We start from the raw sequence: 43,049 nt of genomic DNA, 5'->3' as shown, positions 1-43,049 counted from the left end.
ATGAACGGGCGACCGCGCAAGACGCTCGGCTGGGCAACACCAGCCCAGGTGATGGAGAGGGAAATCATCGACTTCAAATCACGTGTTGCACTTGATTCTTGAGACCGCCCTGTGGTGATCGACTGCTACACCCGGCAACTGCTCGGCTGGCAGCTCTCACGCAGCGGCAAGGCCAGTACCGCAGCCGCCGCGCTGGAGCAGGCACTGATCACCCGCTTCGGGACCTTGGGACGGGTGCAAAGCCCCTTCCTGCTGCGCTCGGACAACGGCTTGGTCTTCACCAGTCGCGACTACACGCGGCTGGTCCGCAGCTATGGCCTGCGCCAGGAGTTCATCACCCCGCACTGCCCACAGCAGAACGGAATGGTGGAGCGGGTCATCCGCACGCTCAAAGAGCAGTGCGCACATCGCCACCGTTTCGAAAGCCAGCAGCATGCCAGCCGTGTGCTCGGCGACTGGATCCAGTTCTACAACCACCGGCGTCCGCACCAGGCGCTGGGCATGAAGACACCCGCCGAGGCATACGCTTTAGCGGCCTGACCTGTGCAGGAACCGCTGGGTCATTACACCTACGCGAAAGCGCGGGAGGTCAATCCGGACGCCGGCAAGCCGTTGAGCGAGGAAGAGAAGAAGCAGCTGTTCGGGCAGGGCCGCCGCTGAGGCGACGCATCCGGGGTGCGCACGCCCGACACCCTGCGTAGGATCGAAACTCCACTCCGGCCCCAAGGACGCGCCCGATGCGAGCGATCCCTCTATGCGCCGCGGCCTGCCTGCTCGCCGCGTGCGCATCGACACCAACCGCGGCTCCCGTCTCCGCTCCCCTCGCCGATGCCGCCCGCTGCGACGCGCTCGCCGGCGACGGCTGGCGGCGAATCCCCGCGCCCAAGGTCGCCGCCGAATTGCTTGCGCTGGCCTACGTCGCCACGCCCCCGACGCAGGCGCGCTGGTACGTCGCCAACGACGGCCGGCATGCGGCCTGCCTGCCACCCGATGCCGGCACCTCCTGCGGCCATGTCCTGCACACCTTCCAGCCGCAGATCCATCGAATGTGGAGCTGGTCGGGCAGTGCCGCACGGAGCGAGGCCTGTCCAGGGGGCTGATGCCGCGCATAGCCCAGCGCTACGCCATCAAGCGATCATATCGGTCAGCGAGCGTGAGCCCGTTCAACCCGTTAGTCGTAGTTCTCTTTCATCAAATTCAGGGATGCCATCACACCAACCGACATCCCCACTCCTAAGAACAAGGGAAAACAACCGCTCCATTCGATCCCATCTTCTCGACCGAAAAAAGCAATGAGCAAGCCGACATAGATGAGGGCCAATCCCGTCATGAAAAGTCGCTGTTGATTCCCGCCAGACACAAAAACTGATTTGGCGAGGGATGGTTTCACCCAACGCACCCCAATGACGCAGTCGCGCCACGCCAATGCAAGAACTGATAAAACCCCAAATCCCATAATAGTCATCGCAAAAAGTAAGTCAGGCGAATGATCGGATGGACCAAGTCCGCGATAGGTTATCGGAGCCATAATCCCACCAATTATCGCAATTACCAATATATTTAATATCGTTAACTTCATGGGAAGTAATGAGTTAACTCAAGCCCAGCGCCCACCTGCGCACCAGAGCCAAACCGGGGCGTCACAATCGACGGGCCTGACGAAAATCCGCCGTACTCCTGCCAAAACACAGCGCGCCCACCAGACACCCCTTGGGTCCCACCGTAGTTTGCTCCAACACCAGCGCCCACGAAGCCAACACTAGCGGATGCATCTGCGTAAACGCCAACGCCATTCTTGCTTTCGCAGCCCTGGGCGTTGGAATGATTTGCATCAGGAGGGGTTCCAAATGGATTAACGCTCACACCCGCCCCCGCACCGGCGCCCAGCCGAAAACTTGCTGATTCAACCCTCATCCCCTGGCCAGCGATCATCACTCCCCCTCCAGGTCCAACAGGCCCTAGAACACCTGTGGGGAAGTACCCAGACAAAGTTACACTCCAGAGGCCGAGTGGATCGACCGCATTGACCGGATCACCTCCAACATAGGAATAGGTATTAAATCCGCCCAACAACCCAATGGGATCGCTTTGTGTATAGCGACCCATTCTTGCGTCATAGTAGCGATTGATGTTGTACCAGAGATTCGTCTCCCGATCGTAGTACTGGCCCGGGAGCCCGATGTTCAGCCCACCGATGCTGTCCTGGGTAACACGCCGATCGAAAGCAAAGTTCTCTGCGCGCCATACCACTGCCTTTGCTGAATTCGTGACCAACTCAGGTCGCCCGAGGTGATCGCCGTGAGCGTAATAGAGCTGCTTATTGCGAACGAATCCAACCAGCTCGCCGTTCAACCACAAGTAGTTGATCCAATGTCCATCGGAATGCCGATGCTCGGAGAGCAGCCGACTCCCAGGCCCATACCAATATCGATACCGGCCATGAGTGGAGTCTTTCCAGACACGTTCGTTGAACGCGTTGTAGGTGTAAGACTGTGCGCCAGCGGGTAGATCCACCGAGGTGTAGCTGGGAACGTCGACACGCTCCGCAGCTGGGCGCTCGACCTTGACTAATCTTCTGAACGCATCGTACTGATAGCTGAGACCTGTTTCCGCGACAGTGTCACCCACCGAGTCATAGTTGAAGTATCGATCAGTATCACCAGGCCTGGTAAGCCATCGCATACGGTTGCTATTGGACTCGAGCCCCAGATACGAGCGCCGTCCGTCCCAGTCATGATAGGTCCGGTTTCCGTTCGAGTCGTAGCCGAATGCCTGAGACCCCAAGCCAGTATCCATTTCTGTCAAACGGTCAAGCGCATCGTAGCTGTAGGACTGCGTCGCGCTTTGATTAACGTAGTTGGTGATATGTTGAATACGGTCATTCTGATCGTACTTATTGTGGAGGCTCTGGAGGGTGACACCTCCGTTCATCGTTGTAAGATTCGTAAGGCGCTGGTCACCAGGCTGATAGTTGACATCGTAGTAGAGGTTGCGCGTCAAACCGTTCCCGTACAACCAACCAGTCGGGGGCCCGAATGGACGGTAATTTATATTCGTTGCAACGTTACGAACTGTACCGTTGATGTTGACAGTCATTGCACGCAGTTGGCCGCGGCTGTAGCCGTAACCCACTGCCATACCATCCGGATACACAACAGCGTTCAAACGACCGATGCCATCATAGTTATAGTACGTCGTGTGATCTGTCTCCACGCCATTTCCTGTGATCCAGTCACGACGTCGTCGCAACTTTCCGTCATCTGTATAGGCAAGATGCGTCGTAGAACTCCCTGCGTCGGCGGTACTACACAGTCGGCTCTTGCCGTTTTCGCACCAGTCGTAACCATAGGCCAGGGACGCATTTCCACTGGATGCAATGGCCAGCCGATTCAGGGCGTCGTATGTGTAAGCCAGCCAGCTGCCATCGTGACGCGTCATGCGTGTACGCTGGCCAAGGGCGTTGTACGCGAATGTCGTCGTACCCGTATCCGGACTGACCTGACGCGTCAGATCACCGAACCCATTGTAGGTATACGTAGTCTCATTGCCTCTAGGATCCACGACGCGCGTGATTCGATTCATTCCGTCGTAGGTCGTCGTACTCACGCCGCCGAGTGGATCCTGCACACGAACCCTGCGGCCTGCCGAGTCGTAGGCCATTTTCGTCGCACGCCCCAATGAATCGAGCGACGACACCACATTGCCGTTGCCATCGTACGCATATCGGAAGTTCTGGCCGGAATTCCCCTTGATCGCCTGCAGGAATCCTTGGGTGTCGTACTGACGCTCACTCCTTTGAACGACCTGGCCTGTGACATCTTTCACCGTAGTGAAGGTCTGATTGCCTAGCAAATCGTACGTGTACGAGGTTGTCCCGAACACAGCACTGCCGTGGTGTTCCTGCAACTGCGTTAGATATCCCGCATCGTTATAGGTATAGGACCACGTGGCGCCTGAGCCATCATTGCTCGTCAGCACGTTACCCATCGCATCATACGTGAACGACTCGACCTGATTTCCGACGTCGCCTCGATAGGTGGTCCGGCGGGTCAGGCGCCCGCGCGCGTCGTAGGCGAAATCGACCGTCTGACCGTTTTCGCCGACGACACGTCCGGGTTGGCCGCGCCCGTTGTGCCCGGAGTACGTGACAGTGTGCCCCAGGCTATTGGACACGCGGATCAGGTCGCCCTCCGCGCTGTACTCCTCCGTCCTCGCCTGGCCCGTCACCGGCGGGGTCACCGTCACCGACTTCATGACTCGGTTGGAGTGGAAGGTGTAGTTAAAGGTCGTCTTGCGCGTTTGGCTTGTGGTACAGGCGCCACCACTGCAGCCGTCGAGGTAGATCGCCTGCGTCAAGCGGCCGCGCTTGGCACTGTCGTTATCTGCGTAGTAGGTATAGCGGGTGCGAGACAACGGCTGAGATACGCTTGCACCGTGATAGGTCACCTGCTGCAGGCGGTTGCGTGGTTCGTCCCAGACATAGGTGATGATGCGCTGGCTCGTTGTGCTGCCATCGGGAGCGATGCCGCTGGTCACTCTCAGCAGCTGGCCGCGATCATTGTATTGGTAGTTGGTCCGGTTGCCTTGCCAATCCAACCGATGCGTGACATAGCCTCGGCTGTCGTAACCCGTCGCAGCCGCGGCAGCAGGACAGGCCGCACTCGAACTGCGGCTGACGCCTGTGAGCTCACGTCGCCCGGCGACCCATGCATATTGATAGCGCACGGTATGACCAAGCGCATTGGTGACATCCGTATAGTCGGCGCCATACGCGAAGGTGCTCTTCTCCATACTGCCCGCTAGCCCCGATTCGCTGACGCGTCCGTCGGCGTAGTAGGCATACCAAGAGTAGCGTCGCCCGCCGACAGAGATGCCTGTCAAGGCCCGCGGATGGCGGGTATCCTCATAGTGATAGGTTCTTTCACCTATGCTATTTGGGTACACTACCTTGGACAGGTTCCCGTACACGCTGGGACCAGCGTACTGGTACGTGTACTTTTTCCCGTCCGGGTCTGTCACCGACGCGATGGCGCCAGATCCAGTCCATGTCACGGCGACCGAGCGACCGGAACTGTGCGTCACACGGCTGAAGTAGCTCGAAGCGCCAGGGTAAGTAAATGTCCACCTTATCCCGCGTAGATTGGTAACCGATAAAATTCGCCCCTCCTGTCCCGGGGTCGCATCATAGATTTCGGTACCGCCATCCTCGCGCGAAAGCTCATAGCGGTTGCCCGTCAGCGTGATCGAGGACACGCCTTGTGCTTTCTCGGGAACCCAAGTCGTAGTGCCTGGCGAGCGATGGTAGACAACGACTGAGCTATCAGGCCGCTCTGCGCGAATAGTGATCGGAATGCCATTGGCGGCAGAACAATCCGGCCCGCCCAGCTCGATCGGCACATTAGGGTCATAGCACTCTGGTGGAGAGGCTTCAAACTCCCTATAAAGCCGGTAGTGGAACGAGGATGTCCACTTTGCATTGAATTGCCCGTAATCTTGGCGGCTGTGCGAGTAATAGCGGGTCAGCGTCAGCGGCATCTCCCCAATGCCGGTAAAGTCCGTTTCTTCGAGGACCTTATTTCCCGAGATGATGACAACTGGATTATCGGTCGACTCATCGCAGTCGCTGGGCGTTTCGTTGGTCTCCTTTTTATCCGGGCTCATAATACTCCCGGGCACACCCCCGCCGATCGGGACTTCAAATCCGCCAGACAACCCATATCCGGAGCTATAGAGACTCAATCCGCCGCTCGGCGTGTAGATCCGATTCTCTCTGACGTATACCGTCTCCTCGTACTCTGACTCGTCTTTCGCTGAGGCGTCGAGCGCAACGCCGGCCGCGGTCAGACACAACGCAAGCATGACGGACGCCCGCAGCAGTCCTTGCGATCCCTCGGTACGTACCATTCCCTTTCCCCTGGCTGCCAGCGCACATACGCGCTTGTGTCTAATCGGAGTCGCACTAAAGTGCGATCCAATGAGCATGTGAAGATATCACTTCACATCGGTGAATGGGAAATGAAAAGTCCACGTGTGACGCGCCACCTGTCTGCGCAGCACCGCTCGTTACACTCCCCTCCCCGCTTCACTGGATTCGCCATGCGCTCCGTCCTTGCCGCTGCCGCTCTGATGCTCGCCACGACCGCCACCGACACGCTCGCCACGACACCGCCTGCGGACGGTCGTCTCACGCTCGAGGCGATCACCGGCGATGCGCCGTTGTCAGGGCCAACGTTGCTCAAGCCGCAGGTCGCGCCGGATGGGTCGCGGGTGACGTTCCTGCGCGGCAAGGATGAGAACCGCAACCAGCTCGACCTGTGGGAGTACGACATCGCCAGCGGGCAGACCCGCATGCTGGTCGATTCGAAGGTCGTGCTGCCGGGCGAGGAGACGCTCAGCGACGAGGAGAAGGCCCGACGCGAGCGTCAGCGCATCGCCGGACAATCAGGCATCGTCGATTATCAGTGGGCGCCCGATGCGCGCACACTGCTGTTTCCGCTCGGCGGCGAGCTGTATCTCTACGATCTGGCGAAGACCGGGCGCGATGCGGTCCGCAAGCTCACGAATGGCGGCGGGTTCGCGACCGACCCGAAGGTCTCGCCGCGCGGCGGCTTCGTGAGTTTCGTCCGGTCGCGCGATCTGTGGGTCGTGGATCTGGCCAGCGGCGCCGAGCGCCGGCTCACGACCGACGGCAGCGCGACGATCGGTAATGGTGTGGCCGAATTTGTGGCCGATGAGGAAATGGACCGGCACACGGGCTACTGGTGGGCGCCCGACGACAGCGCGATCGCGTATGCGCGCATCGACGAGTCGCCGGTGCCGGTGCAGAAGCGCTACGAGGTCTATCCCGATCGCACCGATGTCGTCGAGCAGCGCTATCCGGCGGCCGGCGACGACAATGTGCGCGTCTCGCTGCACGTGGTCGCGCCGCAGGGCGGAACCGCGACCGCCATCGACCTCGGCTCCGATCCGGACATCTATCTCGCTCGTGTGCAGTGGCGCGATGCGCAGCGACTGACGTTCCAGCGTCAGTCGCGCGACCAGCAGACGCTGGAACTGATCGAGGCCACGCTCGCCACCGGCCGCCAGCGCACACTGCTCGTCGAGCGCAGCCGCACCTGGGTTCCGCTGCACGACGACCTGCGGTTCCTCACCGACGGTCGCTTCGTGTGGTCGTCGGAGCGCGACGGCTTCCAGCATCTGTACGTGATGAGCGAGGACGGCCGCCGGGCGACGCAGCTCACGCGCGGCGACTGGCCGGTCGATGCGCTGCTGGCCGTCGACGAGGCCGCTGGCCTGGTGTACTTCCGCGCGGGCATGGCACTGGAGGACGGCAAGGCCGTCGCCCAGCCGATCGAGTCGCGGCTCTACAGCGTCGGGCTCGACGGCCGGCAGGCCTATACCGCGCTGTCGACGGCGCCTGGCATGCACACCGCCAGCTTCGCGCGCAACGCGTCGGTCTACGTCGACAGCTGGTCGAACACCACGACCCCGCCGCAGATCGCGCTGCACCGGGCCGACGGCACGCAGGTCGCCACGCTGGTCGACAACGACCTCGCCGCGGCCGACCACCCCTATGCGCCCTATCGGGCCGCGCACCTGCCTACCGAGTTCGGCACGCTGACCGCCGCCGACGGGCGCACACCGTTGCATTACTCGCTGATCCGGCCCGCCGACTTCGATGCGTCCAAGCGTTATCCGGTCGTGGTGTACGTCTATGGCGGGCCGGCGTCGCAGACCGTGCTCGACACCTGGCCCGGGCGCGCCGACGCGAGCTTCCACCAGTACCTGGCGCAGCGTGGCTACGTGGTGTTCTCGCTCGACAATCGCGGCACACCGCGGCGCGGCCGCGAGTTCGGCGGTGCACTGTATCGGCGCCAGGGCACGGTCGAGGTCGAGGACCAGGTCCGCGGCGTGGACTGGTTGAAGGCGCAGCCGTGGGTCGACGGCGACCGCATCGCGGTCAACGGCTGGTCGAACGGCGGTTACATGACGCTGATGCTGCTGGGCAAGGCGCCGGAGGCGTATGCCTGCGGCGTCGCCGGCGCACCGGTCGCCGACTGGGCGCTCTACGACACGCACTACACCGAGCGTTACATGGGGCTGCCCAAGGCCAACGTGGACGGGTATCGCGAGGCCAGCGTGTTCACCCACGCAGGCAACATCCGGCCCAACGCCTTGCTGCTGATCCACGGCATGGCCGACGACAACGTGCTGTTCACCAACGCCACGCAGCTGATGAGCCAGCTGCAATCGGCCGGCACCCCGTTCGAGCTGATGACCTACCCCGGCGCCAAGCACGGCCTGCGCGGTCGCGACGCATTGCATCGCTATCGCACCACCGAGGCCTTCCTGCAACGCTGCCTCGCACGCTGACCTTAGCCGGAGTCTCGCGAATGGTCGCCGTCCCGCCGCCTTTGCCCACCGGTCCTGCTGCCAGCCCGCCCTCAGCCGGCTGGTGGCGACGGCACTGGAAGTGGGCGTTGCCCGTGGCCATCGTCACCGCGATCGCGCTGGCCGCCCTCGCAATCACGGCGCTGCTGTTCGGGGTGCGCAGCGCCCTGGTCGACTCGGACGTCTACCAGGATGCGCTGGCGCGGGCGCGTGCGGACCGGGAGATCATCGCGCTGATCGGCGAACCGATGACCGAGAGCTTCATGCCGGCAGGCAATATCAACACCTCGACCCTCGGCGGCGGTAGCGGCGAGGCCAGCCTCATGGTGACGCTGACCGGGCCCAAGGGTGAGGGCACGCTGTATGTCGAGGCCAAGCGCAAACGCGGCCAATGGCGCTACGGCTCGCTGTTCTTCATCAAGGCGACGGACGATGGCCGGGTGACCCTGGTCGACCCGGCAACCGGCTTGGGCGAGCCCGCGATCGCGCCCTGACTTCCGGGCATTGCCCTGGTGGGGCACGGGGTCTACGGTGGCCCGATCGCCGCCGCCGGATTTGTCCATGAAGCCGCTCGTCCTCGCCATCGCCCTGACCCTCGCCACGCCGTTCGCGGCCGGCGCCCACGCCGACCCTGCCGCCGCGACGGCATCCGCGGCGCAGCCGTCCGGGCCTGCCTGGGTCGCGCGCAGCAACGCGCTTGCACAGATCCTGATCGACGCCCAGGCACCGTTCCAGCCCGAGTCGGTCGGTTTCTTTGGCGTGCCCGGCTACGACGACCAAGTCGCCGATCTCGGGCCCGACCACGCCCGCCGTTACCGCGAGGCGATCGCCGGGGCGCGGGCGAAGCTGCAGACCCAGCTCGAGCTCGAGCGCGACCCGGATGTGCGCCAGGACCTGCAGATCCTGCTGACCAGCATCGACGACAGCATCGAGGGCAGCCTGCTCGAGGAGCGGTTCCTGCTGCCGTGGACCGATGCGCCGCAGCTGGTGTTCAACGGCATCAACGCCTTGCTCTCGACGCAGACGCCGCCCGAACGGCGCGGCCACGCGCTCGCACGCCTGCAGCGCTATGCAGGCCTTGTGCCCGGCAGCGTGCCGATCACGCAGCTGGCACGCGCGCGCTACGAAGAACGCCTGTCGGACACGACGCGGCTGCAGCCCACGCGCCGCGAAGTCGAACGCGCGCTCGAAAGCGCCGACACCTATGCCGCTGGCATCCGTGAGCTGTTCGCCGAGTACAAGATCGAGGGCGCCGATGCTGCGCTGGACGCGATCGCCAAGGAGATCGCCGACTACGCGCAGTGGACGCGCACCGTCGTGCTGCCCAAGGCACGCGAGGACACGCGGCTGCCACCCGAGCTCTACGCCTTCGGACTCAAACAGTACGGCACCGACATCGACCCGCAGCTGCTGATGCAGCGCGCGCAACTGGCCTTCATGGAGATCCGGGCGCAGATGCAGCAGCTCGCGCCGCTGGTCGCCAAGGACAAGGACATCGCCGCCACCGACTACCGCGAGGTGATCGCCGCGCTCAAGCGCGATGCGATTGCCGACGACCGGCTCCAAGCCAGCTACCGCGAGGTGATCGACGCGATCGATCCGATCATCGCGCGCGAGCGCATCGTCGACGTGCCACAGCGCGCGATGCAGATGCGGCTGGGGTCGGCCGCGGAATCGGCGGCCCAGCCCGCCCCGCATTTCCGCCCGGCGCCGCTGGTCGGCAACACCGGTCAGCAGGGCACGTTCGTGCTGCCGCTGGGCAACCCCGGCGGCGACGGCGAAGACGCAGCCTACGACGACTTCAATTTCGATGCGGTGCGCTGGACGCTCTCCGCGCACGAGGGCCGGCCGGGCCACGAGCTGCAGTTCACCGCGATGGTCGAGCGCGGGGTGTCGCTCGCGCGCTCGATGTTCGCGTTCAACTCGGTCAACGTCGAAGGCTGGGCGCTGTACGCCGAGGCCGAACTGGTGCCTTACGAGCCGCTCGACGGCCAGTTGATCGCGCTGCAGTTCCGGCTGTTGCGCGCTGCCCGCGCGATGCTCGATCCGATGCTCAACCTGGGCCTGATCGACCGCGAGCGCGCCGGCCGCGTGCTCACCGACGAGGTGATGCTGTCGCCGGCGATGGCGCGCCAGGAGCTCGACCGCTACACCGTCAATGCGCCCGGCCAGGCAACCAGTTACTTCTACGGTTACACCCGCATCCTCGAACTGCGCATGCGCACCGAGTTGGCGCTGGGCGACCGCTTCGACCGCCTGGCCTTCAACAACTTCCTGCTCGACCAGGGCCTGCTGCCGCCCGACCAGTTGGCCGAGGCGGTGGAGACCCGGTTCGTACCCGCGCAGCGCGCGCAGGCGACACGCTAGCGTCGACCGCTCGCAGGAGCGCCCTGGGCACCTGCGAGCGCGGCTTGGCGCGGTCTGCGCCTACCCCAGCCGCGCGAGCATCCGGCGATGGCCGATCAGCCGGGCCCAGCGCATCCCGACGTCCGTCCAACACAGGTAGGCGGCCTCGCCCGCGATCCGCCACCAGGTCGTCGGGCGCCAGGACAGCGTGGGTTCGGCGGCGCACAGCTCCCAGTCCAGGCCCAGGTGGCCGGCGAGCAGCGCGCAGCGTGCAAGGTGGTAGCGGCTGCTGAGCAGGGTGACCTGGCCCACGGGCGTCCCGGCCGATTGCGCCAGCAGCGCACGCGCATTGCGCAGGTTCTGCAGGGTGTCGCGCGAGCGGTCCTCCAGCAGCAGCGGCGCATCGGCAGCGATCCCGCGGGCCAGCAGCGCCTCGCGTGCGAGCGCCGCCTCGGTCGGGGCGCCCTGAGGCCCGCCGCCAAGCAACAGCAGGCTGCGCGGCGCACGCGCATCCCACAACGTCGCGGCCCGGGCCAGCCGGGCCTGGAAATCCGCATCGAGCCGGCCTCCGGGCGCATGCTTGCCGAACAGCAGCACGCACTCCCCGCGCACCGGCGCGCAGGGCGCATTGCGCGCAACCCGACACACGTGCACGACGTAGCCCACGTAGACCAGGCCCAGACTCAGCACGCAGGCGCTGACCGCCACCACGAGCGCATGCAGCGCGTCGCGGTCGACGAGCAGGCGCAGCTGGTGCAGCAGGCGGGGACGGGACATGGCGCGGGTTTGCGCGACGGCGGTACTGGGGTGCGCCCTGAATTCTAGCCTCACGCCCGGTGGCTATACTCGGCCGTTTCCCAAGACGCCCCCCACGTGCCCCCATCGCAATCGTTGCCGCCGATGCCCCCGGTCGCCATCCGCGCCTACACCGCCACGACCGCACTGGGCCGCGGCGCGACGGCGCAGCGCGAGGCCCTGCGCGATCGCAGGGGGGGGCTGCGCCGCAATGATTTCGGTGCGACTCCGCTGCCGACCTGGATCGGTCGCGTCGACGGGCTGGAGGACGCCCCGCTGCCGACGGCGCTGGCGCGCTGGGAGTGCCGCAACAACCGGCTGGCCTGGCTGGCGCTGCAGCAGGATGGCCTGCCCGACGCGCTGGAGGCCCTGGTGGCGCGCCATGGCGCCGACCGGGTTGCGCTGGTGGTGGGCACCTCGACCGCCAGCATCGGCGCCAGCGAGGAGGCCTACGCACGCGCGGTGACCGGCGACGACGGCACGCGCCGGTTTCCGGACGATCTGGCCCGGCCGATCGTGCATACCCCGCATTCGCTGGGCGATTTTCTGCAGCACGCCACCGGACTGCGCGGCCCCTGCATCACGGTGGCGACCGCATGCTCGTCGAGCGCGAAGGTCTTCGCGCAGGCGGCTCGGATGATCGAGGCGGGTGTTGTCGACGCGGCGCTGGTGGGCGGCGTGGATACGCTGTGCGGCAGCGTGCTGTTCGGCTTCAATGCGCTTGGGCTGGTGTCGCGCGAACGCTGCCGGCCCTTCGACATCGCGCGCGATGGCTTGTCGATCGGCGAGGCCGGTGGTTTCGCGTTGCTCGAGCGCCCGGCGCGCGGCGACGATGGCCTGCAGCTGCGCGGCTACGGTGAATCGAGCGATGCGCACCATATGTCCACACCCCATCCCGAAGGCCTGGGCGCGCTCCTGGCGATGCGCGGCGCACTGGCCCGTGGCGGCATCGACGCCGCCCAGGTCGGCTATCTCAACCTGCACGGCACCTCGACCCCGGCCAACGACGCGGTCGAGGCGCATGCGGTCGACGCGCTGTTTCCCGCCACGCTGCACGCCAGCTCCACCAAGGGCTGGACCGGCCACACCCTCGGCGCGGCCGGCATCGTCGAGTCGGTGTTCGCACTGACCGCGCTCGAGCACGGCCTGCTGCCGGGCATCCTCGAATCGCAGGTGCGCGACCCGGCCTGCGGGCCGCAGATCCGGTTCGACAACGCCCAGCGTACGATCGACTACGCCATGAACAACTCGTTCGGCTTCGGCGGCAACAACTGCGCGCTGCTGTTCGGCAAGGCGGCCGCATGAGCGCGCTGACCGCCACGATCGCCGGGATCGGCTTCTGGAGCGATGGCCTGCCCGCCTGGTCGGCCGCGCAGGCCTTCGCTGCCACCGGCGCGCTGCCCGACGCCGCGCCCGCGCGTCCGTCGCCGCAATTGCTCGCGCCCAACGAACGCCGACGCGCGCCCGGTTCGGTCGCCGTCGCTCTGGAGGTGGCGCTCGCGGCCTGCCAGGCCGCCGGCCGCGAGCCGGCGACACTGCCATCGGTGTTCGCCTCCACCCACGGCGAATTGGCGATCACCGACTACATGTGCGAGACCCTCGCACAGGACCCGTCCGCGATCTCGCCGACCAAGTTCCACAATTCGGTGCACAACGCGGCGGCCGGCTACTGGACGATCGGCGCGGGGTGCACCGAGGCCGCGACGGCGATCAGCGCCTACGACGCCACGTTCGCCCAGGGGCTGGTGGAAGCCATGCTGCAGCTCGCGGCCGGCAGCGAGGCGGTGCTGCTGGTGGCCTACGACGGTACGGCCACCGGCCTGCTGTCGACGATGTCGCCCAGCGAAGGCCTGCTCGGCGGCGCGCTGGTGCTCACGCGCGCCGGCGATGGCCCGCGACTGTCGGCGACGCTGCGCGACGGCGATGCCAGTGCCGCGCCCGGCCCGCTGTCGGCGCGTGCGCCGCACAATGCGATGGCGCAGATGCTGCCCCTGTTCGATGCACTGGCCGCCGGAAGCGACCGCGCGGTCCTGCGCGCCGGTCCGCACCGCGAGCTGGCGCTGGAGATCCTGCAATGACTGCGCCCTCCCTGCACCGCGGCAATGTCGCGGTGGTCGTGCCCGCACTCAACGAAGCGCTGCGGATCGCCGAGGTCGTCAGCGGCGCGCTGGCGCATTGCGACCACGTGATCGTGGTCGACGACGGCTCCGACGACGCCACGCCCGACATCGTCGCCGCACTGCCGGTCACGCTGCTGCGCCACGCCTCCCGGATGGGCAAGGGCGCGGCCTTGCGCGCGGGCTTTGCCGAAGCCCGGCGCCGCGGGCTCGCGGCAGTGGTGACGATGGACGGCGACGGCCAGCATCGTGCCAGCGACATCCCGCGTCTGATCGAGGCCGCCAAACGCCATCCCAATTGCATCGTCAACGGCGCGCGGCTGCGCAAGCGCGACACCCAGCCCTGGTACCGGCGGCTGGGCAACGATTTCGGCGATTGGGGCATCGCCTGGGGCTGCGGCTATCGCCTGGTCGACAGCCAGAGCGGCCAGCGGCTGTATCCGGCCAATGTGCTGGCCTTGCAGGACGTGCCGGGCGAAGGCTTCGTGTTCGAGGCGCAGATCCTGATCTCGGCCGCCCGCGAGCTGGGCTGCGGTGTGGTGTCGGTGCCGGTCGAGACCCGCTACCACAGCGTCGATTCCGACGAGCAGTTCCGCAAGAGCCATTTCCGGCTGTTCCACGACCTCTACCAGATCACCTCGCACGTCGTCGGCCAGGTGCTGGCGCATGGCGACTTCGTCGGCGTCTACCGGCGCAAGCGTCGTCGTCCGCCGGTGATCTTCGATCCCGGCGCGCCTTCGCCTGAACCCGATCACGCGCCCGCTCCCGACTCCCCCCTGGCCGGCTGAGCCGCCACGCGGCCTGCGGTAGGCTGGCGCCAGGCCGGCGCCGACGGCTCCCCCGACGCACACAGGATGTCCGCACCATGGCCACGCCCCCGAAGTCCGATACCGCGACCGTCACCACCGACGTGCTCATCCTCGGCGGCGGGCTCGCCGGTCTGACTCTGGCGTTGCAACTGCGCGATCGCACACCGACGCTGTCGGTGGCGGTGGTCGAGCGCCGTGCGCATCCAGTGCGCGAGGCCGCGCACAAGGTCGGCGAGTCGACCGTCGAGATCGGTGCGCACTACTTCGCCGACGTGCTCGGACTGCGCGAGCACCTGGACACCGAGCAGATCCGCAAGTTCGGTTTCCGCTTCTTCTTCTCCGAGGGCGCCGACCAGGTCGACCGCTGCACCGAGATGGGCGTGAGCCAGTTGATGCCCACCCCATCGTGGCAGATCGACCGCGGCCGTTTCGAGAACCACTTGGGCGAGCGCGCACGCGCACGCGGTGTGCGCTTCGACGACGGCGCGGTGGTGCGCGGCATCGACCTGGCCGACGACGACGGCGACCACGTCGTCCGCGTCGAGCGCGATGGCGACATCCGCGAACTGCGCTGCCGCTGGCTCGTCGACGCCAGCGGACGTGCTGGCCTGCTCAAACGCAAGCTCGACCTCGCGCAGCCCAACGACCACGATGCCAATGCGGTGTGGTGGCGGGTGGACGGCATCGTCGATCCCAACACCTGGTCGCAGGACGCGCACTGGCTGCAGCGCTGCGATCCGCCGGACCGCTGGCGTTCGACCAACCACATGTGCGGGCCGGGCTACTGGTTCTGGCTGATCCCACTGTCGTCGGGGGCGCATTCGCTGGGCATCGTCTGCGACGCGAAGATGCATCCGCTCGAGACGATGAACACCCACGCCAAGGCGATGGACTGGCTGCGGGTCCACCAGCCGCAGGTCGCGGCCAGCCTGGATCGCGCCGAGCACACGCTGCAGGATTTCCTGTTCCTGCGCCACTTCTCGCACAGCGTCAAACAGGTGTTTTCGGGGCGACGCTGGGCGTTGACCGGAGAGGCCGGCCTGTTCCTCGATCCGTTCTATTCGCCCGGCAGCGACTTCATCGCGATCAGCAATACCTACATCTGCGATCTGATCGGCAAGTCGCACGCCGGCATCGATGTCAGTCGGCATGCCGAGCTGTACCAGCAGCTGTACTTCTCGTTCTACGAGAACACCATGACCCTCTACCAGGACCAGTACCCGCTGTTCGGCGATGCGCAGGTCATGCCGCTGAAGGTCATCTGGGACTACACCTACTACTGGGCGGTCCTGGCACCGCTGTTCTTCGCCGACCGGCTGACCGATCTGGCGACCTTGGGCCGGTTGCGGCCGGCGTTCGCCGATGCGGGCGCGCTCAATCTGGCGCTGCAACCGCTGCTGCGCGAATGGGGCGCACGCAATGCCGGCGGCGCCGCGCCGCAGGTCCGCTCGCTCGACCAATTCGACATCGCCTGGTTCCGCGACATGAACCGCGCGCTGGCAGACCCGCTCGACACCGACGCATTCGTCGCGCGCATCGGCGACAACGTCGCGCGCATGCGTGCGTTGGCCGGCGAGATCCTCGCCCACGCGCGCGCCGTACATCCGCAGATCGCCGACCACGGGCTGGCGGCGCTGCTGGCCGGCCCGGCGGTGCCTGAGACGTCGCTGGCGCCCCACTGGTACGCCGACGCGGCCTGAGGCTGGGGGGCGTCCCGGCGCGGCGTCCGGGACGGCCATGACCGGGGCCCTTTGGAAGGGCCGGCGGCTTGCTGCAGTCAGCGCACCGGGGGCGGCGGTGTCATCGGTCCCGGCGGCGGCGGATCGGCCACCCATATCGCGATCCCGCTGGCGTACTTCTGCCGCGGACTGATGTCCACACCGACGCCGGCAGCCGAGAACGAGCGGCCACCGCCGCGGCCCAGGCCGCCGCCGACGCTGACGCCGCCGCTACGCTCGCCATCGGCGGTGCCCTGGAACAGCACACCGTTGGCGCCGAGCTTGGCCGCTTCATTGCGCAGCTTCTGCAATACCGAGTCGGTCTTGTTCTGCTCGCCGTAGGTCAGCGCGCCGCTGCTGGTGTTGAGGATCGCGATCTCCTCGTAATGCCCCGGCGGCGGCCCGTGGTAGATCCGGACCTGGGCCGGATCGATCGGCGCGCGCGGCGTGCCGGTGAGGACGTGGGAGCTGGCGCAGCCGGCAATCGCCGCCACGGCCAGCAGGAGCGACAGGATGCGAACGATGCGCATGGCGGTGCCTCGACTCGTGATGCCCAGATGGGCGCCGGCCGATCATCGCCCGCCCGACCTGAAGCCGGCGTGGATGCGCGGGCTCAGCCGCCCTGGCCGAGCCGGGCGCGGTCCACCGGATGGCGCTGCCCGCGGCCGCGGGTCAGCCCATCGCGCCGTTGATGCCGATCACCTGGCCGTTGATGTAGCCGGCCGCGTCCGAGCACAGGAAGCCGACCAGCGCGGCGACCTCGTCGGGCGTGCCCGCGCGTCCCGCTGGCACGATCTGCTTGACCATCTCCTCGGGAAACGCGTCCTGGGCCATGCTGCCGGCGATCACGCCGGGCGCGACCACGTTGACGGCGATGCCGCGGCTGGCCATCTCGCGCGACAGCGATCTGGAGGCACCGTGCAGCGCCGCCTTCGCCGCCGCGTAGTTGGTCTGGCCGCGATTGCCGAGTACGGCCGCCACCGACGAGACGCTGACGATGCGTCCCCAGCGCTTGCGCGCCATCGGCAGCAGCAGGGGCTGGGTCACGTGGAAGAAGCCGTGCAGCGAGACGTCGATCACCCGCTTCCACTGCGCTTCGGACATGCCCGCCATCGGCGCGTCGTCGTGGATGCCGGCGTTGTTGACCACGATCTGGATCGCGCCGGCCTCGAGCAGCGTCTCGAGCGCGTGGCGCGTGGCCTCGCCGTCGACGACATCGAAGACCACGGCCTCGGCGCTGCCGCCGGCCGCGACGATCGCGTCGACGACCGCCTGCGCCCGCGCGCGGTTGCCGTTGGCATGGACGATCACGTGATGGCCATCGGCCGCGAGACGCCGGCAGATCGCCCCGCCGAGGTCGCCGCTGCCGCCGGTGACGAGTGCGCGCTTGCTGGAAGTGTTCATGGGGCGATTCTAGCCTCGCCTTCGTGATGCGCTGAAGCGGACGTCGCGGCGGCACTGCCCTCCGCAACGTCCGCATGCGCCCCTCACGTGCCCAGCATCACCGCCGCGCGGCCCTCGGCCAGCAGCACGCCGTCGCACGCGATGCGGAACGCGTACTGCTGGCTGTCGTCGGACTCGACCAGGACCTCGGCCACGCATTCCAGGTCACCGGCCAGGTCGTCGATGCGGGCGACGTGCAGCTGCACGCCGCGCAGCGCGACCAACATGCCCGGCCGCACCCGACCACCCGCCTGGCGCGCGCGCAGGCCGCCGTGGACCGCCATCGCCTGCGCGCCGTACTCGCACAGGTGCAGCGCGCGCAGTCGGCCGTCGCTGCGCAGCGGATGGTCGGGGTCGCGATGGCCGGCGCTGCGCAGCGTCACGCTGGCCGCGTCCCAGGCCACGACCCTGTCCCACAGGCACATCGCGCCCTGGTGCGGAATCATCGACATGATCGCGTCGCGGTCGATACCGGTCATACGGTCGGCGCCTGTTCCGAGCGTGCGGCCTCGATCGCGCCGCGGTGGCGTGCGACCAGCAACGACAGCACGAAATTGAAGACCACGCCGAGCGCGACCGTGCTACCGATCGCGCGCAGCACCGGGATCGACGACAGGCCCAGCAGACTGAACACCAGCAGGGTCATCAGGGTGCAGACCACGATCGCGTGCAGCGTGCGGATCTGGTCGTCGCGGTCGTCGCCGGCATGCTCGAAGAACAGCGCGTAGTCCAGGCCCAGGCCCGCGGCGAGGATCAGCGCGACCAGGTGGAACAGTGTCAGTTCGACGCCGGCCAGGCGCAGCACCGCGATCACGACCAGCAGCGTCAGCAGCGTCGGCAACAGCACCCGCCAGACGCGGCGCGGGCTGCGCAGCGCGATCCACACCGTGGCGATCAGCAACACCAGCGCCACCGCCATCGCGGCCACGACACGGCCGCGGTACTCGACCACCAGCGATTCGGACGCGGCCTTCATGTCCAGCAGGCGCAGATCGACGCCGGGACTGCGCGCCTGCGCGACCAGCGCCTCGAGATCGGACGGGGCGTCGAGCCCGCTGAGCGAGACCAGCGCGGTGCTGCGGCCGTCGCGCTCGAGCAGCAGACCCGAGACCGCGGTCGCGAGCGGCGAGCCGTCCAGGTCCTCGCGGGTCAGCGGCGGCGCGGTCCTGGCGCGGGCGACATCGCCGACGAAGGGCTCGAAGGCGTCGTCGTTGAACGGCGAGCCAGCGAGCGCATCGGCCAGCATCGCGCGCAGCGCCGCGGTGTCGGGCAGCGCGGCCTGACGGGCACGCTGGACCTCGGCACTGGGCAGATAGCGCGCGGCCATGTCGTAGCTGTCGAGCCGCCCATTGGCGACCAGCGCATCGAGGGCGGGGCGCAGCGCCGCGGTCGCCGCGAGCGCCGCGTCGCGCTCGCGCGCCTGCGCGACCAAGACATAACGCACGTCGGGCGCGCCCAGCTCGGCGCGCAGTTCGGCATCGCGCTGCATCGACGCCGCATCGACCGGGGTCAGCTTGGACAGGTCGTTCTGCCAGACCTCGCCCGGCGCGAATGCGATCGCCAGGCCGGACACCAGCGCGAGGACGGCCAGCGACCACTTCGGCCGCGGCAGCGTCTCGATCCAGTGCCAGAGCCGTTGCAACCGCGCCGAGGCGGCGATGTCGGGCGGCGACGGGTCGACCAGCCCCGGCAGCAGGTAGCGTGTGGCGAGCGCGGCCACCACCAGCGCCGCGATCGTGAACACCGCCAATTGGCGCAGGCCATCGACCCCGGAGAACAGGAACGTCGCGTAGGCGATGCAGGTGGCGATCACGCCGGTCGACAGCGCCGGCCACAGGCCGCGCACGTTGCGCCACGGCGACAGACCGGCGCGTTGGTGGCTGAAGAAGTGGATCGGATAGTCCTGCACGACGCCGATCAGGGTGAAGCCGAAGGCGATCGTGATGCCGTGCACGCCGCCGGGAAACAGCAGCGCGACCGCAGTCAACCCGGCGATGCCGGCGCTCGCCAGCGGCAGCACGCCCAGCAGCGGCATCTTCCAGCTGCGATAGGCGATCAGCAGCAGCACGATCAGGCCCAGCGTGTCGACCAGGCCGATGCGTCGCGCCTCGGTCTGGGTTCGGCTGCCGATGTCGACCGAAAACGCGCCTGGACCGACGACTTCGAGCGTGGCCGCGCTGCCGCGCGCCTGCTCGGCGAAGGTCTTGCGGATCGTGCCGACGGCATCGAGCTGGCCGGTCGGGTCGAAGCCGGCCGCGCGGGTCTCCACCAGCAACAGCGCGTGGGTACCGGCGCGGTCGAACCAGACCTCGTGCAGCCGCTGCGGGGCGCCGGCCGGTTGCCAGGCCTCGGCCAGCGCCAGGACCTCGAGTGTGGGGTCGGCGGGCAGCAGCGGCTCGACGAGCCCGGCGGCCGGTGAACCGAGATCCTGCAGCCGCGCATCGAGCGCATCGCGCAAGGTGTCGGCATCCAGCGGCGCCGCGTCGAAGGAGTCGGTCAGCAGGTAGCGGTAGGGCAGCAGGCGCTGGGGAAAGGCCTCAAGCCCCGCCTCGCCCCCGTTGGTCACCAGCGTGAAGCGCGCATCGCTGGCCAGCGCGTCGTGCAGCGCGCGCGACCGTGCGGCCAGTGCCTCGGGCGCCTCGCCCGAGATCGCCAGCATCAGCAGCCGCGAGCCCGGCCCGTCGCCGAGCTCGTCGATCAGCAGCCGCTGCTCGGGCGTGCGTGCATCGGGCAGGAAGCGACGCAGGTCGCCGCTGAACTCCAGCGCCTGCCCGGCCACCCAGCTCAACGCGCCCAGCGCCAGCAACCAGGCGACGGCCAGACCCAACCGCAGGCGCGGCCGCTGCAGCAGCCGTTGGCGAAATCCCGGGCCCCTGCTCAACGCGGCACGTCGTGGCACAGCCGACGCGCGGCCTCAGGCGATTCGATCGCCGCGGCATCGGCCGCGGCCCCGCCCAGCAGCGTCGGTTGGGGGTCGCCTTGCTTGGGCCGCGTCTCGATGCAGCGCAGCTCGGCATCGCGGCCACGCAGCACGATCGCGGTCAGTCGGCTCGCGGCGCGCGGATCGCGCGGCGTCAGGCGCAAGGTCCAGTCCGCGGGCACGCCGTCGGCCTCGAGCGCATACAGCGCCTCGAGCGCGGCCCGGTCGCCGGCAAGCAGCGCGCCGAAGCTGTCCTGCAGCGCCGCCAGCTCGGGCACACGCGCGAGCGAGAACGTCCGCGGCGCGCGCCCTTCGCGCGCGATGGTCGCCTCGCCGGCGCGGATCGTCGTGGTCTCTGCATACGGGCTGCGCACCTCGCGCACCAGAGTGCCGGCGTCGGGGCGGCGGTACTCGCCGACCAAGGCGAGCGGCCGCTTGAGCATCGAGGACGTGCGCAATTCGACGAACGGCGTCGCGCTCGGCCCGGACTGCGTCAGTCGCTGTAGGATCCAGTCGGCATCGACGCTGCGCGGCGCGGCGGCCGGCGGTGCCGGCACGCGATCGCGCGATTGGCCGGCGCGCAGCGGGGCATCAGCGGTCTGCGCCGCGCTCCATGCCGGAGCCAGACACAGCATCGTCAGCGCCAGGCAAGGCACCTGCCACCGACGTGCGGGCATCGCGTTTCCAGAAGTCATAGAAATTGAACCAGTTGTAGGGAGCGCTGCGGGCATGATGCTCCAGACGCGCAGCGTAACGGCGGATGAGCGCGGCCACGCCGCGCATGCGTTCGCGCCGCGGCAGATCGACACCTTCGCTGAAAGGCTCGAACACCAGGTCGTAGCGATTGCCGCCCCGGTACAGCCCGAAGGCCAGCATCACCGGCACCTTCAGCACCGAGGCGAGCAGCCAGGGCGCGACCGGGAAGGGCGCCGGCGCACCGAGGAACGGGACCTCGAGCGTGGCGCCGCCCTCCTGGCTGCGATCGACCAGCAGCGCGACCATTGCCCCTTGCGTCAGCGCGTCCTGGATCGCCAGCGCGACCGAGGGGCCATCGGCGCCGGCGTCGATCACGGTGGCGGCGACCTCGGGATTGAGCGCCTCGAGCAGCTCGGTCACCGCACGGCCGTGCGCGCGGTCGAGCACGACGCGGATCGGCGTGTCGGGGCGCTGGCGCGCGAGCACCCGCAGCACTTCGAAACTGCCCAGGTGCGAACCGAACAGCAGCACCCCGCGTCCGGCTTCGAGATGACGGTGCAGCGTCGGCAAGCCCTCGGTGCGCACGTCGAACCGGCGCGTGGACTCGCTGAGCAGGTAGATCCGGTCGAGGATCGTCGCGGCGAAGGTATGGATGTGGCGCGCGACCTCGCCCAGCGTTGCCGGACGGCCGAACACGCGTGAGAGATACCTGCGCGAGTCGCGCCGCTCCGCGCCCCGCCGCAGCAGGAAGTACAGCGTGATCGGATACAGCAGCGCACGGGCCGGCGTGCGCCCGCAGCATCGGCCGATGTTGCGGATCAGCGACAGCGCGAACCGTCCGCCGCCCTCGCGGCGGCGCTTCCACTCGCTGCTCATGCCGACGCCGGGCTCGCCGCGGCGATCTCGCCCGACGCCAGCACGGTCCCGTCGCGCTCGACCCGGAACCGCCAGCGCGGCGCTTGTCCTGCGATCGGCTCGAGTCGGATCGCCGCGGTCTGCTCGGGCAGCAACGGCTGCACGAACTTCACCTGCGGCAGGCGCAGCGCGCCCAGCGGGCCATGCAGCGCTTCGATCGCCGCGACCACGCGGTCGAGGATCACCACGCCCGGCACCACCGGCCGGCCGGGGAAGTGGCCGGGCAGGCACGGATGCGCCGCCTCGACGACGATGGCGCCAGTCGCCACCTCAGCGCTCCAGCATCGCGGCGACCGCGGTCTGGGCGTCGTGCGCGACCGCCTGGCGACCGGCCGCGCCGGTGCGGCCGGCGACCGCGATCGGCTGCCCGACCACGGCGCGCATCGGCCCGCGGCGCACACGGAAGAACCCCTGGACCGGCAACACCGCGCCGGTGCCGTGCAGCGCGATCGGCAGCACGTCGACGCCGGCGTCGATCGCGGCCTGGAACGAGCCGGACTTGAACTCGCCAAGCCGGCCGTCGCGCGAGCGCGTGCCCTCGGGAAACAGGCACAGCGTGTGGCCCGCCCCCAGCACCTGCGCGACTTGGCGGCGCAGCTGCGGGCCGGCACGGCGGTCGTCGCGGCTGATGAACAGCATGCCGGTCGCGCGGGCGTAGAGATTGAGGAACGGCACCCGGCGCATTTCCTCCTTGAGCAGGAAACGCAGCGGCACCGGCACCGCCATGAACAGCACGCAGATGTCGAGCAGCGACTCGTGGTTGGCGACCACCAGGTACGGCCGCGACCAGTCGACCGCATCGGCGCCTTCGACCGTCAGCCCGCCGGCCGGCCCGATCAGGCCCGGCGCCCAGCGCGTGCGCGCCATGTCGAGCGCCAACCCGCTGCGTCCGGTGACCGCCTGCAGGCACAGGGCCACGCTGATCCAACCCGCCGTCCAGAGCAGGGTGAACAGGAACTGGAGCGCATTCAACGCGAGCATCGGCAGGGCGGTGAAGGTCGCCGCTCCGGTCTCGGCGCGGGTCTGTCGGTATTCCATTGGGGCGCTAGGATACGGGGATCGCGCCCGGACTGCGCGTGCCCACCGGGTTCAGCGCAGCAGGTCGCGCCAGAACACCGGCCCGAGCCCCACGAGCTTGCGCAGGAAATCGGCGAAGCTGTGGTAGCGGCCCGGGAAGCGCCGCTTGCGGATCATGAACTCGAGCGCGAAGAAACCGCCGATGACCCCGTAGTTGAGCAGGTTGGCGAACCAGGACCACTGCTCGGGGGTGATCGGCCACGGCGAGGCGATCCCGAGGCGTTCGAGCAGTCCGCCCGGGCTGGCGATGAGCGCCAGTCCCAGGTTGGCCGCGGCCATCGCCACCAGCACCGCCGCCCAGGCCGCGGTCAGGCTGCGGGTGTAGCGCCGCAGGTCCGGTGCGATGTCCTGCGCATGCCCTCCCTCGATCCCGGCCACGATCCGGGTGATCAGCGGCTCGACGCCGGGACGCAGCGTCCGCGCGAAGATCCAGGCGATCGCCAGCACGAACACCACCGGCACCAGCAGCAGCGGCAACGCGGCCTGGCCGGCCTCGTACAGGGCGAACGCGCCCCAGCCGGCCAGCGGCAGCGCCACGAACGCCCACCGCCGTCGGTGCAGCAGCGGCTCGACCAGCAGCATCGCGATCAGCAGGCCCAGCGCGGCGAGCGCGCAGCCGTCGTGCTGCCACAGGCTGGCCAGATGGGCCAGGACCGCGTAGCCCAGGGCCAGCAGCAGTTGCAGCAGGGCGATCAAGTGGTGCGGTGCTGCTCGACGTGGGCCGACAGCGCCCGCAGCGAGGCGAAGATCCGGCGGTTCTCGTCGTTGTCCGAGCGCAGTTGGAACCCGTAGCGCTTGCTCACCGCCAGCGCCAGCTCCAGCGCGTCGATCGAGTCCAGGCCCAGCCCGGCGTTGAACAGCGGCGCTTCGGGATCGATGTCGCCGGGCTGCACGTCTTCCAGGTTCAGGCTTTCGACCAGCAATTGCGCGAGCGCGTGCTCGGCCTCGGTTTGTGCGGACATGCGATGTTCCATGGGTGGGCAGGTCGCCACGATCCGGCATCGGGCCGGGCCGCGCAAGCGCCCGATGCCGCCGCCCCGCGGCGCGGCGCGCCACCGGCCTTCCGCTATCATGCGCGCCTGCTCTCACCGACCGCTGTTTTCCCGGATGACCCCCGCCCCGACCGTCGCCACCGATGCTCCCGCTCTGCAGGCCGACGTGGTGATCATCGGCGGCGGACCAGCCGGCAGCACCGCGGCCGCTCTGCTCGCGCGCGCCGGCCATCAGGTGATCGTGCTGGAGAAGGATACCCATCCCCGGTTCCACATCGGCGAGTCGCTGTTGCCGATGAACATGCCGATCCTCGAGGAGTTGGGCGTGATCGACCAGGTTCGCGCGATCGGCGTGCACAAGGCCGGTGCGGACTTTCCGCTGCCCGGCCACGCCCGCAGCCACGTGTTCCGCTTCACCCGTGCGCTCACGCCCGGCCACGACACGGCCGTGCACGTGCGCCGCGACCAGTTCGACCAGTTGTTGTTCGAGCACGCGCGCACCTGCGGCGCCGACATGCGCGAGCGCACGCGTGTGGTGCATGTGGCGTTCGGCGCGAACGGCCGGCCCGAGCGGGTCGATACGATCAACGCCGACGGCCGCACGCTGCAGCTGCGGCCGCGCTACCTGATCGATGCCAGCGGCCGCGATACCGTCGTGGCGGCGCAGCGCCGGATCAAGCGCAAGAATCCGGTACACCAGTCGGCGGCATTGTTCAGCCATTTCCGCGGCGTGGCCCGCCAGCCCGGCATCGATGCCGGCAACATCACGATCGCACGCTTCGAGCATGGCTGGTTCTGGCTCATCCCGCTGCCCGACGATGTGATGAGCGTGGGCGCGGTGTGCTTTCCCCAATATCTGCGCCAGCGCAGCGCCGACGGCGGCCGCATCGACAACGAGACGCTGCTGATGCGCACGCTGGAAGCCAATCCGACAGTGCGTGCGCGCATGCACGGCGCCCAGCGCATCGCCCCGGTCCACGCCACCGGCAACTACTCGTATGCCGCCACGCGCATGGCCGGGCCGGGCTGGATCCTGATCGGCGATGCGTACGCGTTCGTCGATCCGATCTTCTCGTCGGGCGTGTTCCTGGCCATGGACAGCGCCCGGCAAGCGGCCGCGCTGGTCGATGCGTCGCTGCGCGCGCCGGCGCGCGAGGCCAGGCTGCAACGCGCGATGCAGGCCCGGCTCGATCGCGGCCTGCGGCACTTCACGTGGTTCATCTATCGCTTCAACACGCCGGTCATGCAGCGGCTGTTCTCGGCGCCCCGCAACGATCTGCAACTGGAGCAGGCGGTGATCTCGATGCTGGCAGGAGACGTTTTCGACAATGCGGCAGTACGCTGGCGCCTGTACGTGTTTCGCATGATCTACGCGCTCAATGCGATCGCGATCGCACCGCAGGCGCTGCGCGGCTGGCGCACGCGGCGTCGCCAGGCCCGCGTCGCCTTCCGCGGCGACACGCTGCACGGCGGCAATCCGTGAGCCGCCCCGCACCGGTGACACCGCAGCCGCTGCCGCGGTTGCGTGTGGAGTACGTGCACGGGCAGGACCCGGCGCAGTTGCTCGCCCAGCCCGACGTGCTCGCCGCGTTCGGGTTCGGCGACGACGCCCCCAGGATCGACGATCCGCGCTGGCTGCGCGTGCCGTTGCAGCCGCACGGCGCCGCGCCGATCGAGGTCTGGCACGCGCATGCGCCGGTGCGCAGCGGGCGCGACGGCGAGATCGCCTGGTCGAGCGACGGCGCGCTGCTGTTCGGCGCGATCGAGGTCGACGAGCCTGCCGGCCACACCGGCGAGGGCGATCACAGCGGTATCTTGCTGGCGGCCGAGCATGCCTACCGGCAGCTGACGCGGTTCGTCGAGGCCGGCGACCATCCGCACCTGCTGCGGATCTGGAACTACCTCGATGCGATCACGCTGGGCGACGGCGACACCGAGCGCTATCGCCAGTTCTGCATCGGCCGCGCCCGCGGCCTGGACGATTTCGACACCTCGCACCTGCCGGCCGCGACCGCGATCGGCCGCTGCGACGCGGCGCGCACGATCCAGATCTACTGGCTGGCCGCGCGCGCGCCCGGCACGCCGGTGGAAAATCCGCGTCAGGTCAGTGCCTATCGCTATCCGCGTCAGTACGGGCCGCAAGCGCCCAGCTTCGCGCGAGCGATGCTGCCACCGGAGGGCAGTCCGATGCCGTTGATGCTCTCGGGCACGGCCAGCATCGTCGGGCATGCCTCGCTGCACGAGGGCGAACTGCTGGCCCAGATCGACGAGACCTTCACCAATTTCGACGCGCTGATCGCCTCGGCGCGCGCGCGCCGCCCCGGCCTGCCCGGTGCCTTCGGCGCCGGCTCGCGGCTGAAGGTCTATGTGCGCGATGCCGAGGACCTGCCACTCGTGGCCGACGCCCTCGATGCCCGCTTCGGCGACGACGTGCCGCGGGTGCTGCTGCATGCGGCGATCTGCCGGCGCGAGCTGGCGGTGGAAATCGACGGCGTCCACGACCTGGGCTGACCGGCCCGTGCGCAGTGCAACCGCACCGCGCCCCTGCGACCCGGCGTCGCAGGGCCCGGCGCCGGTGGCGGCGTAGAATCGCCGGATGATCAGACTCGATACCCGCATGCGGCGGATGCGCCGCGACGATTTCTCGCGCCGGTTGATGCGCGAATCCACGCTCACCGCCGACGATCTGATCTACCCGGTCTTCGTGCACGAGAGCACCGGGCGCGCGGCGGTCCCGTCGATGCCCGGTGTCGAGCGTCTGTCGATCGACGAACTGCTGCGCGTGGCCGAGGTCGCGAGCGAACTGCGCGTACCCGCGCTGGCGCTGTTCCCGGTCACCGCGCCGGAGGCCAAGTCGCTCGACGCGGCCGCCGCCTGGGACGACGCGGGCCTGTGCCAGCGCGCGGTGCGTGCGCTCAAGGCACGCTTCCCCGATCTGGGCGTGATCACCGACGTCGCGCTCGACCCCTACACCACGCATGGCCAGGACGGCATCATCGACGAGGCCGGCTACGTGCTCAACGACGTGACCGTCGAGGCACTGGTGCGGCAGGCGCTGTCGCACGCGCATGCCGGCGCCGACATCGTCGCGCCCAGCGACATGATGGACGGACGCATTGGCGCGATCCGTGCCGCATTCGAGGCCGACGCCCACGTGCACGTGCGCATCCTCGCCTACGCCGCCAAGTACGCGAGCGCGTTCTACGGCCCGTTCCGTGATGCGGTCGGCTCGGCCGGCGCGCTGGGCAAGGCCGACAAGGCGACCTACCAGATGGACCCGGGCAACTCGGACGAAGCGATGCGCGAGATCGCGCAGGACCTCGACGAGGGCGCGGACATGGTGATGGTCAAGCCCGGGATGCCGTACCTGGACATCGTGCGCCGCGCCAAGACGGAGTTCGCGGTGCCGGTGTTCGCCTACCAGGTCAGCGGCGAGTACGCGATGCTCAAGGCGGCCGCCGCCAACGGTTGGCTCGACGAGCGCAAGTGCGCGCTCGAATCGCTGCTGGGCTTCAAGCGCGCGGGCGCCGACGGCGTGCTGACGTACTTCGCCCTCGACGCGGCCCGCTGGCTGCGCGAGGGCTGACCCCCGCGGGGCCGTTGCCGGTCTCCCCCGCGGACGGGGAATCGCGCCCTTCACGGGTGGAAGGCTGGGATCGGGGCGCTTTTCGGCGCGAGCTCCGTGCCCCCACCCGACGCGCTGCGCGCGCCGACCTCCCCCGCGCTGCGGGGTAGGTGACCTGCACGCTGTGCCGCTTCGCACCTTCCATCGTTGACGGGGCATTGCGCCCTTCACGGGCGGAAGGCTGGGATGGGGGCGCTTTCCGGCGCGAGTTCCGTGCCCCCCGCCCGACGCGCTGCGCGCGCCGACTTCCCCCGCGCTGCGGGGGAGGTGACCTGCACGCTGTGCCGCTTCGCACCCTCCACCGTTGACGGGGCATTGCGCCCTTCACGGGTGGAAGGCTGGGATGGGGGCGCTCTTCGGCGCGAGCTCCGTGCCCCCCGCCCGACGCGCTGCGCGCGTGCACCTCCCCCGCGCTGCGGGGGAGGTGGCAGGCGGCGGTGCTTCAGTTGGCCTGGCGGGCCACTGCGACCGGGAGCGTCAGCGCGGTGCGCTGCGGACCGAGCGCGCCGCCGACCGGCTCCAACGTGACCTCACCGAAGCGCCAGCTGCCGTTGGCCGGCAGGCTGCGCGCGTCGACCGTTATGCGCAGGCTGACGCTGGCACCGGCCGGCACCCGCAGCTGCGCCGGCATGGCCGTCGCCGTGACGCCGGCAACGCGCACCCGCCAGGTCGAGGCCTGGGCATGCGGATTGCGGAACGTGCGCACGAAGCTGCAGCGGGTCTGGCAGTTGCGGTTGGCCAGGCCCGGCTGGTTGAGATTGGCGACATCGCCGCCCTGCGCCGGGTTGGCCGCCAGATAGCGCGCACCGGTCTCGTGCATCAACAGACCGGCCTCGGCCGCGCGGTCGACGCGGATGCGGCCGCTGCCGCGATCGAACGGCGTGCCGGGCGTGACTTCGTCCTCGGTGTAGACCAGGGTCTTGGCGGTCAGCGCCAGCGCCGATTTGATCTCGGGCACCGACCAGTCCGGCCGCGCCTGGCGCAGCAGCGCGGCGGCGCCGGCGTGGTGCGGCGAGGCCATCGACGTGCCGTTCATCAGGCCCAGTGCGTTCTCGTACCCGGTGATGGTCTCACCGGCCACCGTGGCCAGGATCGACACGCCGGGCGCGACCACGTCGGGCTTGAGCAGGTTGAAGGTGCCGGCCGGCCCGCGCGAGCTGAAATCGCCGAGCGCGTCGGGCACATTGGGCGTGGCCAGCGGCGGGTAGCCGATGCCGGCGGTGGCGTTGGGCCGTGTTGCGGCGAAATCGCGCAGCGCGTTGCCCTCGGCCTGGGTCACCGAGAACACCGGCACGGTCGCGCCCGGCACCGACGGCACCAGGCCGCCCTCGGCGTTGTTGGCGATCAGCACCGCGACCGCGCCGGCCGCGGCCGCGTTGGCGGCCTTGTCGGAGAACGCGCAGCTGCCGCGGCGCACGACCGCGATCGCGTTCTGGAACGTACCCGCAGCGTAGGCGCTGCAACCGTCGGTGCCCCCGTCGATGCCGGCGCTGACCCGCAGGCGTGTCGTGCCGGGAATGCTCGCGGTGTGCGGCGTGCCGCCGGTGCCTTCGGTCAGCAGGATCAGCGACAGCGGCTCGGGCACCGGCGCCGGGCCCGTGACCTGCAACGCGGAGGCGAATGCGCCGCGGCCATGCTGGGCCGCGCCCGTCGAGGCGACCCAGGGTTCGAGGTGGCCCATGCTGTTGGCGGCCGGACCGCTGTTGCCGGCCGAGGCCGCGACATAGATGCCGGCCTCGCTCGCCGACAGGAACGCCAGCGAGACCGCCTCGCTCCACGGCTGGCCGCCGCCGCCGATCGAGTAGTTGATGACGTCGACGATGCCGTCGGCGAGCGCCTGCTCGACCGCGGCCACCGCCGAGACGTTGGGACACAGGCCCCGGCCATCCGACAGGCGCGTGTAGCAGATGTCGAAGGCGACGATGTTCGCGCGTGGCGCCACGCCGGAGATCGCACGCGAGTTACCGCTGAAGACCACGTTGCGACGGTTGCCGGCGACGGTGGAGGCCACGTGGCTGCCGTGGCTGTTGGTGTCGCCGAAGCCGGGTTCCTCGCGGATGCCCTCGCGGCCGCAGGTCAGCCCCGGGGCCTCGCACACGAAGTCGTAGCCGCCGATCAGCTTGTCGTTGCAGCGGCCGGCATCGATGCCGCCGGGCGCGCAAGTGCCCAGGTAGGTGCCGCTACCGAGCGGATTGATGTGGACGTAGCCGTCGACCGGGTCGACCGCCGAGAACGAGGGCGAACCGAAGTTGATGCCCGAATCGAGGATGCCGACCACGACGCCCTCGCCTTTCAGCGCGCCCAGGCCGCCGATCGCCCCGTTCCACAAAGCCGGTGCGCCGATCAGGCCGGGCCCGGTATCGGTATCGAGCGCGTACTCGCGGTAGGGCTCGACGAAGCGCACGTCGCTGCGCGCGGCGACCTTCGCCGCCTCGGCAGGCGCCAACTCGACGACGAGGCCGTTGATCGCATGCTGCATCCGGCGCTCGACCCTGAGCGACCGGCCCAGGTCCAGCGCGATGCCGCTTTCGACTTCGCGCTGGCGCCGCTGCAGATAGCCGACGTAGCTGCGCGCCGGGGCACTGCGCACGTCCAGGCGCTGGCCCTCGCGGCGCTTGGCCGGCGCCGCCAGCCCGGCGACGCCGCCGGAGTAGCCGGCCAGGGCCGGATCGTCCAGGACCACGATGTAGCGCCCCGGGCCTTGCGCGGCCGGCGCGGGCGATGCACCGCGCGGCGTGGCGGCAGAAGCGACCGGGGCCGTGCCCAGCAGCGCGCCCACGCCCTGACGGGCCGATTGCAGCGCCTGCCGGGCCGCGGGCTCGGCGCCGGGAATGACGGTACTTGCGGCGGCGACGGCGACGACGCCGAGCAGGACCGAAGCCCCGCCGAGTGTGCGGATACGTGACATGCGAAAGCTCCCCTTTTCAGATGACGGTGATTCACCGGTGACCTGCCCGGCGCGCACGGCATGGCTGCCGTCCCCGCCCGACCTTCTCGATGCCGCCGCGCCCCCCCTGGCTCGCTGCGTCCCCCTGCTTCCGCTTCCGTGTATACCGCGTCCGGGCCGTGGCCGCATCCTGCACTGCGGCCGATTCGCCCCGGCGCCCCCCATCAATGCCGATGGCATGCCCTAGACTCGTCGGGCGCCGGACCGGCGCGCTGCCTGCCCGAGTCGCCCGATGCCCAGCCCCCGCTACGCCGTGTTCGGCCATCCTGTCGCCCATTCGCTGTCGCCGCGGATCCATGCTGCGTTCGGGCAGCAGACCGGCATCGCGATCGACTACACCGCGATCGATGCCGCGCCTTCGGCCTTCGCCGAGGCGGTGACGGCCTTCGCGACATCGGGAGGCGCCGGCGCCAACGTCACGCTGCCGCTGAAAGAGGCGGCGTTCGCGCTGGCCGACACGCAGTCCGAACGCGCGCAACGCGTGGGCGCGGTCAATACGCTGGTGCGCCGCGGCGCGACCTGGCATGGCGACAACACCGACGGCGCGGGCCTGGTCCGCGACCTGACCGATCGCCACGGCCTCGACCTGCGCGGGCGCCGGACGTTGCTGATCGGCGCAGGCGGCGCGGCGCGCGGAGTCGCCGGGGCGCTGCTGGAGGCTGGCGTCGACGGCCTGACGATCGTCAACCGCACGCCCGAGCGCGCCGACGCCCTGGCCGATGCGCTCGGCGAGCCCGGGCGGGTGCATCCGCGCTATCTCGAACGCGTCGGCGAGTCGGGGGAGTTCGACCTGATCATCAACGCCACCTCCGCCGGACGCGACGGCAGCTTCCCGGCCTTGCCGCGCGCATTGGTGGGCATGCGCACCGCCGCGGTCGACCTCAATTACGGCGAAGCTTCGGTGCCATTCCTGGCCTGGGCGCGTGCCCACGGCGTGCGCGATGCGATCGACGGACTGGGCATGCTGGTCGAGCAGGCGGCCGAGAGCTTTTTGCTCTGGCACGGTGTGCGGCCGGAGACCGATCCGGTGTTCGCGGCGCTGCAGGCGCGCAACGTCGCGCTGGTCAGCGCGGACTAGAAGGCCATGACGATGGATGTCCATGCCCTGTTGATGTCGATGGTCCTGCAGTTGCCTGCGCGCGTGCCGCTGCTGATCGCGCTCGGTGTCGCGCTCGTACTGGTCCTGCGTCAACGCAACGTAGACCCACCGGCGGTGCGGCTGGCGGCCTGGGGGTTCGGCGTGATGTTGGCTGCCCAGTTGCTCGCGGCGGGCACCTATCCACTGGTGCAGGCCTATATCACCGTCGCCGCGCTGCCGTTCGCGGCGACGGGCCTGTTCTACGGCGTTGTCAGCGTCAGCCTGGCGATGATCGAGGCGGCCGGCCTGATCCTGCTGGCCCTGGCGGTCGTACGCCGGCGCCGCTGACGCCGCGCCATGGAGTGTCGTCCGGCTTGCGCGGCGTGCTGCATCGCGCCGTCGATCACCTCGCCGATCCCCGGCATGCCCGACGGCAAGCCAGCCGGCGTGGCGTGCGTGCAGCTCGACGAGTCGCTGCGCTGCCGGCTGTTCGGCCGCCCCGAACGGCCTGCGTTCTGCAGCTCGCTGCGCCCGGCCCAGGACATGTGTGGCGGGTCGCGGGACGCGGCGTTCGCACTGCTCGAGCATCTGGAGCGGGCGACCACACCGTGAACCGTCAGCGGTAGCGCGCCTCGAGCAGGTCGAGGTCGCGGACCAGCCGGCGGGCGATCTCGTCGGAGATCCGCCGATGACGGGCGAGGCTGTAGATGCATTCGCGCTCGGCCGCGACGGCCGCGATGCGCAACGCGCGCTCGGCGTCGTCGGCGCGGCGCAATTCCTCGGCATCGATGCCGCCGCCGGCCTCGCGGCGCAGCCGGTCCTGGTACAGCGCCATGACCCGGACCGCGGCGCTGGCGTAGAGGTCAGGGTCGGATTTGGCGCCAGGCAGCGCATGCTGCGCGCGCTCCACGGCCGCCACCGCGGCGACCGCGCCCTCGTGTCGGGCCAGGTCCATCTCGCGGTCGCCTTCGCCCTCGACCGGCACGGTGAGCCCGCGCAGCAGCCGCGGCAGCACCAGGCTGCCGAGCAGCAGGGAGATCAGGATCACCGCCGCTGCCAGGAAGATCGCCAGGTCGCGCGCCGGGAACGGCGTGCCGTCATACAGCGCCAGCGGCAGCGTCAGCACGCCCGCCAGCGTGATCGCGCCTCTCACGCCGGCCAGCGACATCGCCGCCACCAACCGCCATTCGGGCCACTGCCGCCGCGCGCCGTTGCGCGACAGCGCGATGCGCAACGTCACCCACACCCAGGCAAAACGCAGCGCGAACAGGCCGGCGTAGATCGCCAGCACGTAGACCACCAGCCACCACGGGGTGACGTGGCCGGCCTCGCGCACCGTGCTCACCGCGCGGTCGACGATCCACGGCAACTGCTCGCCCAGCAGCACGAAGATGATGCCGTTGAGCGAGAACTGCACCGTGTCCCAGACCGCGGCACGCTGCACCCGGGTCGTCGCCAGGGCGCGGCCGCTGAGCTCGACATAGCTCATCGTGATGCCGGCCGCGACCGCAGCGAGGATGCCCGATGCGCCGATCTGCTCGGCCAGCAGGTAGGCGCCGAACGGGGTGAGCAGGCTGATCAGGATCGGCGTACCCGCCTCCTCGCCGAACACGCGCGAGACCAGCGCATGCCCGCGGTTGATCGCGATGGTCAACGCCGCGCCGACCGCGACGCCGGCCAGCGCCAGCCACAGGAAGGTCAGCGAGGCGGAGAGCAGCGAGAAGCCGCCAGTCAGCGCCGCCGCCACCGCGAAGCGGAAGCACACCAGGCCCGAGGCGTCGTTGAGCAGCGACTCGCCCTCCAGGATGTGCATCACGCGCGAGGGAATCGGCGCACGCGCGGCGATCGACGACACCGCGACCGGATCGGTCGGCGACAGGATCGCGGCCAGCGCGAACGCCACCGCCAATGGCATCGCCGGGATCATCCAGTGGATCAGCAGGCCGGCGCCCAGCACCGTGAACACCACCAGCCCCAGCGCCAGCTGCAGGATCACGCCGCGGTCGCGGAACAGGCCGCTCTTGGGGATCCGCCAGCCATCGAGGAACAGCAGCGGGGGCAGGAAGAGCACGAAGAACAGATGCGGGTCGAGCGCGACGCCCCGCCCGAACACGCCGGCGATCGTCGCGCCCAGCGCGATCTGCACCACCGGCAGCGGCAGCGGCAGCCAGCGCTGCAGCACGCGGGTCAGGTAACCGCTCACGACGACGGCCAGCAGCATCACCAGGACGACTTCGATCGAATGCATGGGCGGTCGGCAGCACGCGGCGCAGGAGTCCACCACGATAACGCTGTCGGTCGATCACGGGGAGCGCATCGCGTGCGTGCCCGTGTCTCGATATAGCCCGCGTGCATGCACAGGCTGCGGGCAACCCGGCAGCTGGTCCGCTCAAGAACGCGCCTGCCTTGGAAAGCGTTGAAGCGCGACTTCGGTGCGCCGCGGATCGTCGGCCGGACGCCACGCGTCCCGCTCGCCCGAACAGAGGTCAAAAACCGGGGTCAGAGTGCAATTTCGCCTCGCGAAATTGCACTGTGACCCCGCGAATGAAGCCGTCGACGACATCGCCCAACGCTGCGAGCCCCTAGAATCGAACGTCCCCACACCGCTGTGCCCGACGATGACCAATCCGCTGCTCGACTTCTCCGGCCTGCCCCATTTCGACGCGATCGCACCGGCGCACGTGCAGCCGGCCATCGATGCGCTCGTCGCCGAGGCCGAGGCGGCGCTGGCGGTCGCGGGGCGGACCCAGCCGGTGGGCTGGGAGCAGGTCGTCGTCCCGCTCGAGGAGGCGACCGAACGGCTGGGGCGCGCCTGGAACCAGGTCTCGCATCTCAATGCCGTCGTCAACACGCCTGAGCTGCGCGCCGCCTACAACGCCGCGCTGCCGAAGGTCACCGCGTTCTTCAACGCCCTCGCACAGGACGAGGCGCTGTATGCCCAGTACCGGCGCCTGTCCGACGAGGCCGATGCGCTCGGGCTCGACCCGCTGCGCCGGCGGGTGATCGCTCATGCGCTGCGGGACTTCCGCCTCGGCGGTGCCGCGCTCGACGCCCAGGACAAGGCGCGGCTGGCGGCGGTCCGCCAAGAACTCGCCGCGCTGTCGGCGCAGTTCTCCGAACACGTGCTCGACGCGACCGACGCATTCTCGCTGCATGTCGACGATGTCGCGCGGCTCGCCGGCCTGCCTGAGGATGTCGTCGCCGCGGCGCGCGCGACCGCCGAGAAAGCCGGCCAGTCCGGCTGGACGCTCACGCTGCAGATGCCCTGCTACCTGCCGGTGCAGACCTACGCCGAGGATCGCGCGCTGCGCGAGACGCTGTACCGCGCCTACGGCCTGCGTGCGTCCGAAGCCGGGCCGGCGGCGCGCGACAACGGCCCGTTGATCGCCCGGATCCTGACGCTGCGCGCCGAGCAAGCCGCGTTGCTGGGCTTCGACGATTACGCCAGCCTGTCGCTGGCGACCAAGATGGCGGTTTCGCCGGGCGACGTGCTCGCCTTCCTGCACGACCTCGCGGCGCGCGCCCGCCCGCATGCCCAGCACGACCGCGATGCGCTCGAGGCGTTCGCGCGCGACACGCTGGGCCTGGACGCGTTGCAGCCCTGGGATGTCGCGTTCGCCGCCGAACGGCTGCTCCAGGCACGTTACGACTACTCGGCGCAGACGGTGAAGCAGTACTTCACGCAAGACCGCGTGCTTACCGGCCTGTTCGACCTGATCCACGCCCTCTACGGCCTGCGCGTCGCGCCCGACAGCGCCCCGATCTGGCACCCGGACGTGCGCTTCTACCGGCTGGTCGATGGCGACGGCACGCTGGTCGGGCAGTTCTATCTCGACCTGTACGCGCGCGAAGGCAAGCGCGGCGGCGCGTGGATGGACGATGGCCGCAACCGCCGCGCGAGTGGCGATCGCGTGCAGACGCCCCTGGTCTACCTGGTATGCAACTTCGGCCGCGGCGCCGATGGGCGCCCGGCGACGTTCACCCACGGCGAGGTGACCACGCTGTTCCATGAGATGGGCCACGGCCTGCACCAGTTGCTGACTGCAGTCGGCGAGTTGCCGATCGCCGGCATCAACGGCGTGGAGTGGGACGCGGTGGAACTGCCGAGCCAGTTCATGGAGAACTTCTGCTGGGAATGGCCGCGCGTCGAAGCGATGACCGCGCACGTGGAGACCGGCGCGCCGCTGCCGCGCGATCTGTTCGACCGCATGCTGGCCGCGCGCAACTTCCACAGCGGCCTGCAGACGCTGCGCCAGATCGAGTTCGCCCTGTTCGACATGCAATTGCACGCCGGCTTCGACCCTGCCCAGGACGACGCGCTGTCCTTGCTCGAGCGCGTGCGCGACGAGGTCGCGGTGCTGCGCACGCCGGCCTGGCACCGGTTCCCGCACCAGTTCGCGCACATCTTCGCCGGCGGCTATGCGGCGGGCTACTACAGCTACAAATGGGCGGAAGTCCTCAGCGCCGACGCCTACGCCGCGTTCGAGGAAACTCCGGATCAGCTGGCGCAGACCGGTGCGCGGTTCCGCGACGAGATCCTGGCGCGCGGCGGCAGCCGCGATGCGGCCGACAACTTCCGCGCCTTCCGCGGCCGCGACCCCGATATCGCGGCGCTGCTGCGGCACAGCGGCATGGCCGCCTGAGCCCCACGCCGGACGGTCGCACCGACTTGCGCTCGCACTGCGCCACCGTCACGCGGCCGTGCGACCATGCGCGCGGTTGACCTCTGGATCGCATCCATGCGCCTGCTCGTCCTGTTGTGCTCGCTCGCCATGCCCATCGTCGGCTGGCTGTCGCAGACCGGTGCATTCGGGCCCGACCAGGCCGCGGTGTCGGGACGCTACCCGACGCTGCTGGTCGCGGCGGGCTATGCGTTCTCGATCTGGGGCCTGATCTTTGTGCTCGACATCGCCTACGCCGCCTGGCAGGCGACCGGGGCGCGTCGTCACGATGCGCTGCTGGCACGCATCGCCCCGGTCGCCGCACTGGGGTTCGCGCTGACCACGATCTGGATGCCGTTGTTCTCGGCCGGTCAATTCATCGCCTGCGTGGCGGTGATCGTCGGCGCACTCGCTTGCCTGGCCTGGTGCGCGGTCCAGCTGTCGGACGGCAATGCCGCGCGCGGCCGGCGCATCGCCTGGTTGGCGTTGTCGCTGCACGCGGGTTGGTTGTCGCTGGCCGCCTTCCTCAACGTCGCGCAGACGATCGTGGCCTACCAATGGCTGTCGCCCTCGCGCATGCTCGGCTGGAGCCTGGCGTTGTGGGCGATTGCGGCGGCGCTGCTGCTCGCGCTCAACGCCCGCATGCGCGGCAACCCGGCCTATGCGGCGGTCGCGCTGTGGGGCCTGTTCGCGGTGTGGATCAAGCAGACGGACTGGCCGCTGGCCGGGGCGACGACATCGGCTTGGGTGGCGCTGGGCATCGCGACGCTGCTGGTGATCCAGACCGTCGTGCTGCGGCTGCGGCAGCGCACCGCCTGACTGGGTCTCAGGCGCCTGTTCACGCTCTGCAGGGGATCGGCGCGGCATCGTAGACGCCCCCGTTCCCAGGAGCCCGTCATGTCCTGCCGCCTGCTTGCCGCCGCGCTCGGCGTGGCGATCCTGCCTGCTGTCGCGACCGCGCAGGTCAGCACCAGTGCACTGGAGCCGGTGGGCGAACCGCCAGCGCTGTCGTCGCAGACAGGACGCCAGACCGGGGTGGTGACCTACGACCGCGCCGATGGCCAGCAGGTGATCATCCGCTCCTACGAGCCGCGTCCGGCGACGACGAGCCCCTACCGGGTCGATTTCGCCGCGCTCGATGCCGATGGCGACGGCTACATCAGCCGCGCCGAGGCGCGCGCCCACCCCACGCTGTCGGCCGAGTTCGACGCGGTGGACAGCAATCGCGACGGTCGCCTCAGCCGCGAGGAACTCGCAGGCTGGCTGCGCTAGCCTAGTCGGCCGGCCGTCGTGGCCGGTACCGGAGACCACGCGTGACCCATCCCGATCCGACCCACCGGGCCGAGCCCGTATCGCGTACGCCGATGTTGATCGGCGCGGTGTTCGTGCTGCTGGGCGGCATCTTCATCGGAGCGTTGAGCACGACGGTCATGCTGCGCACGAGCATCGGCTCGGCTGGCGACCTCAAGGCGCGCGAGGCGATCCGCCTGCAGGGGCTGCTGGTCGCCGACGACGGACGGCTGGACCCGGCGCAGACCGCCGAGCGCGCAACCGCCGCTTTCGCGCACAGCTTCGTGGTCAGCGCGGCGGCGCTCGATGCGGTCGCCTCGCTCGATGATCGCCAACGCATGCTCGACATCGCCCGGTGGCTGGTCGAGACCGACGCGCTGGCCGACCGACACGATGCCGTTTCTCGGTGGGCCCAGGCCGCGGCGCACTGCCTGGTCGCGACCCCCGAACAACCGCGCACTGCCGCCAACTGCGTCCGCGACGCGATGCCCAACGACGTGCCGCGTCCCGACCGCGGCGACTGATCCGCATGACCGCGCGATGCGCGCCTGTCGTTGCCGTTCGCGCACGACGCCAGCTTTGCGGTTAGGAAAACGCCCGGCCTGTGCCGGGCGTTGGTCGCACGTGCAACGTTGCGCAGCGATCAGTCGCGCGACTGGCTGATGACGCGTCCGTCCTGCGGATCGAGCCTGAGATCGACACGCTGGCCCTCGCGGGTATCGGCCTCGGCTTCCCACAGACCGTCGTCGAACTTCACGTCCTCGATCTTGGTGAAGCCGGCGGCGGTGAGCTTGGCGCGGATATCGGCCTCGCCCAGCGTCGTTGCGCCGGCATTGTCGGGATACACGCGACCGGTGGCCGGATCCAGGCGGACGTCGATCTTGCGCCCGTTGGCGTCCTTGACGTCGGCCTTCCACAGGCCGTCCTTGAACTCGAGATCGGTCACGTCGGTATAGCCGCCGTCGGTCAGCGCGGCGCGGACCTGGGCGCTGGTCATCGCGTCCTGCGCCAGGGCAGCACCGGCGGTCAGGGACAGGGCGAGCGCCAGGCCGCGGATCAGGGTCGTCTTCATCGAAAGGCTCCTGCGTAGGGGTCGGCCGAGTCTTCTTTGAGCTGCGCGAAGCAGCGGTGAACGACGGTCGCCGATGGCGGGCGCGGTTCATCGACACGGCGGCGACCGAAACGGCCGCCGCATCGACGGGAGAGCGGATCGGGATGCACCGACATGAAGCCCTGGGCCGGGCTACACGCCCCCCCGCACCTTGCCGCCAGCGGCGAAACACGGGACGAACGGCAGGAGGACTATCCTCGCCGCCGGCCTCCACGCACCGCCGCCCTCATGACGTCGAGCGATATCCAAGTCCTCCTCATCGCCCTTGCCAGCGTCGTCGTGCTGGTGCTCCTGATCGTGGCGCGGCCCCGGCTCCATCCCCTGCTGGCGCTCCTGCTGGTGTCGTTCGGCGCGGGCCTGGCCACCGGCATGCCACTGGACGCCCTGGTGCATGCCGTGAGCAACGGTGCCGGCAAGACGCTCGGCGCCGTCGGCCTGGTGGTGGCGCTGGGCGCCATGTTGGGCAAGGTGCTCGCGCAGGCGGGCGTGACGGACACGCTGGCCAATGCCATCCTGCGGCGTGCCTCGCCGCGCGTGCTGCCCTGGGCGATGGCAGGCGTGGCCTTCATCATCGGAATCCCGATGTTCTTCGAAGTCGGGCTGGTGATCCTGCTGCCGCTGATCTTCGGCGTGGCCCGCAAGCTCGAGTCGCACGGCGGGAATCGCGGTTCGGCCTATGTGTATGTGGGGGTGCCGGTAATCGCGGCGCTGGCCGCGATGCACGGCATGGTGCCGCCGCATCCCGGGCCGCTGACCGCAATCGCCACCCTGGGCACCAGCGTGGGGGCGACCATGCTCTACGGCTTCATCGCCGCGATCCCGGCCATCGTCCTGGCGGGACCGGTCTACGGCATGTTCATCGCGCCGCGCATGTCGGTGCGGCCCGACGCCGCCCTGCTCGATCACGATGCCGCAGCCGCAGACGACACGGCGCCGGCGCGGCACGCACCGCCGGGACTGGGGCTTGGCATCGTCGTGGCGCTGGCACCCGCGCTGCTCATGCTGTGCCACGCAGTGGCGGAAGTGCTGCTCCCCGAGGGTTCGACCGTGCTGCACGTGGCGGCCTTCGTCGGCCATCCGATCGTCGCCATGCTGCTGGGCGTGGGGCTGGCCATGGTGGTCCTGCGGCCGGGCGCGCCTGCGGCAGTGCGCACAGCGCTGGGCGAGAGCGTCAAGCCGGTGGCCGGCGTGCTGCTGATCATCGCGGGCGGGGGGGCCTTCCAGCAGGTGCTGACCGATGCACGGGTCGGCGATGCGATCGTGCACATGAGTCAGCAGCTGGCCCTGTCGCCGCTGCTGCTGGGCTGGCTGATCGCGATGCTGCTGTCGGTCTCCACCGGCTCGGCCACCGTGGGCGTGGTCGGCGCGGCAGGGCTGCTGGCGCCGCTGGGCGCGGCCGAGCCTACGCTCAACCTGCCACTGCTGGCGCTGTCCATCGGCTGCGGTTCGCTGTTCTTCAACTATGCCAACCACGCGGGCTTCTGGTTGGTGAAGGAGTCCTTCGGCATGAGCATGGGCGAGGCGACGAAGACCATTTCGGTGGTGCAGTCGATCGTGTCGCTGGTCGGGCTGTGCATGGTGCTGCTGATGAATCTGCTGCCGCCGTTGGTCTGACACGACGCCACGACCGGTTGCGAGATCGCGCACGGACCGCGGTGAGGCCGAAACGATCGAACGGCCAAGCCGGAAGCTCCATTTTCCCTGAGCCGATTCGGCCTGTGTCGGTGGTGCGCCGCGCTATTGAGAGATCAGAGCAACAGCGTGTCGCGCAAACGCCGCAGCACCGGCTCGAGTCCGTCCACCGGCACCGACCCCAGTGCCAGCCGTAGCGCGTGCGGTGCATGACGGCCGGTCGCGTACGCCTCGGCTTTGGAGACGGCGATGCCGCGCTCGGCCAGCGCCTCGGTGGCACCATCCATGCGCAGGTCCTCGGGCAGGCGCAGCCACAGGAACGGCGATGCAGGATGCGCGCGCACGTCGAGGCTGGCGAGCGCATCGGCCGCGATCGCCTGGCGTCGGCGCGCATCGTGGCGCAAGACGATCTCCTGCTGCGCGACCGTGCCGTCGGCAATCCAGCGCGTCGCCATCGCGGTCACCAGACTCGGCAGGCTCCAGTGGCTGGCCCGGATCACGGCCTTGACCCGGACCGCGCAGGCTTGCGGCACGACGACGTAGCCGAAGCGCAGACCGCTGGCCACGCTCTTGGACAGGCTGGCGATGTGGAACGTGCGTTCGGGCGCCAACGTCGCCAGCGCGACCGGTGCCGGGTCCGCCAGCCAGGCATAGGCCGCAGCGCGCGGCTGCGCGCACATGCCTGGGCCGAACATCGCGGCCGAACGATCGCGCACGACCGCTGCGACATCCAACGCGAGGACGGCAAGGTCGTCGCGCGCATGGCCAGCAAGGTCATGACGCTGCGCGGCGAGCACGCCCAGGGCTGCTGAGGCGACCGCCCGCACGAGGCCGCGCCGACATCAGCCCGCCGTCAGCAGGCGCAGGTCGTCGACGAATCCGGCATAGGCCTGGGCCTGCGCGACAGGATCGCCCTGGCGCAGCACCCACGACGGATGCACGGTGGCGAAGGCGCGCACGCCGTCCTCGCGTGTGCGCCACAGCCCGCGCTCCTCGGTCAGCCGCACGCCCGGCCCAAACACCGCGCGCGCGGCCGTCGCGCCCAGGCAGACGATACGCTCGGGCCGCACCTGCGCGATCTCGGCGCGCAGCCAGCCGTTACAGGCCTCGACGTGGGCGACATCTGGGCGTCGATGCAGCCGCCGCTTGCCGCGCGGCTCGAACCGGAAATGCTTGACTGCATTGGTCAGGTAGAGCGAGCCGCGGTCGATGCCCAGCTCATCGAGCGCGCGCGAAAACACCCGCCCCGCGGGCCCGACGAACGGCCGGCCCGACAGATCCTCTTCGTCGCCCGGCTGCTCGCCGACGATCATCGTGCGGGCATCGCTCGGCCCTTCGCCGAACACCACCTGCGTCGCCGGTTGCCACAACGGACACCGCCGGCAGTCGCGCGCGGCCTCGCGCAGCGCGTCCACGCCATCGGGCGTTGGGGCGGGCGACGCGGGCACGGCCGGGATGCGCCGACGGGGCGCCTGATGTTCGCGCTCGGCCATCTCACGCACGCGCACGCCCGCCTCGCGCACCAGCCCCGGCAGCAATGCGGTCTCGGGCAGGTGCTTCCAGTACTTCTGCGGCATCTCGGCGCGCATCATCGTGGTGTTGAGCCGGGCCGGATTGAAGATGTTGGCGTAGTAGGTCCGCCACAGGTCTTCGCGCGCGTCCTCGGCCGGCGCATCGGCGCGCGTGCCGCCCGGCGCGAACGCCAACGTGCGGCCGTCCCACAGCGCGCTGCGGTATGGCGTCACGATCGCCCAGCGCATGCCGGCGAAGCGGCGCGCGAAGAACGGCGCGACCCGATCGACGATCCAGTGGTCGGGCTCGAACCAGGCGACGTATTCCTCGTCGGCGCCAGGGACGGCGCGGAAGCGCACGAAGGCCTTCATCTTGTGGGTATCACGGCGCACGGCCTGGGCCATCGTGCGTGCGCGGTGCACGTCGGGGTCGGCCGCGCGCAGCAGCAACGCGCGCTCGCCCTGCGCGATGCGCCAGAGCATGCGATAGAGCAGGCCGTGGCGGTCATCGGCGCGATGGCAGAGCACGGCATCGGCGAGACTCAGGAACTCGGACGGCACCCGCGGCGCGCTGTGTTGCGGCGGCAGCGCGGCGAGGTCGAGGCCGCCCAGCAACGATCCCTGCGCACCCCCGTTCCAGTCGAGCTGCTCGGGCGGCAGACCGGCGCGCAGCGCGGCACGCGCTGCGCTTCGCCAGGCACTGGCGTCCCAGGGCGGATCGACCGTCGCGGTCACGCGTGTGTGGCTGGACAACGACGTCGTCGTCATCGCATTCTCGCCCGTGCGCCGCGATGCGCTTGTCGCCTTCCCCCGCTGACGGGGGAAGGCCGGGATGGGGGCACGCCCACGACACACTGCGATCGGTCCGAGCGCCCCCACCCAACCCTCCCCCGTACACGGGGGAGGGCGGCACAGGCGCGTTCGCCGCCACGATGCGCTTGTCGCCTTCCCCTGCTGGCGGGGGAAGGCCAGGAT

38 protein-coding genes are annotated in these 43,049 nt (G+C 69.4%); 20 read left to right on the top strand and 18 right to left on the bottom strand.

What is annotated here, in order from left to right:
- The first annotated feature begins 114 nt into the window (after positions 1–114).
- A complete protein-coding gene (locus ABE487_RS15485) occupies positions 115–540 on the top strand; it encodes an integrase core domain-containing protein (RefSeq protein ID WP_346451348.1) in 426 nt (141 codons plus the stop codon).
- 197 nt (positions 541–737) lie between these two features.
- Complete coding sequence (locus tag ABE487_RS15480; protein ID WP_346451346.1) at positions 738–1,100, top strand: hypothetical protein; 363 nt, start codon at positions 738–740, stop codon at positions 1,098–1,100.
- Positions 1,101–1,171: 71 nt separating this feature from the next.
- Here ABE487_RS15480 and ABE487_RS15475 read toward each other — a convergent pair whose 3' ends face one another.
- Together ABE487_RS15475 and ABE487_RS15470 are read right to left on the bottom strand one after the other, a co-directional pair.
- Positions 1,172–1,579 carry a hypothetical protein gene (locus tag ABE487_RS15475; RefSeq protein WP_346451345.1) on the bottom strand — a complete coding sequence of 136 codons (408 nt, stop codon included), beginning with the start codon at positions 1,577–1,579 and terminating at the stop codon, positions 1,172–1,174.
- Positions 1,576–5,904: an RHS repeat-associated core domain-containing protein gene (locus tag ABE487_RS15470; RefSeq protein WP_346451344.1), complete on the bottom strand. Its 4,329-nt coding sequence runs from the start codon at positions 5,902–5,904 to the stop codon at positions 1,576–1,578. The genes ABE487_RS15475 and ABE487_RS15470 overlap by 4 nt, the downstream gene beginning before the upstream one ends.
- A 192-nt stretch (positions 5,905–6,096) precedes the next feature.
- On the opposite strand from ABE487_RS15470, the gene ABE487_RS15465 reads away from it, so the two are divergent.
- The 3 genes from ABE487_RS15465 (at position 6,097) to ABE487_RS15455 (ending at position 10,758) form a co-directional block, all read left to right on the top strand.
- Positions 6,097–8,373 carry a S9 family peptidase gene (locus tag ABE487_RS15465; protein WP_346451343.1) on the top strand — a complete coding sequence of 759 codons (2,277 nt, stop codon included), beginning with the start codon at positions 6,097–6,099 and terminating at the stop codon, positions 8,371–8,373.
- Between the two features lie 113 nt (positions 8,374–8,486).
- A complete protein-coding gene (locus ABE487_RS15460) occupies positions 8,487–8,885 on the top strand; it encodes a cytochrome c oxidase assembly factor Coa1 family protein (protein WP_346444219.1) in 399 nt (132 codons plus the stop codon).
- A 67-nt stretch (positions 8,886–8,952) separates the two neighbouring features.
- Positions 8,953–10,758 (top strand): DUF885 domain-containing protein, encoded by a 1,806-nt coding sequence (locus ABE487_RS15455; RefSeq protein ID WP_346451342.1) that lies wholly within the window; start codon positions 8,953–8,955, stop codon positions 10,756–10,758.
- Between the two features lie 60 nt (positions 10,759–10,818).
- On the opposite strand, the gene ABE487_RS15450 is transcribed toward ABE487_RS15455, so the two are convergent.
- The gene (locus tag ABE487_RS15450; protein WP_346444217.1) at positions 10,819–11,514 is read right to left on the bottom strand and encodes a YdcF family protein; all 696 of its coding nucleotides are present in this window, start codon (positions 11,512–11,514) and stop codon (positions 10,819–10,821) included.
- Between the two features lie 123 nt (positions 11,515–11,637).
- Here ABE487_RS15450 and ABE487_RS15445 point away from each other — a divergent pair, with 123 nt between their 5' ends.
- The 4 genes from ABE487_RS15445 (at position 11,638) to ABE487_RS15430 (ending at position 16,158) form a co-directional block, all read left to right on the top strand.
- On the top strand, positions 11,638–12,837 hold the full coding sequence (locus ABE487_RS15445) for a beta-ketoacyl-[acyl-carrier-protein] synthase family protein (RefSeq protein WP_346447191.1): 1,200 nt from the start codon (positions 11,638–11,640) through the stop codon (positions 12,835–12,837).
- A complete protein-coding gene (locus tag ABE487_RS15440) occupies positions 12,834–13,610 on the top strand; it encodes a beta-ketoacyl synthase chain length factor (protein WP_346451340.1) in 777 nt (258 codons plus the stop codon). Before ABE487_RS15445 ends, ABE487_RS15440 begins: the two co-directional genes overlap by 4 nt.
- Positions 13,607–14,437, top strand: a complete 831-nt coding sequence (locus ABE487_RS15435; RefSeq protein WP_346444211.1) for a glycosyltransferase family 2 protein — start codon at positions 13,607–13,609, stop codon at positions 14,435–14,437. The genes ABE487_RS15440 and ABE487_RS15435 overlap by 4 nt, the downstream gene beginning before the upstream one ends.
- Before the next feature lie 77 nt (positions 14,438–14,514).
- Positions 14,515–16,158, top strand: a complete 1,644-nt coding sequence (locus ABE487_RS15430; RefSeq protein WP_346451339.1) for a tryptophan 7-halogenase — start codon at positions 14,515–14,517, stop codon at positions 16,156–16,158.
- A 77-nt stretch (positions 16,159–16,235) separates the two neighbouring features.
- Here the strand turns inward: ABE487_RS15430 and ABE487_RS15425 are convergent, their stop codons facing one another.
- The 10 genes from ABE487_RS15425 to ABE487_RS15380 form a co-directional block, all read right to left on the bottom strand.
- Complete coding sequence (locus ABE487_RS15425) at positions 16,236–16,706, bottom strand: hypothetical protein (protein WP_346444208.1); 471 nt, start codon at positions 16,704–16,706, stop codon at positions 16,236–16,238.
- A gap of 142 nt (positions 16,707–16,848) precedes the next feature.
- Positions 16,849–17,580 carry a 3-oxoacyl-ACP reductase FabG gene (fabG, locus tag ABE487_RS15420; protein WP_346451337.1) on the bottom strand — a complete coding sequence of 244 codons (732 nt, stop codon included), beginning with the start codon at positions 17,578–17,580 and terminating at the stop codon, positions 16,849–16,851.
- Between the two features lie 83 nt (positions 17,581–17,663).
- A complete protein-coding gene (locus tag ABE487_RS15415) occupies positions 17,664–18,098 on the bottom strand; it encodes a phosphotransferase (RefSeq protein WP_346444204.1) in 435 nt (144 codons plus the stop codon).
- A complete protein-coding gene (locus ABE487_RS15410) occupies positions 18,095–20,500 on the bottom strand; it encodes an MMPL family transporter (protein ID WP_346451335.1) in 2,406 nt (801 codons plus the stop codon). The genes ABE487_RS15415 and ABE487_RS15410 overlap by 4 nt, the downstream gene beginning before the upstream one ends.
- The gene (locus ABE487_RS15405; protein ID WP_346447196.1) at positions 20,497–21,174 is read right to left on the bottom strand and encodes a LolA-related protein; all 678 of its coding nucleotides are present in this window, start codon (positions 21,172–21,174) and stop codon (positions 20,497–20,499) included. The genes ABE487_RS15410 and ABE487_RS15405 overlap by 4 nt, the downstream gene beginning before the upstream one ends.
- Positions 21,131–22,111 (bottom strand): acyltransferase, encoded by a 981-nt coding sequence (locus ABE487_RS15400; protein WP_346444199.1) that lies wholly within the window; start codon positions 22,109–22,111, stop codon positions 21,131–21,133. Before ABE487_RS15400 ends, ABE487_RS15405 begins: the two co-directional genes overlap by 44 nt.
- Complete coding sequence (locus ABE487_RS15395) at positions 22,108–22,419, bottom strand: hypothetical protein (RefSeq protein ID WP_346444197.1); 312 nt, start codon at positions 22,417–22,419, stop codon at positions 22,108–22,110. Before ABE487_RS15395 ends, ABE487_RS15400 begins: the two co-directional genes overlap by 4 nt.
- A 1-nt stretch (position 22,420) precedes the next feature.
- A complete protein-coding gene (locus ABE487_RS15390) occupies positions 22,421–23,131 on the bottom strand; it encodes a lysophospholipid acyltransferase family protein (protein WP_346444301.1) in 711 nt (236 codons plus the stop codon).
- A 108-nt stretch (positions 23,132–23,239) separates the two neighbouring features.
- Entirely contained in the window at positions 23,240–23,923 is a 684-nt protein-coding gene (locus tag ABE487_RS15385) for a ketosynthase (protein ID WP_346451333.1), read from the bottom strand.
- Entirely contained in the window at positions 23,920–24,189 is a 270-nt protein-coding gene (locus ABE487_RS15380) for a phosphopantetheine-binding protein (RefSeq protein ID WP_337243785.1), read from the bottom strand. The genes ABE487_RS15385 and ABE487_RS15380 overlap by 4 nt, the downstream gene beginning before the upstream one ends.
- A 145-nt stretch (positions 24,190–24,334) precedes the next feature.
- On the opposite strand from ABE487_RS15380, the gene ABE487_RS15375 reads away from it, so the two are divergent.
- The 3 genes from ABE487_RS15375 (at position 24,335) to hemB (ending at position 27,805) form a co-directional block, all read left to right on the top strand.
- Entirely contained in the window at positions 24,335–25,702 is a 1,368-nt protein-coding gene (locus tag ABE487_RS15375) for an NAD(P)/FAD-dependent oxidoreductase (protein ID WP_346451331.1), read from the top strand.
- Positions 25,699–26,730, top strand: a complete 1,032-nt coding sequence (locus ABE487_RS15370; RefSeq protein ID WP_346444192.1) for a pteridine-dependent deoxygenase — start codon at positions 25,699–25,701, stop codon at positions 26,728–26,730. The genes ABE487_RS15375 and ABE487_RS15370 overlap by 4 nt, the downstream gene beginning before the upstream one ends.
- A gap of 85 nt (positions 26,731–26,815) precedes the next feature.
- Positions 26,816–27,805 (top strand): porphobilinogen synthase, encoded by a 990-nt coding sequence (hemB, locus tag ABE487_RS15365; protein ID WP_346444190.1) that lies wholly within the window; start codon positions 26,816–26,818, stop codon positions 27,803–27,805.
- Between the two features lie 481 nt (positions 27,806–28,286).
- On the opposite strand, the gene ABE487_RS15360 is transcribed toward hemB, so the two are convergent.
- Complete coding sequence (locus ABE487_RS15360; protein WP_346451330.1) at positions 28,287–30,752, bottom strand: S8 family serine peptidase; 2,466 nt, start codon at positions 30,750–30,752, stop codon at positions 28,287–28,289.
- 271 nt (positions 30,753–31,023) lie between these two features.
- Here ABE487_RS15360 and aroE point away from each other — a divergent pair, with 271 nt between their 5' ends.
- Genes aroE through ABE487_RS15345 form a run of 3 tightly spaced genes read left to right on the top strand, consistent with a single transcriptional unit; the run spans position 31,024 to position 32,481 of the window.
- Entirely contained in the window at positions 31,024–31,869 is an 846-nt protein-coding gene (gene aroE / locus ABE487_RS15355) for a shikimate dehydrogenase (RefSeq protein WP_346444731.1), read from the top strand.
- Positions 31,870–31,881: 12 nt separating this feature from the next.
- A complete protein-coding gene (locus ABE487_RS15350) occupies positions 31,882–32,217 on the top strand; it encodes a hypothetical protein (protein WP_346449637.1) in 336 nt (111 codons plus the stop codon).
- Positions 32,218–32,226: 9 nt separating this feature from the next.
- A complete protein-coding gene (locus ABE487_RS15345; protein ID WP_346449638.1) occupies positions 32,227–32,481 on the top strand; it encodes a YkgJ family cysteine cluster protein in 255 nt (84 codons plus the stop codon).
- Positions 32,482–32,485: 4 nt separating this feature from the next.
- Here ABE487_RS15345 and ABE487_RS15340 read toward each other — a convergent pair whose 3' ends face one another.
- Positions 32,486–34,117, bottom strand: coding sequence for a Na+/H+ antiporter (locus tag ABE487_RS15340; protein ID WP_346449639.1), 1,632 nt, complete (start codon positions 34,115–34,117; stop codon positions 32,486–32,488).
- Positions 34,118–34,487: 370 nt separating this feature from the next.
- On the opposite strand from ABE487_RS15340, the gene ABE487_RS15335 reads away from it, so the two are divergent.
- The 4 genes from ABE487_RS15335 (at position 34,488) to ABE487_RS15320 (ending at position 38,344) form a co-directional block, all read left to right on the top strand.
- Complete coding sequence (locus tag ABE487_RS15335; protein WP_346451329.1) at positions 34,488–36,512, top strand: M3 family metallopeptidase; 2,025 nt, start codon at positions 34,488–34,490, stop codon at positions 36,510–36,512.
- A 96-nt stretch (positions 36,513–36,608) separates the two neighbouring features.
- Complete coding sequence (locus ABE487_RS15330) at positions 36,609–37,349, top strand: hypothetical protein (protein WP_346451327.1); 741 nt, start codon at positions 36,609–36,611, stop codon at positions 37,347–37,349.
- A 78-nt stretch (positions 37,350–37,427) separates the two neighbouring features.
- Entirely contained in the window at positions 37,428–37,802 is a 375-nt protein-coding gene (locus tag ABE487_RS15325) for a hypothetical protein (RefSeq protein WP_346449643.1), read from the top strand.
- A 41-nt stretch (positions 37,803–37,843) separates the two neighbouring features.
- On the top strand, positions 37,844–38,344 hold the full coding sequence (locus ABE487_RS15320) for a hypothetical protein (protein WP_346451326.1): 501 nt from the start codon (positions 37,844–37,846) through the stop codon (positions 38,342–38,344).
- Between the two features lie 119 nt (positions 38,345–38,463).
- On the opposite strand, the gene ABE487_RS15315 is transcribed toward ABE487_RS15320, so the two are convergent.
- Positions 38,464–38,892 carry a PepSY domain-containing protein gene (locus tag ABE487_RS15315; protein WP_346444744.1) on the bottom strand — a complete coding sequence of 143 codons (429 nt, stop codon included), beginning with the start codon at positions 38,890–38,892 and terminating at the stop codon, positions 38,464–38,466.
- Positions 38,893–39,159: 267 nt separating this feature from the next.
- Between ABE487_RS15315 and ABE487_RS15310 the strand changes: the two genes are divergently transcribed.
- Positions 39,160–40,545, top strand: a complete 1,386-nt coding sequence (locus ABE487_RS15310) for a gluconate:H+ symporter (protein ID WP_346451325.1) — start codon at positions 39,160–39,162, stop codon at positions 40,543–40,545.
- A gap of 134 nt (positions 40,546–40,679) precedes the next feature.
- On the opposite strand, the gene ABE487_RS15305 is transcribed toward ABE487_RS15310, so the two are convergent.
- Together ABE487_RS15305 and ABE487_RS15300 are read right to left on the bottom strand one after the other, a co-directional pair.
- Positions 40,680–41,279 carry an aminotransferase class I/II-fold pyridoxal phosphate-dependent enzyme gene (locus ABE487_RS15305; RefSeq protein ID WP_346451323.1) on the bottom strand — a complete coding sequence of 200 codons (600 nt, stop codon included), beginning with the start codon at positions 41,277–41,279 and terminating at the stop codon, positions 40,680–40,682.
- Between the two features lie 126 nt (positions 41,280–41,405).
- A complete protein-coding gene (locus ABE487_RS15300; RefSeq protein ID WP_346451322.1) occupies positions 41,406–42,842 on the bottom strand; it encodes a UdgX family uracil-DNA binding protein in 1,437 nt (478 codons plus the stop codon).
- Positions 42,843–43,049 lie beyond the last annotated feature (207 nt).

This window comes from Luteimonas sp. TWI596, from assembly GCF_039674105.1.
Taxonomy (GTDB): domain Bacteria; phylum Pseudomonadota; class Gammaproteobacteria; order Xanthomonadales; family Xanthomonadaceae; genus Luteimonas.
Note: the sequence above shows the minus strand (reverse complement) of the source record. Positions and strands in the feature narration are given on the sequence as shown.

Bases quoted from the DNA above. Each gene is read 5' to 3' on its own strand.
- ABE487_RS15310 (WP_346451325.1), top strand. From the start codon at position 39,160: ATGACGTCGAGCGATATCCAAGTCCTCCTCATCGCCCTTGCCAGCGTC.
- ABE487_RS15475 (WP_346451345.1), bottom strand. From the start codon at position 1,579: ATGAAGTTAACGATATTAAATATATTGGTAATTGCGATAATTGGTGGG.
- ABE487_RS15390 (WP_346444301.1), bottom strand. From the start codon at position 23,131: ATGCTCGCGTTGAATGCGCTCCAGTTCCTGTTCACCCTGCTCTGGACG.
- ABE487_RS15425 (WP_346444208.1), bottom strand. From the start codon at position 16,706: ATGCGCATCGTTCGCATCCTGTCGCTCCTGCTGGCCGTGGCGGCGATT.
- ABE487_RS15325 (WP_346449643.1), top strand. From the start codon at position 37,428: ATGTCCTGCCGCCTGCTTGCCGCCGCGCTCGGCGTGGCGATCCTGCCT.
- ABE487_RS15350 (WP_346449637.1), top strand. From the start codon at position 31,882: ATGGATGTCCATGCCCTGTTGATGTCGATGGTCCTGCAGTTGCCTGCG.
- fabG (WP_346451337.1), bottom strand. From the start codon at position 17,580: ATGAACACTTCCAGCAAGCGCGCACTCGTCACCGGCGGCAGCGGCGAC.
- ABE487_RS15335 (WP_346451329.1), top strand. From the start codon at position 34,488: ATGACCAATCCGCTGCTCGACTTCTCCGGCCTGCCCCATTTCGACGCG.
- ABE487_RS15480 (WP_346451346.1), top strand. From the start codon at position 738: ATGCGAGCGATCCCTCTATGCGCCGCGGCCTGCCTGCTCGCCGCGTGC.
- ABE487_RS15315 (WP_346444744.1), bottom strand. From the start codon at position 38,892: ATGAAGACGACCCTGATCCGCGGCCTGGCGCTCGCCCTGTCCCTGACC.
- ABE487_RS15470 (WP_346451344.1), bottom strand. From the start codon at position 5,904: ATGGTACGTACCGAGGGATCGCAAGGACTGCTGCGGGCGTCCGTCATG.
- aroE (WP_346444731.1), top strand. From the start codon at position 31,024: ATGCCCAGCCCCCGCTACGCCGTGTTCGGCCATCCTGTCGCCCATTCG.
- ABE487_RS15330 (WP_346451327.1), top strand. From the start codon at position 36,609: ATGCGCCTGCTCGTCCTGTTGTGCTCGCTCGCCATGCCCATCGTCGGC.
- ABE487_RS15445 (WP_346447191.1), top strand. From the start codon at position 11,638: ATGCCCCCGGTCGCCATCCGCGCCTACACCGCCACGACCGCACTGGGC.
- ABE487_RS15360 (WP_346451330.1), bottom strand. From the start codon at position 30,752: ATGTCACGTATCCGCACACTCGGCGGGGCTTCGGTCCTGCTCGGCGTC.
- ABE487_RS15300 (WP_346451322.1), bottom strand. From the start codon at position 42,842: ATGACGACGACGTCGTTGTCCAGCCACACACGCGTGACCGCGACGGTC.
- ABE487_RS15380 (WP_337243785.1), bottom strand. From the start codon at position 24,189: ATGTCCGCACAAACCGAGGCCGAGCACGCGCTCGCGCAATTGCTGGTC.
- ABE487_RS15340 (WP_346449639.1), bottom strand. From the start codon at position 34,117: ATGCATTCGATCGAAGTCGTCCTGGTGATGCTGCTGGCCGTCGTCGTG.
- ABE487_RS15440 (WP_346451340.1), top strand. From the start codon at position 12,834: ATGAGCGCGCTGACCGCCACGATCGCCGGGATCGGCTTCTGGAGCGAT.
- ABE487_RS15400 (WP_346444199.1), bottom strand. From the start codon at position 22,111: ATGAGCAGCGAGTGGAAGCGCCGCCGCGAGGGCGGCGGACGGTTCGCG.
- ABE487_RS15375 (WP_346451331.1), top strand. From the start codon at position 24,335: ATGACCCCCGCCCCGACCGTCGCCACCGATGCTCCCGCTCTGCAGGCC.
- ABE487_RS15430 (WP_346451339.1), top strand. From the start codon at position 14,515: ATGGCCACGCCCCCGAAGTCCGATACCGCGACCGTCACCACCGACGTG.
- ABE487_RS15455 (WP_346451342.1), top strand. From the start codon at position 8,953: ATGAAGCCGCTCGTCCTCGCCATCGCCCTGACCCTCGCCACGCCGTTC.
- ABE487_RS15435 (WP_346444211.1), top strand. From the start codon at position 13,607: ATGACTGCGCCCTCCCTGCACCGCGGCAATGTCGCGGTGGTCGTGCCC.
- ABE487_RS15465 (WP_346451343.1), top strand. From the start codon at position 6,097: ATGCGCTCCGTCCTTGCCGCTGCCGCTCTGATGCTCGCCACGACCGCC.
- ABE487_RS15450 (WP_346444217.1), bottom strand. From the start codon at position 11,514: ATGTCCCGTCCCCGCCTGCTGCACCAGCTGCGCCTGCTCGTCGACCGC.
- ABE487_RS15405 (WP_346447196.1), bottom strand. From the start codon at position 21,174: ATGCTGTGTCTGGCTCCGGCATGGAGCGCGGCGCAGACCGCTGATGCC.
- hemB (WP_346444190.1), top strand. From the start codon at position 26,816: ATGATCAGACTCGATACCCGCATGCGGCGGATGCGCCGCGACGATTTC.
- ABE487_RS15345 (WP_346449638.1), top strand. From the start codon at position 32,227: ATGGAGTGTCGTCCGGCTTGCGCGGCGTGCTGCATCGCGCCGTCGATC.
- ABE487_RS15415 (WP_346444204.1), bottom strand. From the start codon at position 18,098: ATGACCGGTATCGACCGCGACGCGATCATGTCGATGATTCCGCACCAG.